46 protein-coding genes are annotated in these 46318 nt (G+C 53.4%); 19 read left to right on the top strand and 27 right to left on the bottom strand.

Annotated features, from left to right (window positions below; translation table 11 throughout):
* Positions 1-50: 50 nt before the first annotated feature.
* The 3 genes from VI01_RS13225 to VI01_RS13215 form a co-directional block, all read right to left on the bottom strand.
* Positions 51-1886: a methyl-accepting chemotaxis protein gene (locus tag VI01_RS13225; RefSeq protein WP_045815519.1), complete on the bottom strand. Its 1836-nt coding sequence runs from the start codon at positions 1884-1886 to the stop codon at positions 51-53.
* 137 nt (positions 1887-2023) lie between these two features.
* Positions 2024-2665, bottom strand: coding sequence for an aspartate/glutamate racemase family protein (locus VI01_RS13220; protein ID WP_045815518.1), 642 nt, complete (start codon positions 2663-2665; stop codon positions 2024-2026).
* A gap of 118 nt (positions 2666-2783) precedes the next feature.
* Positions 2784-3695 carry a LysR family transcriptional regulator gene (locus tag VI01_RS13215; protein ID WP_045815517.1) on the bottom strand — a complete coding sequence of 304 codons (912 nt, stop codon included), beginning with the start codon at positions 3693-3695 and terminating at the stop codon, positions 2784-2786.
* Positions 3696-3806: 111 nt separating this feature from the next.
* Here VI01_RS13215 and VI01_RS13210 point away from each other — a divergent pair, with 111 nt between their 5' ends.
* The 3 genes from VI01_RS13210 to VI01_RS13200 all read left to right on the top strand — a co-directional run bounded on the left by VI01_RS13210 (position 3807) and on the right by VI01_RS13200 (position 5701).
* A complete protein-coding gene (locus tag VI01_RS13210) occupies positions 3807-4247 on the top strand; it encodes an ester cyclase (protein ID WP_045815516.1) in 441 nt (146 codons plus the stop codon).
* An 85-nt stretch (positions 4248-4332) separates the two neighbouring features.
* On the top strand, positions 4333-4602 hold the full coding sequence (locus VI01_RS25595; RefSeq protein ID WP_082082059.1) for a zinc-binding dehydrogenase: 270 nt from the start codon (positions 4333-4335) through the stop codon (positions 4600-4602).
* 181 nt (positions 4603-4783) lie between these two features.
* Complete coding sequence (locus tag VI01_RS13200) at positions 4784-5701, top strand: formyltransferase family protein (protein ID WP_052697007.1); 918 nt, start codon at positions 4784-4786, stop codon at positions 5699-5701.
* A 41-nt stretch (positions 5702-5742) separates the two neighbouring features.
* On the opposite strand, the gene VI01_RS13195 is transcribed toward VI01_RS13200, so the two are convergent.
* Positions 5743-6792, bottom strand: a complete 1050-nt coding sequence (locus tag VI01_RS13195) for an NAD(P)-dependent alcohol dehydrogenase (protein WP_045815514.1) — start codon at positions 6790-6792, stop codon at positions 5743-5745.
* Positions 6793-6902: 110 nt separating this feature from the next.
* Between VI01_RS13195 and VI01_RS13190 the strand changes: the two genes are divergently transcribed.
* Positions 6903-7334: a helix-turn-helix domain-containing protein gene (locus VI01_RS13190; protein WP_045815513.1), complete on the top strand. Its 432-nt coding sequence runs from the start codon at positions 6903-6905 to the stop codon at positions 7332-7334.
* Here the strand turns inward: VI01_RS13190 and VI01_RS13185 are convergent.
* Positions 7276-8100: a helix-turn-helix transcriptional regulator gene (locus tag VI01_RS13185; protein WP_045815512.1), complete on the bottom strand. Its 825-nt coding sequence runs from the start codon at positions 8098-8100 to the stop codon at positions 7276-7278. The two genes, VI01_RS13190 and VI01_RS13185, sit on opposite strands and share 59 nt — an antisense overlap.
* Before the next feature lie 103 nt (positions 8101-8203).
* On the opposite strand from VI01_RS13185, the gene VI01_RS13180 reads away from it, so the two are divergent.
* Complete coding sequence (locus VI01_RS13180) at positions 8204-9094, top strand: SDR family oxidoreductase (RefSeq protein WP_045815511.1); 891 nt, start codon at positions 8204-8206, stop codon at positions 9092-9094.
* Here VI01_RS13180 and VI01_RS13175 read toward each other — a convergent pair.
* Positions 9079-9819, bottom strand: a complete 741-nt coding sequence (locus VI01_RS13175) for a substrate binding domain-containing protein (protein ID WP_369801876.1) — start codon at positions 9817-9819, stop codon at positions 9079-9081. The genes VI01_RS13180 and VI01_RS13175 overlap by 16 nt on opposite strands.
* A gap of 42 nt (positions 9820-9861) precedes the next feature.
* On the bottom strand, positions 9862-9993 hold the full coding sequence (locus VI01_RS25940) for a LysR family transcriptional regulator (protein ID WP_369801875.1): 132 nt from the start codon (positions 9991-9993) through the stop codon (positions 9862-9864).
* Positions 9994-10095: 102 nt separating this feature from the next.
* On the opposite strand from VI01_RS25940, the gene VI01_RS13170 reads away from it, so the two are divergent.
* Positions 10096-11271, top strand: a complete 1176-nt coding sequence (locus tag VI01_RS13170; protein ID WP_045815510.1) for an MFS transporter — start codon at positions 10096-10098, stop codon at positions 11269-11271.
* A 274-nt stretch (positions 11272-11545) separates the two neighbouring features.
* Positions 11546-11773 (top strand): hypothetical protein, encoded by a 228-nt coding sequence (locus VI01_RS13165; RefSeq protein ID WP_045815509.1) that lies wholly within the window; start codon positions 11546-11548, stop codon positions 11771-11773.
* Positions 11774-11987: 214 nt separating this feature from the next.
* Here VI01_RS13165 and VI01_RS13160 read toward each other — a convergent pair whose 3' ends face one another.
* Entirely contained in the window at positions 11988-12809 is an 822-nt protein-coding gene (locus tag VI01_RS13160; RefSeq protein WP_045815508.1) for a Cof-type HAD-IIB family hydrolase, read from the bottom strand.
* 137 nt (positions 12810-12946) lie between these two features.
* Entirely contained in the window at positions 12947-13585 is a 639-nt protein-coding gene (locus VI01_RS13155) for a TetR family transcriptional regulator (protein WP_045815507.1), read from the bottom strand.
* 81 nt (positions 13586-13666) lie between these two features.
* On the opposite strand from VI01_RS13155, the gene VI01_RS13150 reads away from it, so the two are divergent.
* Complete coding sequence (locus tag VI01_RS13150; RefSeq protein ID WP_045815506.1) at positions 13667-14338, top strand: O-methyltransferase; 672 nt, start codon at positions 13667-13669, stop codon at positions 14336-14338.
* Positions 14339-14371: 33 nt separating this feature from the next.
* On the opposite strand, the gene dksA is transcribed toward VI01_RS13150, so the two are convergent.
* A complete protein-coding gene (gene dksA / locus VI01_RS13145) occupies positions 14372-14791 on the bottom strand; it encodes an RNA polymerase-binding protein DksA (protein WP_045815505.1) in 420 nt (139 codons plus the stop codon).
* Positions 14792-14863: 72 nt separating this feature from the next.
* Between dksA and VI01_RS13140 the strand changes: the two genes are divergently transcribed.
* Positions 14864-15091, top strand: coding sequence for a hypothetical protein (locus tag VI01_RS13140; RefSeq protein ID WP_034822387.1), 228 nt, complete (start codon positions 14864-14866; stop codon positions 15089-15091).
* 1 nt (position 15092) lies between these two features.
* Here VI01_RS13140 and VI01_RS13135 read toward each other — a convergent pair whose 3' ends face one another.
* A complete protein-coding gene (locus VI01_RS13135; protein WP_045815522.1) occupies positions 15093-16283 on the bottom strand; it encodes a GTP-binding protein in 1191 nt (396 codons plus the stop codon).
* On the opposite strand from VI01_RS13135, the gene VI01_RS25390 reads away from it, so the two are divergent.
* Positions 16278-16466 carry a hypothetical protein gene (locus VI01_RS25390; protein WP_156149359.1) on the top strand — a complete coding sequence of 63 codons (189 nt, stop codon included), beginning with the start codon at positions 16278-16280 and terminating at the stop codon, positions 16464-16466. The two genes, VI01_RS13135 and VI01_RS25390, sit on opposite strands and share 6 nt — an antisense overlap.
* Here VI01_RS25390 and zigA read toward each other — a convergent pair whose 3' ends face one another.
* The 3 genes from zigA to VI01_RS13120 all read right to left on the bottom strand — a co-directional run bounded on the left by zigA (position 16467) and on the right by VI01_RS13120 (position 19863).
* Positions 16467-17678 carry a zinc metallochaperone GTPase ZigA gene (gene zigA / locus VI01_RS13130; protein ID WP_045815504.1) on the bottom strand — a complete coding sequence of 404 codons (1212 nt, stop codon included), beginning with the start codon at positions 17676-17678 and terminating at the stop codon, positions 16467-16469.
* 159 nt (positions 17679-17837) lie between these two features.
* Positions 17838-18944 carry an ABC transporter substrate-binding protein gene (locus VI01_RS13125; protein WP_045815503.1) on the bottom strand — a complete coding sequence of 369 codons (1107 nt, stop codon included), beginning with the start codon at positions 18942-18944 and terminating at the stop codon, positions 17838-17840.
* Positions 18945-19107: 163 nt separating this feature from the next.
* Positions 19108-19863, bottom strand: coding sequence for an IclR family transcriptional regulator (locus tag VI01_RS13120; RefSeq protein ID WP_034822379.1), 756 nt, complete (start codon positions 19861-19863; stop codon positions 19108-19110).
* 381 nt (positions 19864-20244) lie between these two features.
* Here VI01_RS13120 and VI01_RS13115 point away from each other — a divergent pair, with 381 nt between their 5' ends.
* The 6 genes from VI01_RS13115 to VI01_RS13090 all read left to right on the top strand — a co-directional run bounded on the left by VI01_RS13115 (position 20245) and on the right by VI01_RS13090 (position 25047).
* Positions 20245-20637, top strand: coding sequence for a RidA family protein (locus VI01_RS13115; protein ID WP_045815502.1), 393 nt, complete (start codon positions 20245-20247; stop codon positions 20635-20637).
* A 139-nt stretch (positions 20638-20776) separates the two neighbouring features.
* Positions 20777-21601, top strand: a complete 825-nt coding sequence (locus VI01_RS13110; RefSeq protein ID WP_034822375.1) for a transporter substrate-binding domain-containing protein — start codon at positions 20777-20779, stop codon at positions 21599-21601.
* A 50-nt stretch (positions 21602-21651) separates the two neighbouring features.
* Positions 21652-22389: an amino acid ABC transporter permease gene (locus VI01_RS13105; RefSeq protein ID WP_045815501.1), complete on the top strand. Its 738-nt coding sequence runs from the start codon at positions 21652-21654 to the stop codon at positions 22387-22389.
* A complete protein-coding gene (locus VI01_RS13100) occupies positions 22386-23030 on the top strand; it encodes an amino acid ABC transporter permease (protein ID WP_045815500.1) in 645 nt (214 codons plus the stop codon). The genes VI01_RS13105 and VI01_RS13100 overlap by 4 nt, the downstream gene beginning before the upstream one ends.
* Positions 23027-23764, top strand: coding sequence for an amino acid ABC transporter ATP-binding protein (locus VI01_RS13095; RefSeq protein WP_045815499.1), 738 nt, complete (start codon positions 23027-23029; stop codon positions 23762-23764). The genes VI01_RS13100 and VI01_RS13095 overlap by 4 nt, the downstream gene beginning before the upstream one ends.
* 11 nt (positions 23765-23775) lie before the next feature.
* Complete coding sequence (locus tag VI01_RS13090; RefSeq protein ID WP_045815498.1) at positions 23776-25047, top strand: alanine racemase; 1272 nt, start codon at positions 23776-23778, stop codon at positions 25045-25047.
* Positions 25048-25169: 122 nt separating this feature from the next.
* Here the strand turns inward: VI01_RS13090 and VI01_RS13085 are convergent, their stop codons facing one another.
* Both VI01_RS13085 and VI01_RS13080 read right to left on the bottom strand, forming a co-directional pair.
* The gene (locus VI01_RS13085; RefSeq protein ID WP_045815497.1) at positions 25170-25865 is read right to left on the bottom strand and encodes an aspartate/glutamate racemase family protein; all 696 of its coding nucleotides are present in this window, start codon (positions 25863-25865) and stop codon (positions 25170-25172) included.
* Between the two features lie 93 nt (positions 25866-25958).
* Positions 25959-28016, bottom strand: a complete 2058-nt coding sequence (locus VI01_RS13080; RefSeq protein WP_045815521.1) for an FUSC family protein — start codon at positions 28014-28016, stop codon at positions 25959-25961.
* A gap of 252 nt (positions 28017-28268) precedes the next feature.
* Between VI01_RS13080 and VI01_RS13075 the strand changes: the two genes are divergently transcribed.
* Complete coding sequence (locus tag VI01_RS13075; protein WP_045815496.1) at positions 28269-29216, top strand: sulfonate ABC transporter substrate-binding protein; 948 nt, start codon at positions 28269-28271, stop codon at positions 29214-29216.
* A gap of 33 nt (positions 29217-29249) precedes the next feature.
* Here the strand turns inward: VI01_RS13075 and VI01_RS13070 are convergent, their stop codons facing one another.
* Positions 29250-30209, bottom strand: coding sequence for a zinc-binding alcohol dehydrogenase family protein (locus VI01_RS13070; RefSeq protein ID WP_045815495.1), 960 nt, complete (start codon positions 30207-30209; stop codon positions 29250-29252).
* Positions 30210-30317: 108 nt separating this feature from the next.
* Between VI01_RS13070 and VI01_RS13065 the strand changes: the two genes are divergently transcribed.
* Positions 30318-31172 (top strand): LysR family transcriptional regulator, encoded by an 855-nt coding sequence (locus tag VI01_RS13065; RefSeq protein ID WP_045815494.1) that lies wholly within the window; start codon positions 30318-30320, stop codon positions 31170-31172.
* 35 nt (positions 31173-31207) lie between these two features.
* Here the strand turns inward: VI01_RS13065 and VI01_RS13060 are convergent, their stop codons facing one another.
* The 8 genes from VI01_RS13060 to ssuD form a co-directional block, all read right to left on the bottom strand.
* Entirely contained in the window at positions 31208-32422 is a 1215-nt protein-coding gene (locus tag VI01_RS13060; RefSeq protein WP_045815493.1) for an acyl-CoA dehydrogenase family protein, read from the bottom strand.
* A 2-nt stretch (positions 32423-32424) separates the two neighbouring features.
* Positions 32425-33858, bottom strand: a complete 1434-nt coding sequence (locus tag VI01_RS13055) for an MFS transporter (protein WP_045815492.1) — start codon at positions 33856-33858, stop codon at positions 32425-32427.
* Between the two features lie 177 nt (positions 33859-34035).
* Positions 34036-34911 (bottom strand): MetQ/NlpA family ABC transporter substrate-binding protein, encoded by an 876-nt coding sequence (locus VI01_RS13050; protein WP_045815491.1) that lies wholly within the window; start codon positions 34909-34911, stop codon positions 34036-34038.
* A complete protein-coding gene (locus tag VI01_RS13045; protein WP_045815490.1) occupies positions 34908-35606 on the bottom strand; it encodes a methionine ABC transporter permease in 699 nt (232 codons plus the stop codon). Before VI01_RS13045 ends, VI01_RS13050 begins: the two co-directional genes overlap by 4 nt.
* A complete protein-coding gene (locus VI01_RS13040; RefSeq protein ID WP_045815489.1) occupies positions 35603-36622 on the bottom strand; it encodes a methionine ABC transporter ATP-binding protein in 1020 nt (339 codons plus the stop codon). Before VI01_RS13040 ends, VI01_RS13045 begins: the two co-directional genes overlap by 4 nt.
* Positions 36619-38013: an LLM class flavin-dependent oxidoreductase gene (locus tag VI01_RS13035; protein WP_045815488.1), complete on the bottom strand. Its 1395-nt coding sequence runs from the start codon at positions 38011-38013 to the stop codon at positions 36619-36621. The genes VI01_RS13040 and VI01_RS13035 overlap by 4 nt, the downstream gene beginning before the upstream one ends.
* A 75-nt stretch (positions 38014-38088) precedes the next feature.
* Positions 38089-39495, bottom strand: a complete 1407-nt coding sequence (locus tag VI01_RS13030; RefSeq protein ID WP_045815487.1) for an FAD/NAD(P)-binding protein — start codon at positions 39493-39495, stop codon at positions 38089-38091.
* Positions 39496-39509: 14 nt separating this feature from the next.
* Positions 39510-40682, bottom strand: a complete 1173-nt coding sequence (gene ssuD, locus VI01_RS13025) for an FMNH2-dependent alkanesulfonate monooxygenase (protein ID WP_045815486.1) — start codon at positions 40680-40682, stop codon at positions 39510-39512.
* A 276-nt stretch (positions 40683-40958) separates the two neighbouring features.
* Between ssuD and VI01_RS13020 the strand changes: the two genes are divergently transcribed.
* Entirely contained in the window at positions 40959-42890 is a 1932-nt protein-coding gene (locus VI01_RS13020) for a sigma-54-dependent Fis family transcriptional regulator (RefSeq protein WP_045815520.1), read from the top strand.
* A gap of 448 nt (positions 42891-43338) precedes the next feature.
* On the opposite strand, the gene VI01_RS13015 is transcribed toward VI01_RS13020, so the two are convergent.
* Both VI01_RS13015 and VI01_RS13010 read right to left on the bottom strand, forming a co-directional pair.
* Positions 43339-44310 (bottom strand): ParB family protein, encoded by a 972-nt coding sequence (locus VI01_RS13015; protein ID WP_045815485.1) that lies wholly within the window; start codon positions 44308-44310, stop codon positions 43339-43341.
* A 7-nt stretch (positions 44311-44317) separates the two neighbouring features.
* The gene (locus VI01_RS13010; RefSeq protein ID WP_045815484.1) at positions 44318-45517 is read right to left on the bottom strand and encodes an AAA family ATPase; all 1200 of its coding nucleotides are present in this window, start codon (positions 45515-45517) and stop codon (positions 44318-44320) included.
* Positions 45518-46318: the final 801 nt, after the last annotated feature.

Here is a 46318-nt window from a genome sequence, read left to right as displayed (position 1 = left end):
GCTTAACTGACTGGCATTAGGCCATCAGGCCGCCTTATCTTTGAAAAAACTTAACGCCCCGCGCCTTGTAAGCGGAACTGCGCAACCAGCCGCTCCAGCATCATCGCCTGTTCTTCCAGCGAGTTTGCCGAGTGCGAGGATGCGCTAACCAGCGTGGCGTTTTGCTGGGTTGTGGTATCGAGTTCACCCACCGCGCGAGCAATTTGTTCAATACCACGGCTCTGCTCATCGGACGCTGCAGAAATTTCCTCCATGATCTCATTCACGCGCGCAATGCTACCGAGAATCTGATCCATGGTTTCACCTGCACGCGCTACCTGCTGATGCCCGTTACTAATCCGGCTCACCGATTCACTGATCAGCTGCTCAATATCTTTTGCGGCACCGGCGCTACGCTGTGCCAGGTTGCGCACTTCACTGGCGACCACGGCAAAACCACGCCCCTGCTCACCGGCTCGTGCCGCTTCCACTGCCGCGTTCAGTGCCAGAATATTGGTCTGGAATGCAATGCTGTTAATCACCGCAGTGATGTCAGCAATTTTCTTCGAGCTGTCAGAGATTTCACCCATGGTGCTGACCACGTCGCGCACCGCTTTGCCGCCCTGATTGGCGTTATGCGAAGCTTCAGCAGCAATCTGGCTGGCTTGACGGGCGTTCTCGGCGTTATTTTTCACGGTAGCCGTTAACTCCTCCATGCTGGCAGCCGTTTCCACCACCGCCGCCGCCTGCTGTTCAGTTCGCGATGACAAATCGAGGTTACCCTGATTGATCTCGCTAGCGGCTTGCGACACGCTGCTGACGCTATGCAACACATCGCCAATCATACTGCGCAGACGGTCGTTCATCCGCCCCATCGCCGAGGTCAGCTTGCCGAGTTCATCATGACGGTCGGTGGTAAACTGCGAGCTTAAATCGCCGCTGGCAATGCGCTCCGCCAACTCAAGGTTGTGGAACACCGGACGCGTAATCTGACGGATGATGTACCACGCCACCAGTACGCCAAACAGAATCGCCAGACCCCCAATCAACAAGGATAGCGTCGCTGAACCGTTCGCCAGTTCATCGTTACGCTCCTTCACGATAGTAATGATCTTTTTGATCGCCGCGCTGCTCTTATCACCCGCGACTTTTACCGTGTCTTCTGACGCACGCAGCTGGCCATAGCTGTCCGCCGCTTGCAGGCTGAGATCTTTAAAGCGTTCGGTATCCTGCCACAGCGCGGTAAATCCGCCCTGCTGTTCGGGTGGCAGCTGAGCCAACAAGGCTTTCATGCCCTGGTCGGCCTGCTGGAAATGGGTTTGCAAGGTATTGCGCAGGGTATCAGTGACATTGAAGCGCAGCGCCCAGGCCTCTTCACGCACGTTGCTGATAGCGAAGAGCTGCTCGTAAATCTGGTTAGTCAGTTCTGGATTGGTCACTGGCGTGCGGATCAACTGCGTGTAGCGCGAGGTCATGTCTTGCTGGCTCAGGGAATCGAGCTGTGCTCGCTGGCTATTCAGCTGCTGTGTAGCTTGCGTCATTGCGCCAATACTGTTCTGGAAGCTGGCGAGATGGGTATCCAGTTCATCCACCAGCGCGCGGGCATTGTCTGTCCAGGAGAGTTGTTTGGCCTCACGATTGAGCTGCTGGGCATGCGCCACATAATCAGCCATCACTTTGCCTGACTTATCATCACCATAAAGATATTTGAGGCGGTTAATTTTGGCCTGGAACACCTCAATGTTGATGTCATAGATCAGATTGGTTTTCTGATAAATGTCATGAATCGCGTTGAAGCGCTGCACGCTGATGCAGGTGGCCAGGGCCACTAACAGCAACACAATGCCAAATCCTGCTGACAATTTCCGGGTGATGCGTACATTACGTAAACGGGATACCAGCCCCATGTTCCCTCTCCTGCGAATGTTGTTTTTGTAAATTCTGGTAAGGGAGTTATCGGAGCGAGGCGGGATTTGTTTATCGCTGAGATCACAAAAAAACGATTACAGGATGTTATGCGCCGCCGGGTGGCGGCGCGAGCAGGTTATCGTGCAGATTGCGGGGCTAACTGGCTGATAAACAGGCCTGCAGCGCTCACCGCATCCACCGCCACTTTCCCTAACTGCTGGCGAATACTGTCACCCAGCGCGATGGTAGAAAAACCCGTGCAGGAGAAAGCGATCACCTCGATGCCTTCGCGATAGAGCGTATCAGCGCAGGCCAGGGCGCTGGCACGACCTTCTGCACTGAGCAGATCCGTGGTGTTCAACACTCCTTCCGGACGCGCGTAACGCACGGATTCACCCAGCAGCTGGCGGAAAGGCGCCGGTGCCGCCGCACCAATCCCCATCACGGCCACCGGGCGTTTCAGCATACGAGCAATACTTGCTGAAGCCGAACCGGCGCTGATGACGGGAATGGATACGGCATCACGCAGTGCTGCAAGGCCAGGATCGGCGGCGCAACTGAGAAACAGCGCATTGCAGCCGTCGGATTCTAATTGCCGCCCGAGCGTAACGATCTTAGGCACCGCCAGCGCTTCACTGGCATCATCGAAAATGCCTTTGTGCTGATCGGGGATAGCCCGGCTAATTGAGTTGATAGCGTATTCCTGATGAATCAGCCGACCATGTTCTTCGACAAAGTGCTGATCTGGATGGGTAAATACGCGGATTATCCCCAGCATGGCTGTTACTCCTGGTCTGATGTTAAACGGGTTTGCAAAGCGACTTGGTTTTTTATTGTGTCGAGTAACATGGCAGTTTTATGCAAAAGCGGCAACACGTACCCGCCGCTGGTTTGACCTACAATGCTGCTCCGACTTCCGCGATCACACCGCGTAACCACTGATGCGCCGCACTGTCCTGCGTTCTGCGATGCCAAAGCAAATCAAATGGAATAGAGGGCAGCGTCAACGGCGGTTCAAACATGATGATGTCGCCCTGGCTGGCTGAAGTGGTGCCCACGCGGCGCAGTACCGTTGCCACATAATCCGTTCCCGGCAAGAGCGCGGGCACGGTAAACATAGTAGGCAACGTCAGACTGATGGTGCGCGCCAGCCCTTGCTCACGTAACTGCTGATCCACCAAGCCGTAATGGTTACCTTCGGGTGACACCAAAATATGACGCATCGACAGAAACGCTTGTAGGTTCATGCCTTTACGCGCTACCTCGTGTTCGCGCCCGACTAAGGTGACAAAATCGTCGCGTAGCAATGGTTGGGAAAGAATTCGGTTTTCTGCTTTGGTTGGCGGTACGCCTACGGCAATATCAATCTTCCCCGCATCGAGTAGCGCAACAACCTCATCGCGATCAATAAAATAACGCACATGAATCGTGCAATGAGGTGCCACTGCCGCCAGCTTTTTGGTTAACGCCGGTAGCAGCACATGCATCGGATACTCCGTCAATCCCAGGGTAAAACTGCGCTGTTTAGCCGTAGGATCAAACACCTCTGCGGGCTTCATTAAATGACGCACCTGCCCTAACGCATCGGCCACCGGCACCGCAATCTCCTGCGCTTTCGCCGTGGGTAACAAGCCTTCTGCGCTGCGGATAAACAACGGATCGTCAAAAACACGACGCAAGCGAGAGAGCGCGGCACTCATCGCCGGTTGGCTTACGCCAGCCAGTGCCGCAGCTTTAGTGACGTTGCGCTCCAGCATTAAGGCATTAAATGCCACCAGCAAGTTGAGATCGAACCCTTCAAAATTCATATTTTGTATATTGCTCTATACCAATCATTTGTTGGATGGATAGTGTCAGATTCGGGAATACTGCACAAGCCGGTGAGATGCACCGCTAACTAATCCAATAAGGTTTCCAACATGTCTGCCACACAACCACTGAACCAACGCCTGCAAACTGAACGTACTGCGGTAGAAAACCTCTATCGCGCCTTTAGTGACAAAAATCCCGACCTGCTGGATCTGGCGGTAACACAAGACTGGGATGACATCCCACTGGCGCCAGGTCAGGGGCCGGGACCCGAAGGATTTAAACCTTTGCTGGCAGGTTTTATCGCCGCGTTCCCGGATATCAACATCATCGTGCACGACATGCTGCAGGAGCCGGGAAAGATTGCTGTGCGCGCAGAAATTACCGGTACGCACCAGGGTGAGTTTATGGGCATTGCGCCCACCGGTCGTCGCATTAGCGTGCGCCTGCACGAATTCCACTTACTCAACGGCGAGCGCGTGACCACCACCTGGCATATGGAAGATTGGTTTACCATGTTCCAGCAGATTGGCCAGTTCCCGGCACTATAATTTTGAGGTGATCGATTATCGCAGCCAGGATTTCACCCAGATTGCCCCGGTTGATGTGGTGTTAGATCCCTTTGGCGGCTAAACCCTGGAGCGCTCATGGCAAGTGTTAAAACTCGGTGGACATATTGCTACGTTGGCCGACTTTGCTATTACCGATCGCGGTGACCGCCATGGCCATGCCGTTTTCTTTGCCGATGCCACGGTCGCCCTGCCCCAGGCCATGCGCGATTTCAGCAACGGTAACTTGCAGATAGTGATCGATTCCATCCATCTGCTGGAACAGAGCCGCGCCGCGCTGGAACGCGTTGCCTCCGGCCATGCATGCGGCAAAGTGATTGTGAGAAGTGGACGCTAAGATGCCCGGGCTCGCCGCCACACACAGCCAATGAGAGTGGCGGCTAACTCTTCAAACACCCGCGCTTCGCCTAACCTCCACAGATAACAGATGTCATTTCAAATGCGATGGTTTAAGCCAGGCATAATCTTCCCCTGCTATGCTAAGCACCAGACGTTAATCAGTGTTCACAGGCGGAAGAATGAAAGTCGTGTTATGTGCGTATCATGAGATGGGATGCGCGGCGCTGGAGAGTTTACAGGAAGTGGGATTTGAAGTGGCTTGCGTGTTCACCCACGCAGGCGCCCATCAGGAAAACAGTTTTTTTGACTCAGTTGAAGTCATGGCGCGACAACTTCAGATCCCGGTGTTTTGCCCGGATGATATCAATACGCCGGAATGGATTGCCAAAATCTCGTCACTGCAACCCGATGCAATTTTCACCCTGTCATATCGTCAGGCTCTCTCCCCTGCTTTGATCGCCACCGCCAGGAAAGGGGCATTTAACGTGCACGCTTCATTATTGCCTGCCTATCGCGGTCGTGCCCATCTTAACTGGGTGATTATCCGCCACGAACGCGAAACCGGGGTAACGCTGCATCGTATCAATCATGTTCCGGACGGCGGGCCAATTCTGGCGCAAAGTCGTGTCACCATCACTGACGACGATGATGCACTGTCACTGCACCGTAAACTGGTACGCACGACGCGGGAACAATTACCAAACTGGCTGCGCGCACTGCGTGCGGGGAGTCTGATGGAGCGCGTGCAGGATGAAAGCCTCGCCAGCGAACCCGGACAGCGAAAGCCTGAAGATGGACAGGTTCACTGGCATCAATCTGCTGATGAGATTCATCGCCTGATTCGTGGCGTCGCTTATCCGTGGCCTGGCGCGTACAGCCTGATAGGTGAACAACGCTTTATCGTGTGGAAAAGCCGTGTGCTTGCCCAGCCGCATCAGCATGCGCCGGGGTCGATTATTTCCATTGAGCCGCTTTTGATCGCCTGTGGCGAAAATGTGCTGGAGATTGTCACGGCAGGGTTATCGCATCACGATAACCTCAGCGCACCGCAACTGGTGCAGCACTTTTCACTGCACGTGGGGATGTCACTCAACTAACATTTTGTCTGGCGATTTCAGGCTGAAATCGCCAACGTCTATCACCAGCGGGTAGCCGCCATATCAATGACGAAGCGATACTTCACATCGCCTTTCAGCATACGCGCGAAGGCAGCTTCCACTGACTCACCCGCAATCAATTCGATATCTGCCGTGATGTTGTGCTCGCCACAGAAATCCAGCATCTCCTGCGTCTCTTGAATACTGCCAATCGACGAACCGCTGATGCTTAAACGGCGGAACACCATCGGCGTCACGTCAGGAGATTGATGTGGTTGCTCAGGAATCCCCACCAGCACCAGACGGCCATTGGTTTTTAAGGTCGCGAGGTACGGGTCGAGGTCGTGTGGCGCGGAAACGCAGTCGATAATGAAATCGAGTGAGGTTTTCGCCGCTGCCATCTGCGCATCATCACGCGACACCACAACACGGCTGGCGCCGAGACGGCGTGCATCCGCGCCCTTCTCCGGAGAGGTGGTGAACAAGGTGACTTCCGCACCCATCGCACTCGCCAGTTTCACCGCCATATGGCCCAGGCCACCTAAGCCGACCACGCCCACTTTATCGCCTGCTTGTACGTTGAAGTGACGTAACGGCGACCATACGGTGACACCTGCGCAGAGCAAAGGTGCAACGCCCGCCAGCGGCAAGTTTTGCGGTACTGACACCACAAAATGCTGATCGACCACCACATTCTGCGCGTAACCGCCCCAGGTGCTGTCGCCCGTGTGCTTATCCATACCGTTGTAAGTCGGCGTAAAACCGGCTTCGCAATACTGCTCTTCCTGCTGCTGACAAAAATGGCACTCGCGGCAGGAATCGACCATCACGCCGACACCCACAACATCACCAACCTTGAAGTTTGTGACCGCAGCACCGGTTTCTATCACGCGTCCCACGATTTCATGGCCGGGCACCAGTGGATAGCGACTGACCGCCCATTCGTTACGCGCCATATGAAGATCGGAATGGCACACGCCACAGTACAAAATGTCGATTTTCACGTCCTGCGGTTGCAGTGGACGCAGCGCGATCTGGCTGGATACGAGAGGTTTTGCCGCGTCGTGAGCGACTAATGCGTTGATTTTCATGGTGCCTCCGCAAGGTGCTGGCGTAATTGAATTGAAGGCGGCAGACTATAGTCAACGTGGTGCAGAAATGATAGTAGTTACCTTTTGGTGACCATAAAGGAGTGACACTGATGCCAGCCTGGGTTGACGGTAAGCTGTTTTTTTATGCGGATTCTCCTCCGCGTCGCTTGATGGATCTGTTCTCGCTGAAGTGGAGCAGTATGGTGCTGCACGCGCTTTATCACTGGCCGGAAAAGCGTGCGCGCACCGGTGAGTTGCAGCGCAGCTTGCAGGGGATTTCAAAAAAGATGCTGTTTCAGACCCTGAAAGAGCTGGAGCAGCGAGGGCTGATCGCCCGCCATGTGTACGATGTGATTCCACCGAAAGTGGATTATCGCTTAACGCCGTTAGGATTAACCTTCGCAGCGCCGATTGAACAGATGTATCAGTGGGGGCTGGAAAATCAGGCGGCGCTCGATGCGATGGAAGACAATTTGCGCAAGGCTACGGACGTGCCATCAGACGCGCCACCGTCTCTCGATCCCTCGACAAGCGCGGATTAAACACCACCAGACTCAAGCCAGGCTTGCCTTCGACCGCAAACGTGCTGTATTCGAGTTCCAGCACACCTTCGTCCGGTAGCCACAACTGTTTGATACCTTCCCCGTGTTGGCTGACTTCTTGCGATTGCCATAGCTGGCGGAAGGTTTCACTCATCTCACTGAGTTCTTCTACCAGCGCGCGCACATGCTCACTGGCACCGGTGCGCGCCACGTCGGCACGGAAATTCGCGACCATGTTACGCGTGACCTGATGCCAGTCCGGCAGGCGCTTTTTCATCTCCTCATGACTGAACATCATCAACAGGATGTTGCGCTGTTCCGGCGGCAGCTGCGCGTAATCAACAAACACTTTGGTCGCCGCATGATTCCAGGCGACGACCTGCCACTCTGCGGTTTTCACCAGCGCCGGGGTTTGCGTCATGCTATCGAGCACTCGCTGCAAAGAGGGCGACACATCCACGCCCGCCTGCCAGGTGACGCCCGGCAAACGGTTTTGCGCCAGTAAAAACAGGTGATCGCGCTCGGCAGCACTCAATTCTAACGCTTTGGATAATCGCTCCAGCACCTCTTCAGAAGGCGCACCGCCTCTGCCCTGCTCCAGCCAGGTGTACCAGGTGGTGCTGACACAGGCACGCACTGCCACCTCTTCACGGCGTAAGCCGGGTGTACGACGGCGCAGCAACGGATAGCCGAGTTTACTCGCATCCAGCCGTTGGCGGCGTTCACGCAGATAGTTCCCGAGCAGATTGTCGTCTTGTAGGGTCATGGCGTTATCCTGTTAGTGCATATACCTGTATAAGCTCACGACTGTTCGCCGCGCCGGAGACTTTTATCATAGTGCTTCAACAGCCAGAAATAGGAGTACGAATATGCGACTTTTTGTGACCGGCGCAAGCGGCTTTATCGGTTCGGCCATTGTGAAAAAACTGCAGGCACGCGGCGTGGATGTGCTTGGACTGGCGCGTAGTGATGCCTCTGCTGAGAAACTGCATCAGCAAAGTGTGCAGGTGATTCGTGGGGATCTGGAAGATATTGCCAGCCTGCGCAGCGCCGTTGAGCAGAGCGATGGCGTGATTCACGCGGGCTACATCCACGATTTCAGCCGGATGGATCACGCGGCGGCTATCGATCAGCAGGCGATTCTGGCAATGGGCGAAGTCCTTGCCGGATCAAACCGTCCGTTGGTGGTCACCACCGGCACGGCACTGGTGTCACCGGGACGTCTTGCTGTAGAGCAAACCAAACCGGTTTCCGGCGGTCATCCTCGTTCCGACTCCAACATTGCCGCGCTCGCCCTGGCTGATAAAGGCGTACGCGTGTCGCTGGTGCGCTTACCACCGACCGTCCACGGAGCTGGCGATCATGGTTTTGTGCCAATGATCATCAATATGGCGCGAGAGAAAGGGGCTGCGGTGTATATCGGTGACGGCAGCAATCGCTGGCCAGCAGTACATCGTGATGATGCCGCCGAGCTGTTCTGCCTCGCCGCTGAGCACGCCGAAGCCGGCACGATTCTGCATGCGATTCAGGAGGAAGGCATTGCGTTTCGTCAGATCGCCGAAACCATCGGCACCGGTTTATCCCTGCCGGTAAAAAGCCTGACGCTGGAAGAAGCCAAAGAGTGGCTGGGCTGGATGGCGTTCTTTGCCTCCGTGGATAACCCTGCATCCAGTGAATGGACGCGCCAGACGTTTAACTGGCAACCCACCGGGCCGGGATTACTGCAGGATATGCGCGAGGCGGGTTATTTTTCCCGATGATTTCGCACTGCCTCTTGTAGGAAATCAATAAACGCACGGCTTCGCGCGGGAAGAAAACTACGCTCCTGATAGAGCAGTGCGATCTCAAGAGGGGCAGGAACGAGCTCAAGTTCAATCACTTCCAGCCGCCCGTCACGAATATAAGGTTCACAAGCCTGCGCTGAAAGGATGGCAAACCCGACGCCTTTCAGTGCTGCTTGCAGTGCCATCTCACCGCTGTCGACACGAAACGGGCTCGTCACATTGATATGTCGAAACCCTTTTCCCGTCGTGAGAAATTGCCATGCCTGTCCCTGAAGAGCGCTAACGGTAGTGATACAGGGCAGAGCCAGCAATTGCTCTGTGTGCGTAGGTCTTGGGAACCTTTGAAGCAGAGTCGGCGCCGCAACAATCTGGCAGGGCAATAAGACCAGCTGTTGAGCAATGACATCACTGCTGGCACGAGCGCCGCGACTGATATCAATCACAACATCGCAGTCTTCCCACAGAGCATCAGCCCCCTGAAGGTTGGTCATACAGTGGAGTTCTATCCTGGGATACCGCAGTACAAAGTCAGCCAGAAGATTGCCAAACACCACCGGCCCAACGCCACTCGGTAAACACACGCGTAGCAATCCTTCCGGTTCAGTTTTCGCGTGGCTTAGCCTGGCCTCCGTCTCATTCACCAAGTCCAACAAGGGGCGCATGCTGTCAAAAAACATCTGCCCTGCGTCGGTAAGCTTCATGTGACGCGTACTTCGCTGTAATAGTCGCATCCCCAACCGTTCTTACAGTTGGGAAATTTGGCGACTCACATTCGATGCAGGCATATTAAGGGCCCGCGCCCCACCGATAAAACTGCCTTTTTCTGCAACGGTGACGAAGACACGTAAGACATTTAAATCGATTTTACTGCGCATCTATTATCCCATTTATGATAATTATTCATCTCACTTTATCTATCTAATCATAATGATGCACGGACAATAGACTAGGCCTCCTGTCACTTAATGGAGCAAACTATGCCTGTCCTCACCCCGCAATCAGGTTCATTCGCTGTGATCCGCATCGCTGTGATTATCGCTTTTGTTCAATTCACGAATGCCCTCGAATACATGATGTTTAATCCGCTGTTTGCCTACATGGCATCTCAATTTTCGGTGCCTGTCACTTATGCAGGATATGTCACGGGGACTTACACCCTGGGTTCAGTGCTATCCGGGTTATGTATTTGGAAATGGATTGACCGCGTTAACGCCAAACGATTTTTACTGTGGAATATGGCGCTTTTAGGCGCTCTGACGGTGCTGATCACCTTCACGAGCGATTATACCCTGCTGCTGGTTCTACGATTTATGGCGGGGTTAGTGGGGGGAACAACCATGGGCGTAGGGATGAGTTTATTAATCAGCCTCGCGCCAGAGTCCTTACGAGCACGGATGATTGCCACCGTCATTGCCGCTTTCTCTGTGGTCAGCATTGCAGGGATGCCGACCATGCTGTTTTTGAGCACACATTTCGGCTGGTATAGCGCACCGAGACTCATTGGCTTGCTGTGTCTGATAGGTTTGCTTCTTATTGCCGGGTTTATTCCTGATGCTCCGCGCAAAACATCCCCTAAATCATCGATAGCGCTGACGCCAGAATGGTTGTTTTTCGCCAGCGGGAACGCCATCGCACAATTTACCCCTATGCTCATCATTCCTGCTTTGGTGCCTTTATTGACCCAACACATGCAGGCTGTGAGCGCCTCGCTGCCAATGCTGTTCTTCATCGGTGGCATCGCAGGGATGATGGCAACAAAACTCACCGGAAAACTATTGGCCCAATATTCCAGCTACACCTTAGCCGTTGTCTCAACACTGATATTACTGGTCAGCATGCTGCTTCCCGTGACAGGTTTGCATGCCAGCGTACTTTTCATGGGGCTGTTTCTGGGTGGAGCTTACGGACGATTGGTGGTGGTGTCTTGTGTGACCGCGAGATTTCCAAATGAGGCCAGTCGGGCTGGTTTCCTGTCCCTGCAAACGGCGCTGATGTCATTGAGTACCACCCTCGCCTTTTTTGTTTCGGCCATGACTTTTGAGATAGCCGCGCCACTACCGATCATATTCTGGGTACTGGTGGTCGGCAGCGCATTACTCTTGCCACCGCTGATAAAGAGGATGGAAAAAAGGTTAGCGAGGCGTGAAGCTTGAATTGATGTCGATGTTGAGGGGGATACATGGCATTGCGTGACCGTCTGCTGTGTGCCAGAAGCGGAAGTAGCTAATAACGATCTATGTTGAAGAATGGGGAGCAGGTCACCAGTAATAGATGTTGTCGCGTTATGACAATTTAAGGATTACCCATATAAGGGCTTTGTCTTTCAAACTGAATTGTTCATAATGCCCTCCTCATACACCCTAGAAAAGCTTTTTATAAATCAATAAATTATAACATTCCCTGTCATTAATAAGCAGGAGTTCGCATATGTCTAAGATTAAGTTTGAACTGACGCGTGGAAGCGATGTGCTTCGTGATGGCATGTATCTAGAGTTATCTGTCAGTGATAAATCCTCTTCAAGGCTGGTTGCGGACGTTTTCTATTCTGACGTTACTCAGGAATTCTTTTTGACCTGCTACGAAGAAAACATTCCTATGGAGGAAGTGGAAAAACTGATTTCTAAGGCGAGGATACTTCTCCCGCCAGTTAAGTAATGGCAATAAAAATCACATGTCACTAAATACATTTCAATGTCCGCTGATCGCTCACAGCTGCCTGTCAACCTGGCCGCATTTTGTTGGCGATGGTCAAGTAAAATGCAAACGGGTAGGCAAATGAATGCAAATACCCAAATTGTTAAACGTCGCGGCAGAATCGATCGCCCAGCTGAAAGTTTAGCTCTTGCTCGATAGACTCTGCCGCGAGGAATTAACCAAACGGCTCTTCGCGTGCCAGCAAGCGTGCAATCACGTTTAGCGCACCTTCGTCGTTGTTGCTATCGGTTTTATAACGCGCAACGGCGGCCACAGGTGCGGCTGCATTCGCCATCGAAAAGCTGTAACACGCCTGACGCAGCATTTCGAGGTCGTTGGCGCTATCGCCAATCGCCAGTACTTCGCAATCGTCGATGCCCCATTTTTCCTGCAGCAGCGCGATGCCGTGTGCTTTGTGGCAGCCGGGAATGATGAGGTCGACAAAACCAAAGCCGCTGGAGACCGGATGCATAATGTTTTCAATCGCGCCCAGTTCTTTGTGCAGACGATCCATCAGGGCATCCACCCCTTCGTGGGCCAGATTCAACGAAAACTTAAAGATGGTGTCATCGATATCGTAGAGGTTGTCGCGTTTTTCCAGGCGATGATAGTGATTCGCCAGCATCGCAATCACTTCTTCCGGCATCGAGGTGTGCACATAAGCGCCATTGCGACCGCACACCACGGTGCTGATATCCGGCTCTTTCGCCAGAATATCCAAAATTTGATGGACACGTTCCGGCGCGAGTTCACCGCAAAAGATCTCTTCATTGCTGTCTGACACCCAGGCACCGTTCTCGGCGACAAAGGCGATTTCATCTTTAATGTCCGGGAAGTAGCGTTGCAACTGATAATATTGATTGCCACTGGCGACCACAAAACGAACGCCTTTCTCTTTCAACAAGGCGTACTGACGCGCAAAACGTTGAGCGTTGTACTGTTTGTTGTCATCGAGAAAAGTCCCATCCATATCCACCGCAATCATTTTTACTGCCATCTTGCTCTCCCGTATCGGTTAACCAGCATTCCTTCCAGCTGTGAAAAGGTTTTCATAGAGCTTACTCGCGGTGTGGATTAATGAGAATGGTAATAATGAGATTGTTAACCGCTTTCAGAGATTTCCAGTGCCATCTTTTACTGCAAATTCGCCCCTTTTTCCCTGATCCAGACACAGAACATCTCAGCCATATCCTGTGCGTAGTCCTGAATTTCCACCTCAGAGCGCGGTGTTTCGGAAAAATGCTTGCCCACGTTACCCAGTGTGCTGTTGATCAGATCCGCAGCGCGCAGACGTTCTTTCTCTTCCATCTGGGGCAATAACTCATACAGGAAATCACTTACCACATTTTCCCCCGCCGCTCGCGCGGCCGCCACTTCCGGGGCATCACGATACAAGGGTGCCGCATCGTTGAGTGCGGTGCGCATGGCGGCTTCTTCACATTCGGAGTGTAAAAACGCCCGTGTGAGCTGATGCAGACGTTCACGCGGTGGCACAGCCCGATCGCGCAGGATCGATCCTAAGAGATCGCCGGTTCGCTGCCATTCCTCGCTTTGTAAGCGGAAAAGAATAGCCGCTTTATTGGGAAAGTATTGATACAGCGATCCAATACTCACACCGGCACGCTCTGCCACGCGTGCCGTGGTAAATCGCGTGGCGCCTTCCTGTTCCAAAACCTGAGTAGCGGCTTGCAAAATCGCCGAAACCAGCTCACTGGATCGCGCTTGTTGCGGCCTTTTTCTCTCTGAAATCTTAGTGTTACGACGTTCAGCCATCTGATACTCCTGAACACGAATAGTGAAATGCGAAGGATTCATCGTATTCTGATCGCACAGTTTAATCCACGGGGAAACATCATGAATACTTTAACGTCTGCGCCTTTAGCGCCACTGCTTAACTATCTTTTTGAACTGGCCGACAACATGGCGCATCCGACCAACGAAGCTTTTCACGCCATGTCTGATGAAGAACAAAATCGCCTGATGCAGAGTAAAACCGATTATCTGGAACTTTATGGCCACCTGAAAAATGTACCGCTGGCGGTATCACGTGAGACCGGCAAACTGCTGTATATGCTGGCGCGCAGCAGCAGAGCACAATCTATTGTAGAGTTCGGGACGTCATTCGGCATTTCGACGCTGCATCTGGCCGCGGCGGTGCGCGATAACGGTGGCGGTCAAATCATTACCAGTGAATTCGAACCGGGCAAGGTTGCCTTAGCGCGTAATCATTTTGCGGATGCGGGCGTGAGTGATTTGATTGAGGTACGCGTTGGCGATGCACTGCTGACTTTAAGCGAAGCGATGCCAGCATCGGTCGATATGTTGGTGCTGGATGGTGCGAAAGCGATTTACCCAGAGATTTTGGCGTTGGTTGAGCCTTATCTGCGCCCTGGGGCACTGATCGTCGCCGATGACGCAGATTTCAGTCCGGAATATCTGGCGCGCGTGCACAGCGGAAACGGCTATATGTCCTTGCCTTTTAATGATGGTGTGGAAGTGTCCATGTGGGTGGGACGTTCACAGTAATCAGCACCCAGAGCCTGCGCTCTGGGTGATTTTTTATTTCCGATACTGCGCTTCAACCCGTTCCTGCTTGATCTTGGCATCAATGGAGAGTTCTGCGGTGGGGCGTAGCAGCAGACGAGCCAGGCCAATGGGATCGCCCGTTTCACGGCAGTAGCCGTATTCGCCCTGATGGATGCGCTGCACTGCCGCATCAATTTTGGGTAGCAGCCGACTTTCACGATCGATCTGGCGAAACAACAAGCGCAGTTCTTCTTCGCGTATCGCTTTGTCCGCTTCATCCCCCTGCTGTTCACTGCGTTGCAGCTGCGTTTTCAGGTAGTCGATATGTTCGAGCAGTTCCTGACGCTCGTGTCGCAATAAGCGCAAAAAGAAATCACTTTGGTGAGCATTCATATACTCTTCCGGCGGCATACTGAGAAGGTTTTGCTGCTCTCCTGCTGTGGGTTTGGTCATGTTGAAAATCCTTAACAGCCTTGTGTTAATGTTATATCGTCACATTTCAAATCATTCATTGAGGTTGCTGCGATGAAGACCACTGTTCCTCTGCTGCTGATTGCCATAGCATCGGCAAAAGCAGGTGCCTTTCAGGCAAAGATTGATACGTTAAAACTGGCGCAAAAACCGGATACCGCAGTGGCTAACGTCGATTTGACGCAGCCTCTTGCGACGGCAGAAGTGCATGCGGCGCTGTTAAAGCCCGTATCCGGCTGCCAGTGTCCGTTTTGTACGCAAATGCGTGCGCTGGCAGGCTAACTCAGGCGGATACGCGCGCCACGCGCTGCGGCCAGGGATCGGCAAATTCACCGCCACTTTGCCACCATGCAATCTCCTCTTCATTGAGAAAGCAGCGTTTCAGGGCGACGGTGAAGGCTTTCACTTCATCCGGTTCACCGATCACCGTTAAACTGCATCGTCGATCGCCAAATCGCCCCGGCATTTTGGCTACCGCCTGTTCAACCGCCGCGCGCTCCTCTGCCGTTAGCGGACTATCACGATGATTCAGAATGCCTGCTTTCCAGTAACTGATAAATTCCAGATTGATGCTGCCCGTGGCCTGATTCCATAACAGCGCTAAATCATCGCGCGTCGGTAACCAGAAAAAGCCTTTACTGCGATAGATGCCCGCGCCCATAAAGTGGTGACAGGTATCCCACAATCGCTGCGGATGAAACGGCCGATCGTCATGAATCACTTCTGAGACCATTTGCCACGCTGTGGTATCAATGGCATCCACCTCCTCTGCCAGTTCGTCAATCAGCCCCGCCACACGTTGGAAATCGTATGGTGGCATCGCCAGTAATTCGCTCAGTGACAAATTTCCCCATGGCACCGCCATCACTGCCACATAAGGATTCAAAGGATGAATCGCCTGAGCAATGCGGGAAATGCTGGAAGCAGGCAGCCGATCATTTTTGGTGAGCAGCAAATGGCTGCAAAACATGATTTGTTCTGCCAGTAGATTCTCGATACGCCGCTCATGGCGGGTCAGATTGGCCTGTAAACGAGGAATCAGCGCCTCGCCCTGCTGGTAATCGTCATTCAGCATCACGCTGTCGACCAGCGATAGGAATCCATTGAGTTGCACCCTGCCATGGTCGCGGAAATAACGCACCAGCGGCAATGGATGACTGCTGCCAGAGGTTTCCAGCAGAATCAGATCCGGACGATGTGCGTTGAGCATCGACGCAAGTGCGGCATCGAGTTTTTCGATACCCGTTCGGCTGCTGATGCTGTCGGCTGAGAGCGTGATGAAATTATGTTTACTGGCGTTGACGATTTCAGTGTTGGCAATCAGCACGCCATCAACGTCCAGTTCGCTCATATCATTGACAATGACGCAGACGGCGCGTTGCTGTTTATGCGCCTGAATCAATAAGCTTTTTAATAGCGTCGTTTTGCCTGCACCCAGAAAACCGTTGAGAATGGTGAGGGGGACTTTTTGCATTGTGACCTCTTGCTGCCGCCCGTTGCGGCCTGGGTTTGCCATCCATGGCGTCATGCCGTTCCGTTAAGCCATGCACTGCCAGAGTGGCAGTTGGGGAGCCGCGCGATTGACTGCGCTTCACTCAATCAGAAAGGTGTTGCCAGTCGCTCAGTTCATTGCACCGTGCCTGGCGTGCGTCTGTGATCAGTGAAACCAGGGATCAAACGGATCCGGAAACCCGGCCCAGTTTTCCGGCCCCTGAGTCATCTCTTCATCAGTCAGCAGCGCATTTTCCAGTTGGTTGCGCAGACGGGCTTCATCCATTTCAATCCCGATAAACACGATTTCCTGACGCGCATCGCCGGTGCCTTCTACCCAGTTCTGCATGATGTATTCCAGCGTTTCGGGATCTTCCGGCCAGCGTTCTTTTGGCGCACTGGCCCACCACATGCCCGCTAAGCCCTGACGCGTCACGCCACCGGCCTGTGACCAGGAACCAGCATAATGGGGACGACTGGCGAGCCAGAAGAAGCCTTTAGACCGGACTACGCCTTTGAGATCGCCTTCGATGACGCTGGCGAAGCGGGTGGGATGAAAAGGACGACGTGCGCGAAACACGAAGTTGCGAATGCCGTACTCTTCGGTTTCCGGCGTATGTGAACCACGTAGTTCCTGTAACCAACCTGGCGCTTGTGAGGCCGCATCAAAATCAAACAAACCGGTATTCAGTACTTCATTCAGCGCGACCTTGCCAAACTCAGAGGTTACCACGCGCGCGCGCGGATTGAGGGAGTGCAGTATCGCCAGCAAGCGGGCTTTTTCCGCTTCATCAATCAGGTCAGTTTTGTTCAAAATCAGCACGTCACAGAACTCAATCTGATCCACCAGCAAATCGACTACCGTACGTTCATCTTCTTCACCCAGCGATTCACCGCGGGATTTAATGCTTTCGTTGGATTCGTAATCGCGCAGGAAATTAAAGCCGTCCACGACGGTCACCATGGTGTCGAGCGCAGCGACTTCTGACAGGCTCTGACCGTCTTCATCGGCAAAGGTAAAGGTCTCCGCCACCGGAAGCGGTTCGGAAATCCCGGTGGATTCGATCACAAGGTTATCGAAACGGCCATCTTTTGCGAGGCGATCGACCTCCAGCAGCAAATCTTCACGCAGCGTGCAGCAGATGCAGCCGTTACTCATCTCCACCAGTTTCTCATCGGTACGAGAAAGCTCAGCCCCACCCTCTCGGACTAAGGCGGCGTCGATATTCACTTCCGACATATCGTTCACGATGACGGCGACGCGGCGACCTTCGCGGTTGTTAAGAATATGGTTAAGCAGCGTGGTTTTACCTGCGCCGAGAAAGCCGGACAGGACAGTAACCGGCAGCTTTCTAAAATTCGGGGATAGTGATGACATTGCGACTCCTTCAACATGGCCAGTGCAGGTGCGGTGACATGCCACACCCAACGTTATAATTGATATGTTATAACATAACAATTGTACTTGTCATGATGTCAGAGAAAGATTGTTGAGAAGGCATAAAAAAGCGGGCCTTTGTCGGCCCGCTCAATCACATTACTGATTGTTGGGGTAGCTCAGATCAATCGGTTCATCTGGCAATTTTGTGAATGTTTTCACAATAGTATGGAAATCTGCGGTGGGTTTCAGATCGGCAAACTGCTGTGGATAGAGATCCTTTGCCAGAATTTCCATGCCGATGATGTTGTACGGGTGGTTGTAGAAATGATGGTACACGCCATACACACGCCCCTTTTTCACCGGTTCAATTTGTGCCAAACCCGTACGCTGAAGCAGGGTCTGGAACGTGGCGTTGATCTCTTTTGGCTGCACGCCGTAACCAAATGGCAGCACATTCGTGTTCGGACGTTTAGAGCCAGACATGATGTAAACATCAGGCTTCATAGCGATGATTTTTTCCAGCGCAACGAACCCGGCATTGCCCGGCAGCAATTCCGAACCAATATTCTTGCCACCAACGGCTTCGACCAATCCGCCCCAACCGTTATGGCTGTGGGTAAAGCAGCAGTTATCACTGTTACCGGCAATCGGTTCAATGAACACGGTCGGTTTATTCTTCACCTCGGCGACGCCTTTGATGATGCGATCAAACTTTTGCTGGTAGAAGTCGGTATAGTCTTTTGCTTCGCTTTCGCGGTTCAACACTTTACCCAGCAGCGTCACGCTCGGTGCGGTGTTTTGTGCCGGGTGCAGTTCATAATCCACAAACACCACGGGAATATGCAGATTATTCAGCGTATTCAACACACCTGATTGTTCCAATGCCGGTTTTGCACGCAGCTGGGCAATCATCATGTCGGGCTTTTGCGCCAGCACGCTTTCTAAATTGACCTGTCCCTGATCGCTGAAGCCCATATCAACAATTTTGGTCGCTTCCGGCCATTTGCCTTTCAGCAGATCCCAGGTTTGGGTGTCCTGTTTTTTCGGCAGGTTATTCCACGCCACCACGCGCTTGAACGGGTCATCACGATCCAGCAACGCCAGCGTCAAAATATCGCGGCCATCCTGCAGGATGATGTGTTGTGGTTCTTTATTGATGGTTTGCGTGTGACCGTCCATATCGGTGACGGTTAACGGATAAGTGGTAGCCGAAGCAGCCGTGGAAGCCAGTAACCCCATTGCCAGTAGCAGGCGCGTTTTCATCCTAAAACTCCGTGGTAAAAAGAATAGTTATTATTATCAATTACCTTAACACAACCTTAAGTACCGAAAAATAAACATCAGGACAATGGGTTGTAACGGATTGAGTCAAAAAGGATGGGATGGGTTTGCGTAGGGTGCGCATTGATGCGCACCTGGATAGGTATTAAGTAAAATCTGACAGCTTCTGCCCGGAGGTAATCAACTCCTGCAACAGCATCTGCCGACGCTCTTGCGACGTATCACGGCTCACCATAAAGCAGATCGCCGCCACCGCCTGGCCGCTGCGGGAACGAATCGGTGCCGCCATACAGCAGGTAAAGCTTTCGGAGAGACCTTCCGTCATGCAATAGCCCAGCTTACCGGCATGATGGATTTCATCGAGAAACGCCTGCTTATCAAGAATCTGCCCGCTGGCGAGACGGTAATCTTCTTCTGGAATCAAATCGAGGATCGCGCTGTCAGACCAGTTGCTGAGCAGCAAGCGGCCAGTCGCGGTCCAGGTGATGGGCACGCGTACGCCGATATCTGAGGTGATTTTGAAGGGGTGCGCGTTGCTGCTCTCGGACAGCACCACCGTGTATTTATTGCCTTCCAACATGCAAAGCTGCACGGTTTCACCGTGGCGCGCCACAATCTCCACCATCAACTGATGGGCACGACGGATGAGGTCATTGTGCGCCATGTAGTCTGCACCGTAATAGTGCATTTCGCGACCAAAAAACACCGCACCATCTGCGTCTAATTCCACCAGCCCGGCTTCACTGAGCAGGCTGACCAACTCATAAACGCTGGATCGGGGTGCGCCGGTGGCATCGATCAAATCGCGCATCGCCATCGGCTGACGGGCAATATGCAACTGACGGAAAATATCAATAACCCGGTCAACACCGCGCGCCCGTGACGGTTTTTCATCCGGCATACGCTCACTCCCCTGTTGCATTGGTGCGATTGGAATACATGAAAAAAGAAAAGCATCATACACCCCAACGCAACAATTACCCATCCCCGTAAAAATAAAAATTAATCACTGACGTTATATTATGGCGATCTATTTTGGGGCCTCATTTTGGCACAATCGTTTTTTGCTGACATTTGAAATGTTCGACAAAGGTCACATTATTATTAAACGAACACTCTCCAGGATATTTATTTTGCGATCCCGACTACATCACAAAAAATTAAATAACCGATCACATATTGCAAAAGCAAATCCACTGTGCAAATCTTGCCCTATCCGGTATTGCAGATTCAAGTCTGATATACCGGACAGACTAACAACTCCAGAAATGAGGCAATTTGCATGACGATAAAACGTTATGGCATTGAAGGCGGAACAGGCACCGGCGGGCAAAAATTGCCTTTTGCCCGTGCGGTAGAAGCTGATGGCTGGCTGTACATCTCAGGCCAGACGCCGATGCGCGACGGTGAGGTAATGGAAGGCGGTATCATTGAACAGACCCGGTTAGCATTCGATAACTGCCTGACCATCATGCGCGAGGCAGGTTATCGCGTGGAAGATGTGGTACACGTCACAGCCGTGCTGACCGACGCACGCTACTTCAGTTCCTTTAATAAAGTATTCAGTGAGATATTCAGTGGAAATCCACCGGCGCGTATTTGCAGCGTGCAGGATTTAGTGGTCGACTGCAAAGTGGAAGTGGATATGAAATGCTTCCGCGCCGATCGTAAATAATTATTACGGTTAAAACAGGCTGACGAATTTTTATTTTCTTCGCCCACACCAGGACAGCCTGTTATTAATTGATGCTTTTCATTTTGCTGTGAAATATCGGTGTTACGCCGACTCATAACCATTTTATAGAGAGCATAAAATGAACACAACATCGCTTAAATTCGGCGCGGCTGCGCTGGCGTTACTGGTTTTAGCTGGCTGCACACCCACCGAAGAAAAAAAAGAGGCTGGCGCGGCACCGCAATCGGCCCTGCAGAACGTGTTGCAACGCGGCACGCTGCGTGTCGGTGACTGCCTGAGCTTTGCCCCCTTTGGTTTTTATGACAAAGATGGCAACCCGGATGGTTATGACGTTGATTTGGCAAAAGCACTGGCCAAGGAGATGGGCGTGAAACTGGAGATGGTGAATACCACCAGCGCCAACCGTATTCCTAACCTGCAAACCAATAAAGTCGATGTCGTGTTCTGTAACTTCACACGCAATCTGGAACGTGCCAAAGAGATCGGCTTCACCAACCCGTATGTGGTCGCCAGTGAGGCAATGCTGGTGCGCAAGAACAGCGGCATTCAATCAGCCCATGATATGGCGGGCAAAACCATCGCCACGGTGAAGGGTTCAACCAATGGGGATGAAGTCCGCAACCTCGGTATTGATGTGAAAATTCAGGAATACGATTCATCGCAAGCCGCGATCCTCGCCGTGAAGCAGGGTCAGGCCGATGCGATGATCGAAGATAACAACTTCCTGGCTTACCAGGCCAAGCTGGACCCCACGCTGACCGTCACCAACGAGGCGCTGGTTCCGCTGGAATATAACGCCTTTGGTGTGAAACAGGGTGATCAGGTGTGGACCAACTATCTGAATGAATTCCTGTTTGAGATTAATGCATCGGGTGAAAACGCCCAGCTTTATCAGAAATGGTTCGGTAGCAAGCCACGTTACCCACTGAATCCGCAATATTGATTGATGTACGGCGCGGCAGTTGATGCCGCGCCGTTCGAAGGAGTCAAACCATGAGTTATCAATGGCTAACCCTCTGGCGCTATGCCGACACCTTTCTTGAGGCCGCATGGCTGACACTACAGGTGACATTGCTGGCCTTCGTGCTGGCGGTGGCATTGGGTTTATTGTCGGCATTAGCGAAATCATCGCCTGTTGCTCCCCTGCGCTGGATCAGTCACTGCTACGTCGAATTTATTCGCAACACGCCGGTGCTGCTGCAAATTTTTATCATCTTCTTTGGCCTGCCCTCGCTGGGCATCACCATGAGCGCCTTTACCGCCGGTGTGCTGGCGCTGGGCATTAACGTTGGCGCTTACTTGTCTGAAACCTTTCGTGCCGGGATTCAATCGGTGCCAAAAGGTCAGCTCGAAGCCGCTTATATTCTCGGCATCCCACGTCGGCAAATCTTTCTCAGCGTGGTGCTGCCGCAGGCGGCACGCGCCGTATGGCCGGCAATCATCAACAACCTGATTCAGCTGCTGCTCGGCACTTCGCTGCTTTCTGCGATTGCCCTGCCAGAACTGACCGGCACCGCCACGGTGATCAACGCCCGCACTCTGCTGTATGTCCAGACCTTTAGCGTGGTCGCGCTGGTCTATCTGGTGCTGAGCAATCTGTTCTCCTGGCTGGGCACGGTAGCAGGACGGCGCATGTTCCACCCGCCGCTGGTGACCCCGGTAAAAAAGTCCGCCTGGTGGTGGGCAAAAAAATGGCTGACTAATCCAGTGAAACAGGAGAATGCGCTATGAGCGAGCTTATCATCAGCTCTTTCCCCATCCTGCTGAAAGGACTGGGTATCACGCTGTTGCTGTCCATCGCCGCCATTATCGGCAGCACGTTGCTGGGCTTACTGGCGGCAGTGTTGCGCACCAGCCGATTGCCGGTCGCCAAACAGATCGCCGTACTCTATACCGAGCTGTTTCGCGGTACGCCGGTGCTGATCACGCTGATGTTCATCTACTTCGGCGTGGCCTACTTCGGTTATGAGATCAACCTGTTTGCCGCCGGGATCCTCGGTTTGAGCATCTATCAAGGTGCCTATATCGCCGAAGTGTTCCGCGCCGGAATTGAAGCGGTACCGAAAGGACAGTGGGAAGTGTCGTGGATTCTCGGGCTTTCCAAACGTCAAACCTTCATGAGCGTGGTATTGCCCCAAACCCGTGGCATCGTGTTGCCGCCGCTGGCCGGTCAGTATCTTTCGCTGATTAAAGACACCTCGATCGTCAGCATGATCGGCATGTCCGAACTGATGCATCAGGGCCAGGCGATTGTCGATCGCATCGGCCAACCGGTGGTGATTTACGGCCTGGTTGCCCTGCTCTACTTCGCCATTTGCTTCCCGCTTTCTCGTTGGGTTCAACATCATCAAACCAGGAGCCAGATATCATGAGCCAATCCGCGATTACGCTGAGCCGCATTACTAAATCCTTTGGCTCCACTCAGGTGCTGAAAGAGATCAGTCTGGATGTTTCACCCGGCGAAGTGCTGGTGTTGATTGGTGCGTCCGGTTCAGGAAAAAGCACCGTGCTGCGCATCATGAGCGGCTTAGAAACCGCTGATGGCGGCGAAATATGGGTCAACAAAGTGCCATTGCACGACCGCAAGCGCAGCAGCGAAATTTGTGGCCATGTCGGCATGGTGTTCCAGCAGTTCAACCTGTTCCCACACAAAACCGCGCTGGGTAACGTCACGCTGGCGCTGATTAAAGCGCAAAAACTGTCTGAAGCGGAAGCGAACAAACGCGGCATGGCGGCACTGACTCGTGTTGGGCTGGCGGAGCGCGCGCATCACTATCCGGCACAGCTTTCCGGTGGTCAGCAGCAGCGCGTCGCCATTGCGCGCGCGTTAGCGGTGGAACCGAAAATTATGTTCTTCGATGAAGCCACCTCCGCACTAGACCCAGAGCTGGTTGGCGAGGTGATGGAAGTGATGCGCAGCCTGGCGCGTGAAGGCATGACCATGGTGGTGGTGACGCACGAAATGGGCTTTGCTCGTAAAACGGCAGATCGCGTGGTGTTTATGGATCAGGGCGTTATCGCCGAACAGGGTTCACCTGAGCAGATCTTCGTGCATCCTCAAAACCCGCGCACTCAGCAATTCTTATCGCGCGTGCTTGAGCATTAACAGGAGTCACTATGTCGATTCATTTTCCACTGAAGGCCGACGGGTTGCTGGATGCCCAACAACCTGCACCCCGTTTTAAATCGGTGGCGGGTGCAGGTCATCAGCCATTAACGCCTGGCAGCAATGTGTTTACTACTGATGAAGTGTTCTCCCCGTTGATGGTGATGAAGCAATCAGCGCTGCAGAACAACCTCCACCAGCTCGCCACGTTTTGCCAGGAAAACGGCATCATGCTGGCAGCACATGGAAAAACCTCTATGTCGCCCGCGATCTTGCGCCGCGCTATCACAGAGGGTGGCGCGTGGGGATTGGGTGCTGCCACGCCGGCACAGGTCCGCGCGCTGCGTCAGTTTGGCATCCGCAATGTGTTTCTCGCCAATGAGTTGGTCGATCCGGCGGGCATTCGCTGGATTGGTCAATGGCAGCAGCAGCATCCCGACCACGGTTTCCTCTGCTATGTGGATTCACTGCAGGGCGTAAAATTGCTGGAGCAGCATCTCGGTGATGCACAGATTTCCGTGCTGCTGGAAATGTCGGTGAGTGGCGGCCGCACCGGCTGCCGTTCGCAGCAGGAAGCGCTAAAAATTGCCGAAGCGATGAAAGCCAGTACTTCACTGCATCTGGTGGGCGTGGCCGGTTATGAAGGCGCGCTGGGTGCGGGTCGTGATGAAGCCGGTATTCAACGCGTGAGAGCATATTGTCAGATGATGATCAGCACCGCCGCACTGCTGGCAGATCAGCAACTCTTCAGCAGCGATCACATCATCCTCAGCGCTGGCGGTGGCGCCTGGTTTGACGTGGTGACCGAGTGTTTTACTGCCGCGACATTACCGCTGCCGATGACACCCTTGATTCGGTCCGGTGCCTATATGGCGCATGACAGCGGCTTGTATGCGCGCATTGCACCCTTCGCGCAACCGGGTTCGAGCCATCACTTCGATGCAGCGCTGGAGATTTGGGGGCGGGTGTTGTCTCGTCCTGAGCCAGGATTGGCTTTTGTCGATTTTGGCCGGCGTGATGTGCCGTTCGACCAGGATCTGCCCAATCCATTGTGGATCCGCAACGCAGATGGCAGTGAACCGCGCGCAGCAACCCATCTGCGTATCAGTGACGTCAACGATCAACATGCGTATCTGCTGCTGCCCGATGATGAAACGTTGCAGCCGGGTGATTGGGTAGGATGCGGTATCTCTCATCCCTGCACCGCTTTTGATAAATGGCGCTATCTGCCACTGGTGGACGACGATTATTGCGTCACAGATTCACTGGAAACAGCATTCTGACCACAAAAAAGGCTGCCAACGTATTGGCAGCCCGTTCTGGCACATCCCTGTACGACCATGTGGAGTCAGACGTTGTGCCTTCAATGAACAGATGATAACACAAAAAATAATTAGCAGGATAATTATTTTGTTGCCAGAGCCAGTTTCACCGCATCCTCGGCATGAATTAACGTGGTATCAAACAGCGGCACGCTGGCATCTTCGGGCTTCACCAGCAGGGTAATTTCGGTGCAACCCAAAATGATCGCTTCGGCGCCCTGCGCCACCAGCTCAGCAATCACCTCACGATAACGCGCTCGCGACGACTCACGAATAATGCCAAGGCACAACTCCTGATAGATGATGTCATGCACCGTCTTCCGGCCCGACGCATCCGGTACCAGCACATCAATGCCAGACTGCGCCAGGCGGCCTTTGTAGAATTCCTGCTCCATGGTAAATGCCGTTGCCAGTAAGCCCACGCGCTTCACGCCAGCGGATTGAATGCGCTGAGCAGTCGCATCGGCGATATGGAGCAGCGGGATATCCACGGCACCGATAATCTGGTCAGCGACTTTGTGCATGGTGTTAGTGCAGAGCACAATAAAGTCCGCCCCGCCCTTTTCCAGACTGCGCGCGGCTTCTGCCAGAATCTCGCCGGCCCGCTGCCATTCTCCCGCCACTTGCAGCTTCTCAATTTCCTGAAAGTCGACGCTGTACATCAGGCTACGCGCCGAGTGCAATCCGCCAAGTTGCTGCTTCACCTGTTCATTGATGATGCGATAGTAGAGCGCCGTCGATTCCCAACTCATCCCACCGATCAAACCGATCATTTTCATCTGCGATTTTCCTTTATCAAGCCTGTCCAGCACTGTACGGGATTTGTCAGTCTGGTGCATGCCCCCAGCTCAAATACAGGGTTTGCGGCACACTTATGCGCGATCAACCTCAAGTGGCGCGTTTTCCGGCCAGCGTGCTGAGGGAAACAGCGATAAGCGGATATTGAACAGATGGAACATCGGCGTAAACAACGCCTGTTCCTGTAATGTCCGCGCCTCTAAACCCAACAGCAGGCGATTAAGTTCATGCAACAACGCCGGATGGGGCTGTGTCTGCAGTGATTTCAGCTTGCGTTTGAGGAACACACTCAGCTCATGGAACATCGCCGCACTCTCAATGCCATTCTCGGTCAGCAGCGCCTTATGCCGCGTGTAATAGTCGTAACAGTTGGCGCCAAGCCAGGCTTCGGCAATCAGATTGCCGCCGGAAACCAGATCGGGTGAGGGATCGACGCGTTTACGTGGCAGGATAATGTTGACCTTATCCAGCGTGCGCGCCACAAATTGCTGGCGCGCCGTCATCGTTACCGTGTTGAGGCGCAGCGCAGCGATAAACTGCAGCAAATCGCGGATCCCTTTACGCACCGCGCGTTTCGCCGTCCACGATGGACGTTTGTTGCGAATAAGCAACGTCAGCACCAGGGCGATGACAATACCCACCAGCGTTGAAATCATTGCGTTCACTATAAGCAGAAGATCGGGTTTGAAATGATGACTCATGCCAATCAGACCCGGAATCTGCGTGGCGACGATCAGGCCAATCAAATTGGTTGCCGGGTTGGCAATCACCAGTCCCAGCGCAAATAAACCGGGCGCGAGGCAGATGATCATCGCTTCAAACGTTACCGCTTGTGGTATCAACACGGTGACGTAAAGCAGACTGATCGCCATTGAGATCAATACGCCCTTCAGGAAGAGTTTCATTGGCGCGATAGGACTATCCAGCCCGGCAAAGAAGGAGCAGAGTACCGCCGCCATCATCGGCGCAGTCGAGCCATCTTTCCAGCCGCTGCCGATCCAGAACAAGCAGGTGGCGAAGGTGGCAAGAAACGCAGTGAAGCAGGAGAGCAGCAGCAAACCTTTATCGACATGCTTATGCGCACGCACGGTTTTTCCCGGTTTGACGGTCGGTGTCCACTCACTCACGCGTTCGCTGACGCTGTGATAGGCATTGGCGATACGCACGAAGTTAAGCTGGCGCTCCAGCAATCCAATCAACAAAATACTCTCTTCACTGTTGAGTCGACCTTCCTGCCAGGCCTGTTTCAACTGCGCCTGTGCAACAGTGAGGACATCGTGCACCTGAACCTGATCATCGCCATTTAGCCATAACAAAAACTGCTGGAACGCCTCAGACACATAGTCTGGAAAGCGGATTTCCTGCTGCGCCAGCAAATTGAGACGTGATTCAATTGCCGTTAGGGTCGGGATCAAATAGGAGAGGTGTTGATACTGCACGCTGACCAACCGCACCAGACGTCGCGCGGCATCGCCTTCATATACACAGTGTGTAATCAGGGTTTCGACGTTGAGAGGATAGTTCGCCATCTGAACCAGAATATCTTCTCGTTCTACCGATTTATCAGCTGGCATCACCGTAACTAACTCGCTGCACAGCTTACGGGCATTTTGGAACCACAGGCTGACACTCTGTTCCAGCAAGTTGCGCATCGAGACCGGCATGATCAAGCGGTGCACCAGGCTGCTGCAGATAATCGCCACGGTGATCTCTTCAATACGCGATATCACCGTGTAGGTGATGGCCGAAGGGGATGTCACATCGGGAAATCCCATGATCGCCGCGCTGTAACCCGCCAGCATAAACACATAGCTTTTCGGCGTGCGATCATGCAATGAAAGGTAAAGGCACACGGCAACCCATAGCGAGATACACAGGCTGAACAGCATCGGTGACTCTACCGTAGTGGGATAGATCAGCAGCGTAAACAGCCCACCCAGCAAGGTGCCGAAAAAGCGAAACACCGATTTCGATACGGTCGAACCCGAATAGAGTTGGGAGGCAACGTACACTGTAGTCAGTGACCAGGCCGGTTTATCGAGATTGAGTTCCAGAGCAATGTAAAAAGCCAGAAAGGCGGCAAGACAAGTTTTGGCAGAAAACAGCACTGCGCTTTGTGAAAACCACTTCATAGAGCGAAAGAAACCCACAGCAGGCAACGTAGGTGCCTATCCTGACAGAAGCCTATCGATATGACATTTTGATTTGTTATACAAATTATTAACGTGCTAATTATCTGGGCATCTATGCAAATCAAGATGACATACTGATTACAGTGAATGATCTTGATCACAAAAATTCGGTTATAAGCGATCGAAATTAGTTATTTATTGGTTATATAAGCGCTTTGTTATGGTGATTTAAAAAACCACCAAGGAGTGATTATGCCAACCAAAATTCCTGCGCTAAGCATCCTGGCGCTTAGCTTCGGCCTGCTCTCTGCGCACGCCTTTGCCGCTAAACCAGAAACCGTGACCATCGGCTATCAGAAAGCCAATATCTTTGCGCTGCTGAAGTATCGCGGCACGCTGGATGAAACCTTCAAGAAGGAAGGCATCAATGTCCGCTGGGTCGAGTTTCCGGCCGGGCCGCAGATGCTGGAAGGGTTAAATGTGGGCAGCATCGATTTAGCCGCCACCGGCGATGCCCCACCGGCTTTCGCGCAGGCTGCCAAAGCTGATTTGATTTACCTCGGTCACTCCCCTGCTAACCCCAAAACCGAAGCCATCGTGGTTCCTAAAGATTCGCCGATCAAAAGTGTGGCGGATTTGAAAGGTAAGCGCGTTGGATTGAACAAGGGTTCTGACGTAAATTATTTGCTGGTGAAAGCGCTGGAAGATGCCGGACTGAATTATAAGGACGTGAAACCCGTTTACCTGCCACCTGCAGATGCGCGCGCCGCCTTCCAGAAAGGTGCGATTGATGCGTGGGTGATTTGGGACCCCTACCTTGCAGAAGTGGAAGCCAATGCCGACGCGCGTGAAATCCGTAATGCGGAAGGTTTAGTGCCGCATTACACCTTCTATCTTGCCAGCCGCCCGTTTGCGGAAGGCCATCCTGACACCGCGAAACAGGTGGTGGAGGAACTGGGTAAGTTGAGTGATTGGGCGAATGCCAACCAGGATGAAGCCGCGGCGATATTGTCGAAATCGACCGGGTTAGATAAAACGATTTGGCAGACCACGTTGAAGCGCCTGCCGTATGGTGCCACGCGCATGACACCGCAGGTATTTGATGAACAGCAGGCGTTAGCCGATACGTTTACCCGCGTTGGATTGCTGCCGGTTAAAGTGGATGTGCGCAGCGCGACCTGGTCACTGGATAAGCAGTGATCAGATAGTGTGCGGCCTTGCGGCCGCACACTGTTAAACCGTTATAAACACTCTGCCCAAACGCCCACGCGTTTCTGCTCGTTGATGAGCTTCAACCACCTGTTCCAGCGGGAAAGTACTATCGATAGGCACGATCAGCTCGCCTTTCGCCGCCATCACCATCAGTTCATTCACCAAATCGCGGGCAATCTGTTTTTCGCCCCATTCTGGACCCAGCAAGCATCCGATCAACGTAATACGGTGCAGCAGCAGATATTCCGCATCGACCATCTGATTACGTCCAGCGAGAATGCCGATCAGAATCGCCGCTCCGACGTCTTTTAATACTTCAATGCCATCTGACAATGCTTCACCGCCGATGGTATCGATCAGCAAATCCACTTTATTGCCGCCCAGCAATTCACGCACCTGTTCGCCAGCCTGCTTGTCACCGACCACAATCGCGTCATTGAGGCCAAACTCACGTAACTTTTCCAGTGATTCTGGCCGCGTACCGGTTCCAATCACCCGGACACCCATGCGGGATGCCAGTTGGACGGCAGCCATGCCCACCCCACCCGCCGCGCCGAGAATGAGTACGGTTTGGCCTGGCTGCAGCTTTCCTAAATGAAATGCCCATGCCGCGGTGCCTGGCCCAACCGGAATGGCAGCAGCAATTCGCGCATCCAGACCTTCTGGAACAGGAAAACAGTTATATGCAGCGACAGCGCGACGTTCTGCATAAGCACCTCGCCAGTTGAACGTGGCCACTTTCTGCCCCCTCTTAAATCCCGTTACCTTTGCCCCCACATCAAGAATGGTGCCCGCTGCCGCATAGCCCAAAGACTCACCCGCTTGTAAGTGCTGGCTGTTGCGAGAAATGATATCGCCGCCCTCAACACTGATGGCTTCCACCGCCACCAGAAGCTCATCCTGCGTGATCAGAGGTTCGGGGACATCCACCAGTTGCAAAACCTCTGGACCACCTGGCTGTGGGTAAGTTACTGCTTTCATCTCTGCTCTCCACACTGCTGAATACGAATAATGACCGGTAGATAAAGCGTAGCGAAGCTGATGATATGTTGGTAGGCTGCATTCACATGTATCAGACATAACCCCATCATGATATCGGACAATTTTGAACCCGCGCTGCTTCGTACTTTTGTTGCCGTTTGTCATCACCGCAGCCTGACACGCGCCGCCGAGCAGGCCGGACGCGCCCAATCCGCACTCAGTGCACAGATTCGTCGACTAGAAGAACATACGGGCCAGCGTTTGCTGCGTCGTACAGGACGTGGCGTCGTCCCCACCAAAGAGGGAGAAGTGCTGCTCAGTTTTGCGGTGCGAATTCTCGCGTTGGGAGAAATGGCGGTCGCGCAACTGAGTGAAAGTACGCCCGCCGGCACGCTTCGTATCGGGATGTCCGAAGATGTGGCATCGAGCTTGCTCCCCTTTGCACTAGGCAGGCTGAGAAGATTGTGTCCGGGCCTGCACATCGAGCTTTCCATTGAGAGCGATCACATTCTCGCCAGACGCTGGCAGGAGAGCGCGTTTGATATGGTCTTGGGTTTGACCGCCGGATTCAGCGAAGACCCGTTAACCAGTTGGGAGATCGACCTGCATTGGGTGTGCGGAATTGACTATCCCTGGGATAGCGCGCTGACGGTCGATGCTATTGTTTGCGGTGAACCTTGTTCATGGCGACGCTTGATGTTTGATGCGCTGATTGAAGCAGGCAAGGAGTTTAGGATCGCGGTAACCAGCTCCAACCTTGGCGCGATCATCCCCGCTGTTGAAGGCGGATTGGGTGTGGCCATGCTGCCAGCGGAGCTCATTCGTCATGACAGTATGCGTCTGGTGAATGTGGCGCAGGCTCCGGTAAAAGTGACATATGGTTTGTTTGTCACGCGGCGGCCGAACTCCAATGTCACCACGGCGCTGAATGTGATTCAGGAGAGTTTAAAAACGTTGTATTAGAAGTGGGCGACTCAAGCCGCCCGGCTTGAAATGTTTTACCCTTCCCCGCGCCCAATTTGCCAAATCCCCGTCGGCGACGTGCCGTTAACCTTCCAGCCGCCGATATCACGTGCTTTATAAATCACAGGATTGTGTGACGAGACGGTACGCGCATTACGCCAGTGGCGGTCCAGCGCTTTGCTGATACGCGTATCCGACGCGCCAAGCGCGTTAAACAGCTCGGTGGCGGCGCGCGGAACCAGTTCACTGGCGATGACTTGTGCCTGCCCTGCTTCGGCTTCCGCTAATGCGTTGACCTCAACCCGTCTCGCTTCATCGCTGCTCACATGGGCTTCATAGGCTGATTGCAGTGAATGTGCTGCACGGATTACTGTGGCTTCGACCGCAAACGCCAGGCTGGTGATCTCACCGATCACCTGGAGTACCTGTACATCCTCGCGTGAAGTCGAACCATTGCTGTGACTATAAATACGATTTCGTGCAGCCACCGCTTTCGCGCCGTCACGTGCCACCGCCCGTCCAATACCGGCCAACGTAGCCAACAGCACATGTTGATAGAATGCTGTTTGATAGCGGAAACGCGTGGCGAAATCGAAGACGTGTTCCTGCTCGACGTGCGCATTTTCAAAGCGTGTGGTGCCGCTGCCGGTTAAACGTTGGCCAAAACCATCCCAATCGTCATCACGCGTTACACCAGGTTGGTGAGTGCTTACCAGAGCGATGACATCGCCCTGATTGTCGTTGCGTCGTGCATACACATCAATCCAGTCGGCGAACAATGTGCCCGTGCTGTAAAACTTCTCACCGCTGAGCGTCCAGCCATTTGCGGCTGGCGTGACACGAGTAATCACATCGCCGAGTTTTACCACGCCAATTTCAGTCCAGCCGCTGCCCACCAGCTCGCCGTCGATAAAGCGGCGGAACCAGCGATCGCGTTCAGCGCTAGTGGGCTGGTTCAGGCGGTCTTCGACAAATGCGAAGTGCGCACGTAATGCCTGCGGCAGATTGGAATCCGCTTCCGCCAGTTCGGTGAGCAATTGGAACAGCTGTGGCAGCGATGCGCCCCACCCGCCCTGCTCTTTCGGGATGCGTACCGTACCGAAGCCCGCCTCTTTTAACCAGGTTATTGCTTCATGGGGCAAGGTGCGGCTGCGTTCGCGCTCCACCGCGCCTTCAGCAATACGATCAAAGAGTGGACGGAAATGCGCAGCCAGCGCAGCGTAATCGGTGCCTGTAGAAAGTTGGCTCATAATCACTCCTGATGAGAAAGATCGTCGATGTCGTGTCGCGTCGGTTCGTGGCGAACCGCGAGCAGGAAAAAGATCGGGATGATGGCAGCAAGCGACACCACCCAGAACATGTTGGTGCCCAGCGCCGCCTGCAGAATCGGCAGAATAAACAGCGCCAGTGCGCTGCCAATCCCTGACAGCGCACGACTGAAGCCCACGCCAGTCGCGCGAATGGACGTCGGATAAGAGAGCGCCGGATAGACCATCAGCTGCGCACCCGGGCCAAAGCCTTCAGCAAACAACCACAAGCCCAGCATCAGCACCGCAAACACAATCCCCGCGATCGCTTCAGGGTGCCCAATCAATGCCAACGCAATCAGTGCGAAGAACTGCAGTGCAAATCCGGCGATTGCTACATGGCGAGACGGATATTTCCAGGCCAGACGCATGCCCAGCAGACCGCCGGTGAAAGCAAACAGCGCGTTCAGGCCGAGCGATGCAGAGATAGTTTCAAACACGCCTGCACCAAGAAACTGCGCAAGAATCGAAGGCAGGAAGAAGGCGATTGCGGTGTACTCAAACGAAATGCAGATGTTCATTACGCCTGCCACGATGGTGCGTTCACGCCAGGGTTTCTGGAACAGCACGCGAAAACTGACTTTGGGTGCCGCTTCTGCTGGTGGCGCTTCGGGTTCGGCCTCGTGAGCATGGATGCCGTACGAGTCACGAAGAATGCGCACCGCGGATTTCAGGTCGCCCTGGTTGGCTGCCCACAGCGGTGATTCGTTCATAAACTTGCTGCGTACTGCGATGATCAGCAATGCAGGAACAGCCCCGAACAACAGTGATGCGCGCCACAACCAGTCAAGATGCTCTTTTGGGAGCAGGAAGTAGAGCGCGAAGATCAGCACGAAGCACACCGTGGACGCGGCATACCACATCGGGCACCAGGCGGCGAGTCGCGCGGCTTTGTTGCCTTTGCCTGCGAATTTAGAGAATTCCGCCAGGTAGGACATCGCCACGGGTAAATCGATACCCACGCCAATCCCCATCAGGAAACGTGCGCCAATCAGTACCCAGACATTGGGCGCTAATCCCGCTGCGATGGCGGAGACCACGAAGAACAGCATATCGGCCATAAACACCGAGTAACGGCCATATTTATCGGTGAGCCAGCCACCAATCAGGTTCCCGACAATGGTGCCGACCATGATTGAGGACGTCACCAATCCGGTAAGAAGAGGAGAAAGCTGGAATTCGCGTACCACATCGTCAATCCCATAAGAGAGCGTGGTGAGATCGTAGGCATCGAGGTAGACGCCGCCGAGCGCGAGGAACACAATCATGCGCGCATAATTGTTTTTGTCACTGCGGGTGTTGATCAGCCTTGCCACATCGCTGACCGAACGAACCGGCTCAGACGCCGGTAAGGTGTTTTCGAAAGAAACGGAACTCATAATGCCTCACGTTGTTTTTTAGTTGTGCAGGTGAGGTTGTTATAAGCGCTTACCTATCAGGTCCAAAGCAACAAATAGTGATATTTAATTGTTATAAAACAATGATATAAATCAAAACACAAACACAAAAGCCCGAACACGCATCGCGTGTCCGGGTAAGGCTGTTTAACGTCAGGATTAATCAGCAGAGACCGGCACTAATACGCCTTTTACTAAGGGATCATCGGTGGTTTTCAGCCACTGCTGGACGCGAGGATCGGAAAACGCCTGCTTGAGTTTCACAATGTTTTCCTGCTCCAGGTACGGCGTCCCAATCACCAACTGCGAAGCAAAAGTACGCGGCGCCGGTGGGAACAGAATGCCTTTATCACGCGGCACTTTTCCGGCATCAAACTGAGAAACATAGCCAATCGCCGCGTCCACCGAATTTAATGCGCGTGGCATGGTCAGCAAATCGAGTTCTTTGAAGACGAAGCCATGCGGATTACCGACAATGTTTTTTAATTTGGCGGTACGTGGTTCAACGTTAGGATCGAGTGTGATCAAACCCTGACGTGCCAACAGCCACAGGGCCTGGCCCTGGTTGGCGCCATCATCTGGCACCACAATGGTGGCGCCCTGCGGCAGGTCAGCGATTGATTGATAACGATCCGAGTAGACACCAAACGCCCACTGGAACAGCGGCAGCGCCGAAGTGAGTTTGAAGCCATTGGCATCCACTACCTGTTTCAACCACCACTGGTGCTGATAGACGGTTGCCGCATATTGCCCTTGTGCCACGGCGCGGTCCGCCTGCACCGGATCCTGCACGCCCACCGCTTCCAGCTTCAGGCCATAATCCGGCGCAATGTGCTCGCCAACATACTCAATCAACTTCTGTTCTCCCGCCATTGCCGGTTCAAAGTGGATTTGTAGCGTGGAGCCAAACACTACCGCTTGCGGTTGCTGACTGCGCCAGAACCAGGCGGCAGCGGCCAATACAATGACCACTATGATCAGTAGCAGCCACGGCCAGCGGCGCGTCTTACGTAACTCAAATTCTTGTGTTGTCATCGTGATATCCCCTGAGGATGGCGTAAAACAGCGACTAAACGGTCGCCGATAAATTGAATGGTTTGTATCAAAGCGATCAGCACCACGATGGTGGCGATCATGATGTGGTTGTCGAAGCGCTGATAGCCGTACACCACGGCTAAATAACCGATACCGCCCGCGCCGATGGTGCCAGCGATGGCGGAGTACTCAATCATGGAAATCAGGTTGAGGGTAATGGCGGCAACAACAGCAGGTAAGGCCTCACTCAGCTGCGCCGAACGGATGATTTGCCAGCGCGACCCCCCGCACACCAAACCCACCGACGTCACTTCGCCTGGCAGTTCACGCAGCGCGTTATCCACCAGGCGGCCAAAGAACGGAATACCAGCCGCAATCATCGGGACGACGGCAGCAGGGATGCCGATGGTGGTGCCGGTAAGCCAGAAAGTGAACGGGATAATCGCAGCCATTAACACCAGAAATGGCAACGAGCGCCCCATATTCACGATCCAGCTCAGCACCCGATGAATGCCGCGATGAGGAAATAACCCCTGCACTGAGGTGTTGAATAGCACCACGCCAACGATACCGCCGAACGTCACCACGAACAGCATCACAATGCCGACCATCAGTGCCGTTTCGGCCATGGCGGGCAACATCAACGCCGGGATCTCCAGCCAGGGCGTATCCTGACTTATCACGGAAATGCTCATACTGCCTCCCGCAACTGATGAACGCTGCCCGAGACGCTGGCGACTAATCCAAACTGTTCGAGTTGCGCCAGTAATCGCGCCAGTGGCACGCGTTCTTGCTGGAAGTGGATGCCTACCTGCAAGCGTCCGGCCTGAATGCCGTTCACCTGCTCAACGTGCGCGCCGAGCAGATCGATACGCAGATTGAATTGCACACTCAGACGCGAAATCCAGTCGCTGATGACCGGGACATCTGTGCGATAACTCAGTTGCAGGATTAATTCCGCCACGCCAGGTTGTGCCACCAGTGGAAATAAGCGTTGGGCCAGGGAGGAATCAGGCTGTGCGAGTAACTGCTTCACCACGCCATACTGCACAATCTGCCCATCGCGAATTTCGGCAACCGCATCCGCCGCCTGACGCACGGCATCCATCTCGTGGGTGATCAGCACAATCGCCAGCTTGTAGTCGTCACGCAGTTTTTTCAGCAAGTCCAGCACAGCAACCGTGGCTTCAGGATCCAGTCCTGACGTCGCCTCGTCGGCCAGCAGCACGGAAGGGCGAAGCGCCAGCGCACGAGCGATGCCAATACGCTGACGCTGGCCCCCCGATAGCTGACCGGGAAACGCTTTGGCTTTATGGCTCAGACCTACACTCTCCAGCAACTCACCCACGCGTGCGGAAATCTCCCGTTCGACCACGCCGAGATAACGCAATGGCAGCGCGATATTTTCCCAGGCGCTTTTGCGCTGCAGTAGGGCAGAAGATTGAAAAACGGTGCCAATCGAACGGCGCGCGCGTCGCAGTGCTTCGCCATTCAGCCGCGAGAGATCGCTGCCATTGACGCGAATGCTGCCCGCGCTGGGCTGCTCCAATAAACTGATGCACTTCGCCAGCGTGGATTTTCCCGCGCCGCTGGGCCCAACGACAGCGGTGATGTTGGCCTGCGGTACCTGCAAGTTGATGGCTTTCAGCACCTCGGTGACGCGCCCATCCGCGGTGCGGTAATGCTTACTCAACTGGTCAATTTCAATCATATGACCTCCGGCAGTACCGAATGCTTCACTCGATAGCCCACGCCGGGATGCGGCGCGGTTAACTGTGGTCCGGCGTTAAACAGCTTCTCGCGCAGCGTACCTTCCGCATACGCCTTCTTGTAAACACCGCGCTTTTGCAGCTCAGGAATCAGCAGTTCAACCACATCTTCAAAGGTTTCATGCGTCAACGCGTAGGCGAGGTTGAAGCCATCAACGTCGGTGTCTTCCACCCAACTTTGCAATTCGTCGGCGACGGTTTCTGCACTGCCGACTATCAACGGGCCAAACCCGCCAATGCCAACCCAATCCGCCAGCGCTTTTACCGTCCATTGGCGATCAGGGTCGGCAGTGGAGAACGTTTCGACTGCCGATTGGATGGCATTGGTGTGAAGGTACTTCAGCACCTGGTCCGGTTGATATTGACCGAAGTCGATACCGGTCCAGCCGGATACCAGCGCAAGTGCACCCTCGTAGCTGACATAGTTTTGATATTCCTTCCACTTCGCCTGCGCGGCAGCATCGGTCTCCCCGACGATCACTGTTTGCAGATTAAAAATCAGGATGCGGCGAGGATCGCGGCCTGCTTCTTCTGCACGGCGACGAATGTCCGCCACGGTTTTCTTCAGCAAAACTTTCGACGGCGCTGCAACAAACACGCACTCCGCATGCTCAGCGGCAAACTGTTTGCCACGGCTCGATGCCCCCGCCTGGTACAACACGGGCGTGCGCTGCGGCGACGGCTCACACAGGTGAATGCCCGGCACATTGAAGAAGGTGCCCTGATGATTGATCGGATGGATTTTGCGGGGATCGCTGAAGATGCGTCGTTCACGATCGCGTACTACCGCATCCTGTTCCCAGCTACCTTCCAGAAGCTTGTAGACCACCTGCAAATATTCATCGGCGTAGTCATAGCGACTGTCGTGATCGCTCTGCGCCTGATGGCCAATATTGCGCGCCCCACTCTCCAGGTAAGAGGTCACAATATTCCAGCCGATACGCCCTTTGGTCAGGTGATCGAGCGTCGATAAACGGCGCGCAAAAGGATAAGGATGTTCAAACGACAGCGATGCAGTGAGGCCAAAGCCGAGATGCTCGGTCACCAGCGCCATCGGCGTAATCAAGGCCAGCGGGTCATTAACTGGCACTTGCGTTGCCTGACGAATCGCGGCATCGCCGTTCCCGTTCAGCACATCGTAAATGCCCAACACATCGGCGATAAACAAACCGTCGAATTTGCCTCGCTCCAGCAATCGCGCCAAATCGACCCAGTACTCCAGATCCTTGTATTGCCAGGAGCGGTCGCGCGGGTGCGCCCACAGGCCCGGTGATTGATGTCCGACACAGTTCATATCAAAAGCATTCAGGCGAATTTCACGTTGCGATGGCATAGCAATCTCCATAGCGAGGCCGTGATCGTGCGACGACCCGGCGTTCGTTAGTGTGTTTTTAGGATGTTTGAGAGATTAAGAAACGTAAGGGGGACATCGCTCATCTTGAGCGATGTGAAGATCTTCGAGAATTTGCTGAGCAACGGCAGCGGCGTGATCGGCAACCTGCGGCAGGCCCATCAACTCGCCGAAACGCGCGCGGGCGGCGGGGCCGACCACGAACAGGCGGGCATTGGGCAGGCCTTGTTGATTCAGTGCGTGTGTCTGCGTATCAACGTCGAGGCCAAAGCCAAGCTGATCACCGCGAATCAGGCCTTGGTCACTCAGTGAACGGAGCAGCGGCTGGCTTTGTGTCAGCGCATCATGCCCCGGTCCCGTGGTGACGATCAGATGATCGAGCAAGCGCGTTTCAACTTCACCGTTGCGCGTGTGCAGAGTGATTGCCAGCTGGTTGCCCTGCGCCGTAATGGCCTGCAGTCTGGCTGCCAGCACCTGCAAACTCCCCTGCTGCTGTCGTCGGATGATTTCCGCTGATACCTGCGGCGCGATACGATAACGATGTACATCCCACCACGAGCGCAGATGGCGCACAAAGCGCTTTTGCTCGTGCAGCGGTAAGGTTTGCCAGATGGTTTGGCCCTGTGCGCGTACCTCATCCAGCACGCGCTGCCAGGGTAATTGCTGCCGTGCGGCACGATCAACCTCATCCCTGATGTGATGCAGCCATAGACGCACGCCAGGGACGTTCTGAGGCGCTAACGTCCATTCAGGCCACTCACCCTGCAGATTAGCGCGTGAGAGCTGCCCACGGCGCGAGAAGGCGGTTAATGGGCCTTGATGGTGCCGAGTGCCTAATGAGGCAACCACATCTGCCATACTCAGGCCCGTTCCGATAATGGCCACGGCGGCGTCAGGGTTTATCGCATCCAGCACGCCGGCTTGCCACGGATTGGCAATCAGCGCTGGGTGCTGAGCAAAGGGTTGCAGCGAGCGAGGCAATGAGGGCGGCGGATGGCTGATCGCTAATGCCAGTAGATCGCCTTGTAACATCTCGCCATTGCTGAGTAACAGCTGTTGCCCTTCCCAGGCCACGGCACTGGCCTGCATGTGCCGAAGTTCGATCTGTGGATACCGTTTTGCAGCGAGAGCAAACTGTTCGGCCAGATAGCGTCCAAACATCGCGCGCTGCGGATAGACTGAGCCGTCATCGCAATGGGCTACTGAATCCAGTGAACACTCAGGCTGCTGACGATACCAGCGATCAAAGGCGCCCTGCTCATCGCCGCTGAGCTGCATGCGTGACGCCGGGACGTTGATGCGATGCGCCGGTTCCTGCGTGGAGTATGCCACACCACCGCCGAGCTGCTCACGCGGTTCGACCACTGTAATCAGTAATGGAGAGGACGATTGGCGCGCGAGATGAATCGCCAGCGCAGTTCCGCTGAACCCGCCACCGGTGATGATGATGTGAGATCGAGCCATCGTCTTCTCCTGCATTAGCTGGCGCTCGTCTGTTTCGAAGGACGCTTATCGCCACCAATGGTTTCGCCAAACGGCCCGGTGTTAATGGTGCGCGCGCGCTGTTGCTGGCCATTTGCCAGCGGTAACAGTGGCAGCAGTAATTCTGCCACACGATGCGCCTCTTCCAGATGCGGATATCCCGACAGGATGAAGTTGGTCACACCCAGCGCCTGATATTCCCGTATGCGTTCGGCAACTTGTTCAGGACTGCCCACCAGGGCCGTTCCTGCTCCGCCACGTACCAGACCGACGCCTGCCCATAAGTTTGGTGCGATGTAGAGATTATCGCGCGAGCCTTTGTGCAGCGCGCTCATCCGCGCCTGACCTGCCGAATCCATACGCGCAAAAATCTTCTGCGCCTGCGCGATGGTGTCTTCATCCAAATGGCCGATCAATTTCTCTGCTGCCGCTTTCGCTTCCTGTTCCGTTTCACGCACGATGACATGCAGACGGATGCCGTATTCCAGTTTGCGCCCGCGCGCTTTTGCACGTTCACGGACGACTGCCAGCTTTTCTGCGACCTGCTCAGGGGGTTCACCCCATGTCAGATAGGTATCGATTTGCTCAGCAGCGACATCAATTGCGGCCTCCGACGAACCGCCAAAATAGAGTGGTGGGCCATTTTCCTGCACCGGCGGGAACAACACCTCCGCGCCTTCAACGTGAATATGCTGCCCTTCATAGTCAACCTTCTCTCCACGCATTAAACGGCTATACACGTCGAGAAACTCTTTGGTGACTTCATAGCGTTCACTGTGATTGAGAAAGATGCCGTCGCCTTTATTTTCAACCGGGTCACCGCCGGTCACCACGTTAATCAGCAAACGTCCTTCAGAGAGGCGGTCTAAGGTGGTAGCCATACGCGCGGCTAATGTCGGCGGCTGTAATCCTGGACGCACGGCAACCAGGTAACGCAGTCTTTTGGTGATGGGTGCCAGTGCAGAAGCAACCAGCCATGAATCTTCGCAACTTTTGCCGGTGGGAATCAGCACACCGTAGTAACCGAGATTGTCGGCAGCCAATGCCACTTGCTGTAGGTACGCTAAATCGACCGGGCGCCCACCTTCCGTGGTGCCGAGATAGCGACCGTCACCGTGCGTCGGGAGAAACCAGAAGACATTGATGTTCTTATTTGCGGATTCGGCCATTATGCTTTTCCTATATAACTTTATTTAAAAATGGTCATTTCGGGCTGCTTTTTTAGTTATATAGCTGTTAGCGAAAAACGTGCCAGCTTTCCCGCTATTGATAATCACGGTTTTTCAGCAGGTTAGATATTTAGCGTCATTTCTGCTTGTTGCATCGGCAACTTGCTACCCACAGCTATTGCTGCATATGCAACTGCTTATGCTTTTTTCCTGCTATTCACAGTGAATAGCAACGTTTAGCGTGTACTGATTCTCCCCCGCGGAAATCAATCAATGCTGACCAACTATAGCAATTACGCTGACTCACCACGTTTAGTCGACCCGGCTTCACTTGCGTTTCAATCACTGCTCGACAAATTCGCCCCTACGGATGCCACTGTACTGATTGTCGGCGAAACCGGGACGGGAAAAGAGGTGGTCGCACGTTATCTCCATCATCATAGCCAACGCCGCCATGGCCCCTTTCTCGCCGTTAACTGCGGTGCTTTAACCGAAAGTCTTGCCGAAGCAGAACTCTTTGGTCATGAGAAAGGGGCATTTACCGGCGCGACCCAGGCGCATCCCGGCTGGTTTGAATCTGCGCAGGGCGGCACCCTGCTGCTGGATGAGATTGGAGAGCTGAGTCTGTCGCTACAGGTCAAGTTGCTACGCGTGCTGCAGGAGCGCGAGATTACGCGCGTGGGCTCGCGCAAGCCGATCAAAGTGGATGTGCGTGTCATTGCTGCCACCCACGTAGATTTGGCACAGGCGATACGTGAACGTCAATTCAGGGAAGACCTTTACTATCGCCTTAACATTGCCGTCGTGCCGCTGCCTCCGTTGCGGCATCGTCGGGATGATATCCCGCTACTGGCGCAGCATTTCCTTTCGCTGTATGCACGTCGTTTAGGTCGACCGGTGCGTCGTTTGTCACCGGATGCTTTGGAAGTGCTGCTGGAGTACAGCTGGCCGGGCAATATTCGCGAACTGGAAAATACGCTTCACAACGCAGTGCTTCTGAGTCGGGAGGAGACGCTAACGCCAACCCATTTGCGGCTGACGAGATACAGTGAACAGGGCTTTAGCCACGCAGAAGAATCAACGCTTGATAACTTCCTGCGTCAACAACTCTCCACTAAGCCCAATCAGCTGTTTGATCGCGTCATCGCTAGCCTGATTACTCACGCGCTGGAATTCACCGAACACAATCAGACACAGGCCGCTGCGCTACTTGGCATCAGCCGCCACACGCTGCGTACCCATCTTGCTCATCAGGGAATGATAAAAGGACGGCGTAAGACGACAAGTCACGTTGCAACTGCCTCTGTTAATGAGCCTAATCAGGAGCGTGAGTTACGTATCGGCTATCAGAAATTCGGGAATCTTGGTGTATTAAAGGCGCGTCAAAGTCTTGAGCAGTGCTTTGCAAAGAAGGGGGTTAACGTGTTGTGGAGTGAATTTCCTGCCGGGCCTCAACTGCTTTATGCCTTACAAAATAACGAGATCGATTTCGGTACAACCGGCGAGGTGCCGCCTATTTTCGCCCAGGCGAATGGCAATGCCGTGACCTACATAGCCTGGGAACCTCCTGCGCCCAGCAGCGTGGGGATTATTGTCCCGAACAATAGCGATATTCGGAGTATTGCTGATTTACGTGGGAAACGTATTTCGGTCAATAAAGGTTCTAATGTGCACTGGTTACTGCTGCAGCTGCTGGAAGAAGCAGGTATCGCCCTTGATGAACTCAAAGTGGTATATGCACCGCCAAAATATCCTCTGACGGCAAGTGACTATCTGGCGGTCGATGCATGGATGATGTGGGATCCCTTACTCAGTGCGGCAGAGAGCAATCCTGAATTGCGCGTACTGGCCAACGGTGAAGGGCGTGTGCGCAACCATCAATTTTATCTGGCACGTCGCGATTATGTGGAAAAACATCATGACGTGGCCCAGCAGCTGGTGGTGAGTTTACAGCAGACCGGCATTTTTATTGATAATCATCGGCAGGAAGCTGCTGGTCTGCTTGCGCAGGAATTGGGTCTTGACCTTTTGGCTGTTGAAAGAGCTTTAACACGACGCAGTCATAAAACCCGTTCAATGGCATTTGAAGTGATTAAAGAGCAACAAATCATCGCCGATCGTTTCTATGCATTAGGTCTGATAAACAAGCCTGTTCGCGTTCGGGAAGCGGTTTGGCAGTCGCCCAGCGGTTTGTCACTTACAGCCTAATGACTCGAATAAAGTTATCCACCTTTTCTGTGGATAAATCATTGAATATCATCTGGCTAAACCGGGTTAGTTACATCGATGCAGCGCTGAAATTTGCTGAAATGCTGGCGATTTCAGCCTGAAATTAATTTGAAAAACACTTTTAATTCAATTAATTATCCGTGAAATCCTGATGGCGAATGAAGAAAATTTCAGGGCATCCGCAATCTTATTTCCTTCCCTGGGTAGCCTTTGTTGATTTCCTATCCAGCTGGTTATTTTGCCTTCACCTTAGATTCACTAAACTCTACAGCGCAAGAATTTTACGCATATATACGGTGAAAAAGTTGGCGATTTCAGCCTGAAATTTCTACATAGGTTAGATATTTTTCATACAGTTAGCGATGAAATAGCACTGGCGAAAAGCTGAAATTCAGGCAAAAAAAAACCGCCCGAAGGCGGCATTTCGCTACTGATTGAGATATTTATTGAGTGTCTCGTTTATCACCCGATCCAACTCATCTTGCAATTCTTTCGACTGGCGATTGAATTCGTAGCTGAACATGCGGCCGCGTGTCTTCTTGCGGGCATAGCGATCTTTATCAGCAAACGTCCAGAGTGGAGTAGCAACCGCTTTGTCCTTTGCTGGCGACTGGATCAGCGTTTGGCTACCATTACGCACCAGACGCAGAATCCCATTTTTTACTTCATCTTCAGCCAGACCATCACGTGCGCAGACCGTATCAACATCCATGCCAATGGTATCAATTAACGCTTCGACCGACTGACCAATCTCCTGAAGCTTCTCATACGCCTGCAGCAGCGTTTTGTAATCCGGGTAGGTTAACTCGGAATGATTTGGGAACAGGGTAACCAACTCTAGTGGTACGCTCGCGGCCTGCAGCGCACGCGTAACTTTTGCCTGCGAAAGACCTTCGCTTTGAGCAATCTCTTTCTGTGACAGGCCACTCTCTTTTAATGACAGCAGGCGCATCCCCACTTCACGCAGGTTATGTTCGCGTGCGGTTTGAATATCCTGCGCCAGACGACGTGCTTCATCTGCCGTGATGGCAACCTCAGTGACCAGCACATCCAGCCCGGTTTTGCAGTGCAGAGCAGCGGCACGGCGGCGGGAACCATCCAAAATTTCGATGCGGTCGCCACGCTTCACACCAATAGCAGGGAAGAACTGCTGTAATTTAATGGTGCGGATAATGTCGCGCAGCGATTCAGGCGTCAGGCCTGACTGATCGCGACCGTTAGTCTCCATTACCACATAGGTTTTTTCTTCAATTTCCTTCGCCGAAATGTGTTCAAGCGTGAACAGGGCACGTTTACCGGTCGAAAGGATAAAGGTTTGAGAATGTCCATCTGAGGCATCCTCAGTCTGCAAAGGTGTCTGGCTGAAGGTACGGCCAATCGTGATTCGTTTTGCGCTCATAGTAACCTCAGTTCAGGCGAATAAATTCAATGCGGTCAAATACGGCTTTAGCGAAATCTTCCGCTGCCGAACGCGCATTCTTCAAGGCTTCGGTGCTGCCCACATAGGTCGATGGGTTCGCAGAGATCACCGTATCAAACGACTCACCACAACGCTCAAAACCGTCCAGACGTGGTAAAGCAGCATCCAGCATGTCGCCACCAAAGATCTCTTTCGCCAGGCTGTGACACAGCTTGTGGTCCGCTTTATTCGATAGCTTGGACATAAAGCCGATGTTGCCTTGCAAGCGGCAGGATGCGCCTGATTCCTCGATAATGCCAATCAGTTCCGGCAGGCGCGTCAGATACTTCAACGTCGAGTGGAAATCAACTTGTGCAGGTGGAACTGGCGTCATCAGTAAATCAGATGCGGCGATGGCATTCTTTAAGAAGGCATCCAAATGTGGGCCACTGTCAATAAAGATGAAGTCATAGTCTTTCTTCAATTTTGCTACGACGTTGTCATACAGAACCGCATGCACATTCTGCGTAGGCAGATGCTCAGCACACAGTTCTTCCCAACGTGATGCAATAAAGGCGTCGTCAATGGAGGCCGGTAGTACGTCTACACCTGGAATGATCGATGGCACGATGAATTCGTTAAGCAACTCATCGCGGCCCACGTTTTGCAGCATCGCTTGCGCAGCTGTGGCTTCCACCAGTCCGACCGAACGCTCATGATTGAGGAACATGGTGGCAGAGGATTGCGGATCGAGGTCGATAACCAGAATGCGCAGGTCTTCATACAACAGATGCGGGTGCGCACGCAGCGCATGGGCCAGTGAGACCGTTGAGACAGTTTTCGATACGCCACCTTTGAGATTACCAACAAACAGCGTGAATGCCTCTGCGTGACGATCGCGATACTTTGGCACACCACGGTGATGGTAGATATCAATGATGTTTTGGATGGACATTGCGTATTTGGTAGAGCTGCCCGCCGCACGTTTATCGAATGGATAGCCGTTCTCTTCCATTTCATTTACAGCGTAATCAACGCTCGCACGCGTTAATTTAGGGAGTTTGGCTAACGCCGCTTTGGCGTAAACCTGATAAAAAGTGTTTTCCTGCAACTCTTCTTTCTGCGCCTGAATCTGTTCCGTCAGGCTCATTAGCATTTTTTCTGAACGTTGTGCGACTTTCAGAACTTGCTTCTCATCGTTAGCCATACTTGCTCCACACATGTAGGATTTATGACTTTATACCGAAATCCTGCACATGAGGCAAATCTATCTCATCTAATGCGAAACATTTAGCGCTGAGAAAATACCTTGAGTAAGAGAGTGTTAGTCCAACATTCACTGTAATCAGCGGAGATGTTTTAATCAGCGCGGAATAATGGATGAAAGTGTGAGCAACGCCGCATTCGCGAATTTGCTCCAGCATTCACTGTAATCAGTAATTTGATCGTCCGTTGCACAAGATTTGCGGGCAGGGTGTTACGGCTGAAATCACAGTCTGCATTCACTATATTCTGCATAACATTCACTGTGATCAGCAAACATTCACTGTAAGTGGCAATAGGTTCACTGTAATCAGTAAACATCTGCGCTACGTTCACTGTAATCAGTAATATTGATTTTTCACGCTGAGCCGTTGAAAGCCTGGTTTCCCCATGACGAAATCGGCTGTGGACGTTTTCGGTAGGTGGAGACACCACAGTCCCAACATAAGCATTCACTATAATCAGTAGACTGCATGTAGAGAGCATTAATTTGGCCCAGTGTTCACTGTAATCAGTAATCGACAGCTCGTATGGCTAGCTGGCATTCACTGTAATCAGCAATTTGTCTAAGCCACATTCAAACGTTCACTGTAATCAGTAACCCAAATCGCTCTCTCAGCGGAGCGTTCACTATAATCAGCAATTTTGTCTTAAATGGACTCGCCATAATCGGCCGAAAGGGAAGGGCATAAGTGAGAACGTTCACTGTAATCAGTAAAGAAGTCAGGAGTCAGGAGTCAGGAGT

Source organism: Pantoea sp. SM3 (assembly GCF_000963995.1).
In the GTDB taxonomy this organism is placed as follows: Bacteria; Pseudomonadota; Gammaproteobacteria; order Enterobacterales; family Enterobacteriaceae; genus Pantoea; species Pantoea rwandensis_B.
The sequence above is the reverse complement of the archived record's forward strand: the minus strand, read 5'-3'. Positions and strand labels throughout refer to the sequence as shown.

Bases quoted from the DNA above. Each gene is read 5' to 3' on its own strand.
- VI01_RS13135 (WP_045815522.1), bottom strand. From the start codon at position 16,283: ATGCAAAAAGTCCCCCTCACCATTCTCAACGGTTTTCTGGGTGCAGGC.
- VI01_RS13185 (WP_045815512.1), bottom strand. From the start codon at position 8,100: ATGACCCTACAAGACGACAATCTGCTCGGGAACTATCTGCGTGAACGC.
- VI01_RS13065 (WP_045815494.1), top strand. From the start codon at position 30,318: ATGATATCGGACAATTTTGAACCCGCGCTGCTTCGTACTTTTGTTGCC.
- VI01_RS13085 (WP_045815497.1), bottom strand. From the start codon at position 25,865: ATGAAAATGATCGGTTTGATCGGTGGGATGAGTTGGGAATCGACGGCG.
- VI01_RS13220 (WP_045815518.1), bottom strand. From the start codon at position 2,665: ATGCTGGGGATAATCCGCGTATTTACCCATCCAGATCAGCACTTTGTC.
- VI01_RS13055 (WP_045815492.1), bottom strand. From the start codon at position 33,858: ATGAGTTCCGTTTCTTTCGAAAACACCTTACCGGCGTCTGAGCCGGTT.
- VI01_RS13125 (WP_045815503.1), bottom strand. From the start codon at position 18,944: ATGAAAACGCGCCTGCTACTGGCAATGGGGTTACTGGCTTCCACGGCT.
- VI01_RS13015 (WP_045815485.1), bottom strand. From the start codon at position 44,310: ATGAGCGCAAAACGAATCACGATTGGCCGTACCTTCAGCCAGACACCT.
- VI01_RS13070 (WP_045815495.1), bottom strand. From the start codon at position 30,209: ATGAAAGCAGTAACTTACCCACAGCCAGGTGGTCCAGAGGTTTTGCAA.
- VI01_RS13175 (WP_369801876.1), bottom strand. From the start codon at position 9,819: ATGAAGCTTACCGACGCAGGGCAGATGTTTTTTGACAGCATGCGCCCC.
- VI01_RS13090 (WP_045815498.1), top strand. From the start codon at position 23,776: ATGTCGATTCATTTTCCACTGAAGGCCGACGGGTTGCTGGATGCCCAA.
- ssuD (WP_045815486.1), bottom strand. From the start codon at position 40,682: ATGGCCGAATCCGCAAATAAGAACATCAATGTCTTCTGGTTTCTCCCG.
- VI01_RS13045 (WP_045815490.1), bottom strand. From the start codon at position 35,606: ATGAGCATTTCCGTGATAAGTCAGGATACGCCCTGGCTGGAGATCCCG.
- VI01_RS13100 (WP_045815500.1), top strand. From the start codon at position 22,386: ATGAGCGAGCTTATCATCAGCTCTTTCCCCATCCTGCTGAAAGGACTG.
- VI01_RS13160 (WP_045815508.1), bottom strand. From the start codon at position 12,809: ATGGCAGTAAAAATGATTGCGGTGGATATGGATGGGACTTTTCTCGAT.
- VI01_RS13120 (WP_034822379.1), bottom strand. From the start codon at position 19,863: ATGCCGGATGAAAAACCGTCACGGGCGCGCGGTGTTGACCGGGTTATT.
- VI01_RS13010 (WP_045815484.1), bottom strand. From the start codon at position 45,517: ATGGCTAACGATGAGAAGCAAGTTCTGAAAGTCGCACAACGTTCAGAA.
- VI01_RS13035 (WP_045815488.1), bottom strand. From the start codon at position 38,013: ATGCCATCGCAACGTGAAATTCGCCTGAATGCTTTTGATATGAACTGT.
- VI01_RS13080 (WP_045815521.1), bottom strand. From the start codon at position 28,016: ATGAAGTGGTTTTCACAAAGCGCAGTGCTGTTTTCTGCCAAAACTTGT.
- VI01_RS13030 (WP_045815487.1), bottom strand. From the start codon at position 39,495: ATGGCTCGATCTCACATCATCATCACCGGTGGCGGGTTCAGCGGAACT.
- VI01_RS13095 (WP_045815499.1), top strand. From the start codon at position 23,027: ATGAGCCAATCCGCGATTACGCTGAGCCGCATTACTAAATCCTTTGGC.
- VI01_RS13040 (WP_045815489.1), bottom strand. From the start codon at position 36,622: ATGATTGAAATTGACCAGTTGAGTAAGCATTACCGCACCGCGGATGGG.
- VI01_RS13215 (WP_045815517.1), bottom strand. From the start codon at position 3,695: ATGAATTTTGAAGGGTTCGATCTCAACTTGCTGGTGGCATTTAATGCC.
- zigA (WP_045815504.1), bottom strand. From the start codon at position 17,678: ATGTCATCACTATCCCCGAATTTTAGAAAGCTGCCGGTTACTGTCCTG.
- VI01_RS13050 (WP_045815491.1), bottom strand. From the start codon at position 34,911: ATGACAACACAAGAATTTGAGTTACGTAAGACGCGCCGCTGGCCGTGG.
- VI01_RS13180 (WP_045815511.1), top strand. From the start codon at position 8,204: ATGCGACTTTTTGTGACCGGCGCAAGCGGCTTTATCGGTTCGGCCATT.
- VI01_RS13060 (WP_045815493.1), bottom strand. From the start codon at position 32,422: ATGAGCCAACTTTCTACAGGCACCGATTACGCTGCGCTGGCTGCGCAT.
- VI01_RS13170 (WP_045815510.1), top strand. From the start codon at position 10,096: ATGCCTGTCCTCACCCCGCAATCAGGTTCATTCGCTGTGATCCGCATC.
- VI01_RS13110 (WP_034822375.1), top strand. From the start codon at position 20,777: ATGAACACAACATCGCTTAAATTCGGCGCGGCTGCGCTGGCGTTACTG.
- VI01_RS13115 (WP_045815502.1), top strand. From the start codon at position 20,245: ATGACGATAAAACGTTATGGCATTGAAGGCGGAACAGGCACCGGCGGG.
- VI01_RS13165 (WP_045815509.1), top strand. From the start codon at position 11,546: ATGTCTAAGATTAAGTTTGAACTGACGCGTGGAAGCGATGTGCTTCGT.
- dksA (WP_045815505.1), bottom strand. From the start codon at position 14,791: ATGACCAAACCCACAGCAGGAGAGCAGCAAAACCTTCTCAGTATGCCG.
- VI01_RS13195 (WP_045815514.1), bottom strand. From the start codon at position 6,792: ATGAAAATCAACGCATTAGTCGCTCACGACGCGGCAAAACCTCTCGTA.
- VI01_RS13210 (WP_045815516.1), top strand. From the start codon at position 3,807: ATGTCTGCCACACAACCACTGAACCAACGCCTGCAAACTGAACGTACT.
- VI01_RS25940 (WP_369801875.1), bottom strand. From the start codon at position 9,993: ATGCGCAGTAAAATCGATTTAAATGTCTTACGTGTCTTCGTCACCGTT.
- VI01_RS13200 (WP_052697007.1), top strand. From the start codon at position 4,784: ATGAAAGTCGTGTTATGTGCGTATCATGAGATGGGATGCGCGGCGCTG.
- VI01_RS13140 (WP_034822387.1), top strand. From the start codon at position 14,864: ATGAAGACCACTGTTCCTCTGCTGCTGATTGCCATAGCATCGGCAAAA.
- VI01_RS13155 (WP_045815507.1), bottom strand. From the start codon at position 13,585: ATGGCTGAACGTCGTAACACTAAGATTTCAGAGAGAAAAAGGCCGCAA.
- VI01_RS13225 (WP_045815519.1), bottom strand. From the start codon at position 1,886: ATGGGGCTGGTATCCCGTTTACGTAATGTACGCATCACCCGGAAATTG.
- VI01_RS13190 (WP_045815513.1), top strand. From the start codon at position 6,903: ATGCCAGCCTGGGTTGACGGTAAGCTGTTTTTTTATGCGGATTCTCCT.
- VI01_RS13075 (WP_045815496.1), top strand. From the start codon at position 28,269: ATGCCAACCAAAATTCCTGCGCTAAGCATCCTGGCGCTTAGCTTCGGC.
- VI01_RS13105 (WP_045815501.1), top strand. From the start codon at position 21,652: ATGAGTTATCAATGGCTAACCCTCTGGCGCTATGCCGACACCTTTCTT.
- VI01_RS13150 (WP_045815506.1), top strand. From the start codon at position 13,667: ATGAATACTTTAACGTCTGCGCCTTTAGCGCCACTGCTTAACTATCTT.